This window comes from Winogradskya consettensis (assembly GCF_018332715.1).
In the GTDB taxonomy this organism is placed as follows: domain Bacteria; phylum Actinomycetota; class Actinomycetes; order Mycobacteriales; family Micromonosporaceae; genus Actinoplanes; species Actinoplanes consettensis.
In genome coordinates, this window is the sequence record NZ_BOQP01000016.1 from 56,503 (window position 1) to 113,398 (window position 56,896).

General features: G+C 69.5%; 50 protein-coding genes, 1 pseudogene and 1 riboswitch (1 of these 52 cut by a window edge). Of the genes and pseudogenes, 25 read left to right on the forward strand and 26 right to left on the reverse strand.

Annotation, left to right across the window (positions count from 1 at the left end):
• The first annotated feature begins 96 nt into the window (after positions 1-96).
• Positions 97-306: riboswitch (cobalamin riboswitch) on the forward strand.
• Between the two features lie 151 nt (positions 307-457).
• The 3 genes from Aco04nite_RS16045 to Aco04nite_RS16055 all read left to right on the forward strand — a co-directional run bounded on the left by Aco04nite_RS16045 (position 458) and on the right by Aco04nite_RS16055 (position 5,540).
• On the forward strand, positions 458-2,788 hold the full coding sequence (locus tag Aco04nite_RS16045) for a ribonucleoside-diphosphate reductase subunit alpha (RefSeq protein ID WP_212998213.1): 2,331 nt from the start codon (positions 458-460) through the stop codon (positions 2,786-2,788).
• 41 nt (positions 2,789-2,829) lie between these two features.
• The gene (locus tag Aco04nite_RS16050) at positions 2,830-3,825 is read left to right on the forward strand and encodes a ribonucleotide-diphosphate reductase subunit beta (RefSeq protein WP_212998214.1); all 996 of its coding nucleotides are present in this window, start codon (positions 2,830-2,832) and stop codon (positions 3,823-3,825) included.
• Positions 3,826-3,932: 107 nt separating this feature from the next.
• On the forward strand, positions 3,933-5,540 hold the full coding sequence (locus Aco04nite_RS16055; protein WP_212998014.1) for a diguanylate cyclase domain-containing protein: 1,608 nt from the start codon (positions 3,933-3,935) through the stop codon (positions 5,538-5,540).
• Between the two features lie 5 nt (positions 5,541-5,545).
• Here the strand turns inward: Aco04nite_RS16055 and Aco04nite_RS16060 are convergent, their stop codons facing one another.
• Positions 5,546-6,907 (reverse strand): pyridoxal phosphate-dependent decarboxylase family protein, encoded by a 1,362-nt coding sequence (locus Aco04nite_RS16060; protein ID WP_212998015.1) that lies wholly within the window; start codon positions 6,905-6,907, stop codon positions 5,546-5,548.
• A gap of 99 nt (positions 6,908-7,006) precedes the next feature.
• Between Aco04nite_RS16060 and Aco04nite_RS16065 the strand changes: the two genes are divergently transcribed.
• Entirely contained in the window at positions 7,007-7,660 is a 654-nt protein-coding gene (locus tag Aco04nite_RS16065) for a helix-turn-helix transcriptional regulator (protein WP_212998016.1), read from the forward strand.
• Positions 7,657-8,871, forward strand: coding sequence for a pyridoxal-phosphate dependent enzyme (locus tag Aco04nite_RS16070; RefSeq protein ID WP_212998017.1), 1,215 nt, complete (start codon positions 7,657-7,659; stop codon positions 8,869-8,871). Before Aco04nite_RS16065 ends, Aco04nite_RS16070 begins: the two co-directional genes overlap by 4 nt.
• A 197-nt stretch (positions 8,872-9,068) precedes the next feature.
• Here the strand turns inward: Aco04nite_RS16070 and Aco04nite_RS16075 are convergent, their stop codons facing one another.
• A complete protein-coding gene (locus Aco04nite_RS16075; RefSeq protein ID WP_212998018.1) occupies positions 9,069-9,776 on the reverse strand; it encodes a TetR/AcrR family transcriptional regulator in 708 nt (235 codons plus the stop codon).
• Between the two features lie 136 nt (positions 9,777-9,912).
• Between Aco04nite_RS16075 and Aco04nite_RS16080 the strand changes: the two genes are divergently transcribed.
• Positions 9,913-12,411: an MMPL family transporter gene (locus tag Aco04nite_RS16080; protein WP_212998019.1), complete on the forward strand. Its 2,499-nt coding sequence runs from the start codon at positions 9,913-9,915 to the stop codon at positions 12,409-12,411.
• 517 nt (positions 12,412-12,928) lie between these two features.
• A complete protein-coding gene (locus Aco04nite_RS16085) occupies positions 12,929-13,291 on the forward strand; it encodes a LiaF domain-containing protein (RefSeq protein WP_212998020.1) in 363 nt (120 codons plus the stop codon).
• Between the two features lie 49 nt (positions 13,292-13,340).
• On the opposite strand, the gene Aco04nite_RS16090 is transcribed toward Aco04nite_RS16085, so the two are convergent.
• The gene (locus Aco04nite_RS16090; RefSeq protein ID WP_212998021.1) at positions 13,341-13,982 is read right to left on the reverse strand and encodes an MBL fold metallo-hydrolase; all 642 of its coding nucleotides are present in this window, start codon (positions 13,980-13,982) and stop codon (positions 13,341-13,343) included.
• Between the two features lie 30 nt (positions 13,983-14,012).
• Positions 14,013-15,368, reverse strand: a complete 1,356-nt coding sequence (locus tag Aco04nite_RS16095) for an MFS transporter (RefSeq protein ID WP_212998022.1) — start codon at positions 15,366-15,368, stop codon at positions 14,013-14,015.
• A gap of 72 nt (positions 15,369-15,440) precedes the next feature.
• Between Aco04nite_RS16095 and Aco04nite_RS16100 the strand changes: the two genes are divergently transcribed.
• On the forward strand, positions 15,441-16,019 hold the full coding sequence (locus tag Aco04nite_RS16100) for a MarR family winged helix-turn-helix transcriptional regulator (RefSeq protein ID WP_212998023.1): 579 nt from the start codon (positions 15,441-15,443) through the stop codon (positions 16,017-16,019).
• Positions 16,020-16,025: 6 nt separating this feature from the next.
• Here the strand turns inward: Aco04nite_RS16100 and Aco04nite_RS16105 are convergent, their stop codons facing one another.
• From Aco04nite_RS16105 to Aco04nite_RS16115, 3 genes are all read right to left on the reverse strand, one after another.
• Complete coding sequence (locus Aco04nite_RS16105; RefSeq protein WP_212998024.1) at positions 16,026-17,735, reverse strand: serine/threonine-protein kinase; 1,710 nt, start codon at positions 17,733-17,735, stop codon at positions 16,026-16,028.
• Between the two features lie 170 nt (positions 17,736-17,905).
• A complete protein-coding gene (locus Aco04nite_RS16110; protein ID WP_212998025.1) occupies positions 17,906-20,710 on the reverse strand; it encodes a response regulator in 2,805 nt (934 codons plus the stop codon).
• A gap of 164 nt (positions 20,711-20,874) precedes the next feature.
• Entirely contained in the window at positions 20,875-21,459 is a 585-nt protein-coding gene (locus Aco04nite_RS16115) for a DoxX family protein (protein ID WP_212998026.1), read from the reverse strand.
• A gap of 190 nt (positions 21,460-21,649) precedes the next feature.
• Between Aco04nite_RS16115 and Aco04nite_RS16120 the strand changes: the two genes are divergently transcribed.
• From Aco04nite_RS16120 to Aco04nite_RS16145, 6 genes are all read left to right on the forward strand, one after another.
• Positions 21,650-24,016 (forward strand): phosphoketolase family protein, encoded by a 2,367-nt coding sequence (locus Aco04nite_RS16120; protein ID WP_212998215.1) that lies wholly within the window; start codon positions 21,650-21,652, stop codon positions 24,014-24,016.
• A 286-nt stretch (positions 24,017-24,302) separates the two neighbouring features.
• Complete coding sequence (locus Aco04nite_RS16125; RefSeq protein WP_212998027.1) at positions 24,303-25,997, forward strand: ABC transporter substrate-binding protein; 1,695 nt, start codon at positions 24,303-24,305, stop codon at positions 25,995-25,997.
• 2 nt (positions 25,998-25,999) lie between these two features.
• The gene (locus Aco04nite_RS16130; protein WP_212998028.1) at positions 26,000-26,989 is read left to right on the forward strand and encodes an ABC transporter permease; all 990 of its coding nucleotides are present in this window, start codon (positions 26,000-26,002) and stop codon (positions 26,987-26,989) included.
• A complete protein-coding gene (locus Aco04nite_RS16135; protein ID WP_212998029.1) occupies positions 26,986-27,888 on the forward strand; it encodes an ABC transporter permease in 903 nt (300 codons plus the stop codon). Before Aco04nite_RS16130 ends, Aco04nite_RS16135 begins: the two co-directional genes overlap by 4 nt.
• On the forward strand, positions 27,885-28,754 hold the full coding sequence (locus tag Aco04nite_RS16140; RefSeq protein ID WP_244876037.1) for an ABC transporter ATP-binding protein: 870 nt from the start codon (positions 27,885-27,887) through the stop codon (positions 28,752-28,754). Before Aco04nite_RS16135 ends, Aco04nite_RS16140 begins: the two co-directional genes overlap by 4 nt.
• A complete protein-coding gene (locus tag Aco04nite_RS16145; protein WP_212998030.1) occupies positions 28,751-29,533 on the forward strand; it encodes an ABC transporter ATP-binding protein in 783 nt (260 codons plus the stop codon). The genes Aco04nite_RS16140 and Aco04nite_RS16145 overlap by 4 nt, the downstream gene beginning before the upstream one ends.
• Positions 29,534-29,642: 109 nt before the next feature.
• Here the strand turns inward: Aco04nite_RS16145 and Aco04nite_RS16150 are convergent, their stop codons facing one another.
• Both Aco04nite_RS16150 and Aco04nite_RS16155 read right to left on the reverse strand, forming a co-directional pair.
• Positions 29,643-30,806 carry an ROK family transcriptional regulator gene (locus Aco04nite_RS16150; protein WP_244876038.1) on the reverse strand — a complete coding sequence of 388 codons (1,164 nt, stop codon included), beginning with the start codon at positions 30,804-30,806 and terminating at the stop codon, positions 29,643-29,645.
• Positions 30,803-32,992 (reverse strand): alpha-galactosidase, encoded by a 2,190-nt coding sequence (locus Aco04nite_RS16155; RefSeq protein WP_212998031.1) that lies wholly within the window; start codon positions 32,990-32,992, stop codon positions 30,803-30,805. The genes Aco04nite_RS16150 and Aco04nite_RS16155 overlap by 4 nt, the downstream gene beginning before the upstream one ends.
• Positions 32,993-33,089: 97 nt before the next feature.
• Here Aco04nite_RS16155 and Aco04nite_RS16160 point away from each other — a divergent pair, with 97 nt between their 5' ends.
• Genes Aco04nite_RS16160 through Aco04nite_RS16185 form a run of 6 tightly spaced genes read left to right on the forward strand, consistent with a single transcriptional unit; the run spans position 33,090 to position 39,170 of the window.
• Positions 33,090-35,525: a glycoside hydrolase family 2 protein gene (locus Aco04nite_RS16160; protein ID WP_212998032.1), complete on the forward strand. Its 2,436-nt coding sequence runs from the start codon at positions 33,090-33,092 to the stop codon at positions 35,523-35,525.
• Positions 35,510-36,367: a LacI family DNA-binding transcriptional regulator gene (locus Aco04nite_RS16165; protein WP_212998033.1), complete on the forward strand. Its 858-nt coding sequence runs from the start codon at positions 35,510-35,512 to the stop codon at positions 36,365-36,367. Before Aco04nite_RS16160 ends, Aco04nite_RS16165 begins: the two co-directional genes overlap by 16 nt.
• Positions 36,364-36,678 carry a hypothetical protein gene (locus tag Aco04nite_RS16170; protein WP_212998034.1) on the forward strand — a complete coding sequence of 105 codons (315 nt, stop codon included), beginning with the start codon at positions 36,364-36,366 and terminating at the stop codon, positions 36,676-36,678. The genes Aco04nite_RS16165 and Aco04nite_RS16170 overlap by 4 nt, the downstream gene beginning before the upstream one ends.
• 21 nt (positions 36,679-36,699) lie before the next feature.
• The gene (locus tag Aco04nite_RS16175) at positions 36,700-37,386 is read left to right on the forward strand and encodes a DUF1963 domain-containing protein (protein ID WP_212998035.1); all 687 of its coding nucleotides are present in this window, start codon (positions 36,700-36,702) and stop codon (positions 37,384-37,386) included.
• Positions 37,380-38,198, forward strand: coding sequence for a hypothetical protein (locus Aco04nite_RS16180; protein ID WP_212998036.1), 819 nt, complete (start codon positions 37,380-37,382; stop codon positions 38,196-38,198). Before Aco04nite_RS16175 ends, Aco04nite_RS16180 begins: the two co-directional genes overlap by 7 nt.
• 30 nt (positions 38,199-38,228) lie before the next feature.
• Positions 38,229-39,170 carry a cyclase family protein gene (locus Aco04nite_RS16185; protein ID WP_244876039.1) on the forward strand — a complete coding sequence of 314 codons (942 nt, stop codon included), beginning with the start codon at positions 38,229-38,231 and terminating at the stop codon, positions 39,168-39,170.
• A 10-nt stretch (positions 39,171-39,180) separates the two neighbouring features.
• Here Aco04nite_RS16185 and Aco04nite_RS16190 read toward each other — a convergent pair whose 3' ends face one another.
• Complete coding sequence (locus Aco04nite_RS16190) at positions 39,181-40,071, reverse strand: hypothetical protein (RefSeq protein ID WP_212998037.1); 891 nt, start codon at positions 40,069-40,071, stop codon at positions 39,181-39,183.
• Positions 40,072-40,235: 164 nt separating this feature from the next.
• Here Aco04nite_RS16190 and Aco04nite_RS16195 point away from each other — a divergent pair, with 164 nt between their 5' ends.
• The 3 genes from Aco04nite_RS16195 to Aco04nite_RS16205 are packed head-to-tail and all read left to right on the forward strand — an operon-like array spanning position 40,236 to position 42,394.
• On the forward strand, positions 40,236-41,273 hold the full coding sequence (locus Aco04nite_RS16195; protein ID WP_212998038.1) for an alcohol dehydrogenase catalytic domain-containing protein: 1,038 nt from the start codon (positions 40,236-40,238) through the stop codon (positions 41,271-41,273).
• 41 nt (positions 41,274-41,314) lie between these two features.
• Positions 41,315-41,476 (forward strand): hypothetical protein, encoded by a 162-nt coding sequence (locus Aco04nite_RS16200; RefSeq protein ID WP_212998039.1) that lies wholly within the window; start codon positions 41,315-41,317, stop codon positions 41,474-41,476.
• A 45-nt stretch (positions 41,477-41,521) separates the two neighbouring features.
• A complete protein-coding gene (locus tag Aco04nite_RS16205; protein ID WP_212998040.1) occupies positions 41,522-42,394 on the forward strand; it encodes a helix-turn-helix domain-containing protein in 873 nt (290 codons plus the stop codon).
• A 42-nt stretch (positions 42,395-42,436) separates the two neighbouring features.
• Here Aco04nite_RS16205 and Aco04nite_RS16210 read toward each other — a convergent pair whose 3' ends face one another.
• From Aco04nite_RS16210 to Aco04nite_RS16255, 10 genes are all read right to left on the reverse strand, one after another.
• Positions 42,437-42,946, reverse strand: a complete 510-nt coding sequence (locus Aco04nite_RS16210) for a hypothetical protein (RefSeq protein ID WP_212998041.1) — start codon at positions 42,944-42,946, stop codon at positions 42,437-42,439.
• 28 nt (positions 42,947-42,974) lie between these two features.
• Complete coding sequence (locus tag Aco04nite_RS16215; RefSeq protein WP_212998042.1) at positions 42,975-43,274, reverse strand: hypothetical protein; 300 nt, start codon at positions 43,272-43,274, stop codon at positions 42,975-42,977.
• Positions 43,271-43,657, reverse strand: coding sequence for a DUF1801 domain-containing protein (locus Aco04nite_RS16220; protein ID WP_212998043.1), 387 nt, complete (start codon positions 43,655-43,657; stop codon positions 43,271-43,273). The genes Aco04nite_RS16215 and Aco04nite_RS16220 overlap by 4 nt, the downstream gene beginning before the upstream one ends.
• A 184-nt stretch (positions 43,658-43,841) precedes the next feature.
• Positions 43,842-45,035, reverse strand: a complete 1,194-nt coding sequence (locus Aco04nite_RS16225) for an LLM class flavin-dependent oxidoreductase (RefSeq protein ID WP_212998044.1) — start codon at positions 45,033-45,035, stop codon at positions 43,842-43,844.
• 111 nt (positions 45,036-45,146) lie between these two features.
• Entirely contained in the window at positions 45,147-45,890 is a 744-nt protein-coding gene (locus tag Aco04nite_RS16230) for an ABC transporter ATP-binding protein (protein WP_212998045.1), read from the reverse strand.
• Positions 45,887-46,678 (reverse strand): ATP-binding cassette domain-containing protein, encoded by a 792-nt coding sequence (locus Aco04nite_RS16235; protein ID WP_212998046.1) that lies wholly within the window; start codon positions 46,676-46,678, stop codon positions 45,887-45,889. The genes Aco04nite_RS16230 and Aco04nite_RS16235 overlap by 4 nt, the downstream gene beginning before the upstream one ends.
• On the reverse strand, positions 46,665-47,468 hold the full coding sequence (locus tag Aco04nite_RS16240; RefSeq protein WP_212998047.1) for an ABC transporter permease: 804 nt from the start codon (positions 47,466-47,468) through the stop codon (positions 46,665-46,667). The genes Aco04nite_RS16235 and Aco04nite_RS16240 overlap by 14 nt, the downstream gene beginning before the upstream one ends.
• On the reverse strand, positions 47,465-48,421 hold the full coding sequence (locus Aco04nite_RS16245) for an ABC transporter permease (RefSeq protein WP_212998048.1): 957 nt from the start codon (positions 48,419-48,421) through the stop codon (positions 47,465-47,467). Before Aco04nite_RS16245 ends, Aco04nite_RS16240 begins: the two co-directional genes overlap by 4 nt.
• A 13-nt stretch (positions 48,422-48,434) precedes the next feature.
• Positions 48,435-49,931 (reverse strand): ABC transporter substrate-binding protein, encoded by a 1,497-nt coding sequence (locus Aco04nite_RS16250; protein ID WP_212998219.1) that lies wholly within the window; start codon positions 49,929-49,931, stop codon positions 48,435-48,437.
• A 34-nt stretch (positions 49,932-49,965) separates the two neighbouring features.
• Positions 49,966-50,643, reverse strand: coding sequence for a DUF1684 domain-containing protein (locus Aco04nite_RS16255; RefSeq protein WP_212998049.1), 678 nt, complete (start codon positions 50,641-50,643; stop codon positions 49,966-49,968).
• A 412-nt stretch (positions 50,644-51,055) separates the two neighbouring features.
• Between Aco04nite_RS16255 and Aco04nite_RS16260 the strand changes: the two genes are divergently transcribed.
• The gene (locus Aco04nite_RS16260) at positions 51,056-51,538 is read left to right on the forward strand and encodes an NADPH-dependent FMN reductase (RefSeq protein ID WP_212998050.1); all 483 of its coding nucleotides are present in this window, start codon (positions 51,056-51,058) and stop codon (positions 51,536-51,538) included.
• A gap of 39 nt (positions 51,539-51,577) precedes the next feature.
• On the opposite strand, the pseudogene Aco04nite_RS50015 reads toward Aco04nite_RS16260, so the two are convergent.
• The 5 genes and pseudogenes from Aco04nite_RS50015 to Aco04nite_RS16285 form a co-directional block, all read right to left on the reverse strand.
• Positions 51,578-51,781, reverse strand: a pseudogene (locus Aco04nite_RS50015) (RidA family protein); the annotation flags it as partial.
• Complete coding sequence (locus Aco04nite_RS16270; RefSeq protein WP_212998051.1) at positions 51,774-53,132, reverse strand: APC family permease; 1,359 nt, start codon at positions 53,130-53,132, stop codon at positions 51,774-51,776. The pseudogene Aco04nite_RS50015 and the gene Aco04nite_RS16270, both read right to left, overlap by 8 nt.
• A 61-nt stretch (positions 53,133-53,193) precedes the next feature.
• The gene (locus tag Aco04nite_RS16275; protein WP_212998052.1) at positions 53,194-54,114 is read right to left on the reverse strand and encodes a methionyl-tRNA formyltransferase; all 921 of its coding nucleotides are present in this window, start codon (positions 54,112-54,114) and stop codon (positions 53,194-53,196) included.
• Positions 54,111-55,322, reverse strand: coding sequence for an argininosuccinate synthase (locus Aco04nite_RS16280; RefSeq protein ID WP_212998053.1), 1,212 nt, complete (start codon positions 55,320-55,322; stop codon positions 54,111-54,113). The genes Aco04nite_RS16275 and Aco04nite_RS16280 overlap by 4 nt, the downstream gene beginning before the upstream one ends.
• A complete protein-coding gene (locus tag Aco04nite_RS16285; RefSeq protein ID WP_212998054.1) occupies positions 55,315-56,070 on the reverse strand; it encodes a HalD/BesD family halogenase in 756 nt (251 codons plus the stop codon). Before Aco04nite_RS16285 ends, Aco04nite_RS16280 begins: the two co-directional genes overlap by 8 nt.
• Positions 56,071-56,390: 320 nt before the next feature.
• Between Aco04nite_RS16285 and Aco04nite_RS16290 the strand changes: the two genes are divergently transcribed.
• Positions 56,391-56,597 (forward strand): hypothetical protein, encoded by a 207-nt coding sequence (locus Aco04nite_RS16290; RefSeq protein WP_212998055.1) that lies wholly within the window; start codon positions 56,391-56,393, stop codon positions 56,595-56,597.
• Here Aco04nite_RS16290 and Aco04nite_RS16295 read toward each other — a convergent pair.
• Positions 56,594-56,896, reverse strand: the 3' end of a protein-coding gene (locus Aco04nite_RS16295) for an ABC transporter substrate-binding protein (protein ID WP_212998056.1). It continues 627 nt past the right edge of the window; the window shows 303 of its 930 coding nt (coding positions 628-930); its start codon lies beyond the right edge, outside the window; its stop codon occupies positions 56,594-56,596. The two genes, Aco04nite_RS16290 and Aco04nite_RS16295, sit on opposite strands and share 4 nt — an antisense overlap.

The following is a 56,896-nucleotide window of genomic DNA, read 5'->3' on the forward strand; positions in this document are numbered from 1 at the left end:
CGCGGCGAGCTTCGGGTGACGGTGCGCCGCGACACGCCGTACACAGCATCTGGTGTTGTGGATTCGGAGGCGTACCCATATATGGTGTTGATCGCAGCTGGTTCGGCCGTCCCTGGTCTTGTTGATCTTTCATGGGCGGTCGAGGCAACAGGGAACCCGGTGCGAAACCGGGACTGCCCCGCAGCGGTGAGTGGGAACGAAAGCCGTCATCAAGCACTGGACCGGTCACGGTCCGGGAAGCGACGGCCGGTAGGCATGAGGGACGCGCCCACGAGTCCGAAGACCTGCCAGCGCGCCGCGCACCGACCGGTGCGCGGCGGTCGAAGGCCGCGTGGGACGGCCGACGCCATCAGCCGGTGTGCCGTCCTCGCGAGAACGGCTGCCGGCGGCGTCCTCCTGCGCGTCCGACGATCAACGGGCTCGCGAGGAGAGAGTTTTCGTGCCGGTAAAACAAGTTATGCGGGTGCTCAAACGCAACGGTGACAGCGAGCCGGTCGACGTCAACAAGATCGTCAAGGCGGTGGAGTTGTGGGTCGCCGACCTCGACGAGGTCGACCCGTTGCGGGTGGCGACCAGGACGATCAGCGGGCTCTACGACGGGGCGACCACGGCGGAGCTCGACAAGCTGTCGATCCAGACCGCGGCGGAACTGACCGGTGAGGAACCGCAGTATTCGAAGCTGGCGGCGCGGCTGCTGGCCGCTTTCGTGGACAAAGAGGTGCGCGGACAGGGCGTGGCAAGCTTCAGCCAGTCCATCAGGTACGCGCATCAGCAAGGACTTGTCGGCGACAGCACCGCGGAATTCGTGGCACGCAACGCCCGCAAACTCGACGTCGCCATCGATCCGTCGGGGGATCTGCGGTTCGAGTACTTCGGACTGCGTACGGTGGCGGACCGTTATCTGCTGCGCCATCCCGACACGCGACTGGTGGTGGAGACGCCGCAGTACTGGCTGCTGCGCGTGGCGTGCGGATTATCGCAGACCGCGAACGAGGCGATCGGTTTCTACAAGCTGATGTCGTCGCTGGCGTATCTGCCGAGCTCGCCGACGCTGTTCAATTCCGGCACACGGCACACGCAGATGTCGTCGTGTTTCCTGGTCGACTCGCCGAAGGACGAACTCGACTCGATCTACGAGCGTTACCACCAGGTCGCGAAGCTGTCGAAATTCTCCGGCGGCATCGGTATCTCATGGTCGCGGGTGCGGGGCCGGGGCGCGCTGATCCGGGGCACGAACGGCAGGTCGAACGGCATCGTCCCGTTCCTGAAGACGCTCGACGCAGGGGTGGCCGCGGTCAATCAGGGCGGGCGGCGTAAGGGTGCCGCGTGTGTCTATCTTGAGCCGTGGCACCCGGACATCGAGGAATTCCTGGATCTGCGGGACAACACCGGGGAGGACTCCCGGCGTACGCACAATCTCAATCTGGCGAACTGGATCCCGGACGAGTTCATGCGCCGGGTCGAGGCCGACGGCGACTGGTCACTGATCGATCCGTCCGACGCCCCCGAGCTTCCCGATCTGTTCGGCGACGAGTTCGATCTCGCCTACCGGGCCGCGGAGAAGAACGCGGTCAAGACCGTCAAGGCCCGAGACCTGTACGGCCGGATGATGCGCACCCTCGCGCAGACCGGCAACGGCTGGATGACGTTCAAGGACCCGTCGAACCGCCTGTCCAACCAGACGGGCAGGCCGGGCAACACCATTCACCTGTCGAACCTGTGCACCGAGATCCTCGAGGTCAACACCAACGACGAGACCGCGGTCTGCAACCTCGGCTCGATCAACCTCGGCGCCCATCTGCGCGACGGTGACGTCGATTGGGAAAAGCTGCGGGCCACCGTACGCACAGCAGTTGTCTTTCTGGACCGGGTCATCGACATCAACTACTACCCGGCGGAGCAGGCGGCGGCGTCGAACCCGCGCTGGCGGCCCGTCGGGCTCGGGCTGATGGGGCTGCAGGACGCGTTCTTCACCCTCGGCCTGCCGTTCGACTCGGCGGCGGCCAAGGAATTGTCCACCCGCGTGCAGGAGGACATCTATCTGACCGCGCTGGAGGCTTCCGCGGGCCTCGCCGAGCAGTTCGGGCCGCACCCGGCGTACCAGGAGACCCGTGCTTCTGACGGTGCTCTGCACCCCGATCTCTGGGGCGCGACCGTCAGCCAGACAGAGCGCTGGGCGACTTTGAAAGAGCGCGTCGCAACGACCGGGCTGCGCAACTCGCTGCTGATCGCGATCGCACCGACGGCGACCATCGCCTCGATCGCCGGCTGTTACGAGTGCATCGAGCCGCAGGTGTCGAATCTGTTCAAGCGCGAAACGATGTCCGGCGAATTCCTGCAGATCAACACCTATCTGGTACGCGAACTGAAAGCCCGTGGTCTCTGGACCGCACCCGTTCGCGAGCAGATCAGGCGCGCCGAAGGATCCGTGCAGGGCATCACCGAACTCCCCGCCGACGTGCGCGAGCTCTTCCGCACCGCCTGGGAACTGCCGCAGAAGGCACTCATCGACCTGGCCGCCGCGCGGGCGGCGTTCATCGACCAGTCGCAGTCGCTGAACCTGTTCATGAGCGTGCCGACCATCGGCAAGGTCTCCTCGATGTATCTCTACGCCTGGAAAGCCGGCCTGAAAACCACGTACTACCTGCGCTCGCGCCCCGCGACGCGCATTCAGCAGGCCACCGTCGCGGTGCTGCCGGCCCTGACGCCCGCCCCGCAGGCCGAAGCCGACGCCGAAGCCCTGGCCTGTTCCCTGGAAAACCCCGAAAGCTGCGAGGCCTGCCAGTGACGACCATTCCTTCTCAGAGCACCGGCCCGGGCAAGCAGCAGATGCTGCTCGACCCCGGTATGGACCTGACGCTGCGCCCGATGCGTTACCCGCACTTCTTCGACCGGTTCAAGGACGCCATCAAGAACACCTGGACCGTCGAGGAGGTCGATCTGCACGGCGACCTCGCCGACCTGGCGAAGCTGTCACCCGCCGAGCAGCACCTCGTGTCGCGGCTGGTCGCCTTCTTCGCGACCGGTGACACCATCGTCGCGAACAATCTCGTGCTCAACCTCTACCAGCACGTCAATTCGCCCGAGGGCCGGCTCTACCTGTCGCGGCAACTGTTCGAGGAGGCCGTACACGTCCAGTTCTATCTGAACCTGCTCGACACGTACGTCCCGGATCTCGCCGAAAGGACGGCTGCATTCTCGGCGGTGGAGAACATTCCCTCGATCGCGCGCAAGGCCGAGTTCTGCTTCAAGTGGATCGACTCGATCTACGAGATGCGCTCGCTGCAGACCCGCGAGGACCGCAGGGCATTCCTGCTCAACGTGATTTGTTTCGCCGCGTGCATCGAGGGCCTGTTCTTCTACGGCGCCTTCGCGTACGTCTACTTCCTGCGGTCCCGCGGCGTCCTGCAGGGGCTGGCGTCGGGCACCAACTGGGTGTTCCGCGACGAGTCGATGCACATGGCGTTCGCGTTCGACGTGGTCGACACCGTCCGTGCCGAGGAGCCCGGCCTGTTCGACGCCGAGATGGCGCAGCAGGTCCGCGACATGCTCGCCGAAGCGGTGGAGTGCGAGGTCCAGTTCGCCGCCGACCTGCTCGACCAGGGCATCAGCGGCATGTCACTGCCGGACATGCGCGAATACCTGCAACACGTCGCCGACCGCCGGCTCGCCGTGCTGGGCATCGAGCCGATGTACGGCAGCGGGAACCCGTTCGCGTTCATGGAACTACAGGACGTCCAGGAGCTGTCGAACTTCTTCGAACGGCGCGTGTCCGCGTACCAGGTCGGAGTGACCGGAAGCGTCTCCTTCGACGACGACTTCTGAGGTTGTGCGGGCCGGGCCGATCCGCGGGGCCCGGCCCGGCCGTGCCGTCAAGGCGTGACGGACAAGGTGCCGTTCAGCGTCACGGCCGGGTTGCCGATCAGGAGTGGGTGAGCATCGTGCAGAACCGGTCCCCACGGCGCCGATGGACCGGTGTGGTGCTGGTGGTGCTGGTATTGCTGGCGGGTTCCGCGGTGTCGGTGGCGGCTTTCGTGGCCGTGGAGGCCGGTGAGGACCGCTACGCCGGTCAGGTGATGGACCGCTACGCCGACGACATGGCGGAAACGGTCATCGACCGCGTCGCCCGCTACGGCGCCACCCTCAGCGACCTCGCGTACGCCGTGGGCGCCCAGTCCGGCCTGCGCCGCGACGCGTTCACCCGGATCAGCGCCGGGCTCGACGCGACGCGGCTGCCCGGTGCCACCGCCGTCGGTTTCGTGGCGCCGGTCGCCACCGATCAGATCGCGGCGGCGCAGCGGCTCTGGCGTGCGCGTGGGGCGACGGGGCTGAGGCTGGCTCCGACGTCCGGCACGTCGTCCCACGAGTTCGTCATCTACGAGAAGGCGTTCGACGACCAGCAGAACATGCAGGGCACCGATCTCGCCATCAGCCCCGCCCTGACGACCGTACTGTCCATGGCCCGGCACAGCGGCACGCTCGCGATGAGCCCCGGATATCAGCTGCTGCGCGACCGGTGGAGGAGCCCCGAGGAGCGTCAGACCTCGGCGGTGCTGGCCGCACCGGTCTACACCGGCCTGGGCTCGACGGCCCCGGACGAGTTCGAGGGCTGGGTCGTCATGGGCCTGCGCGGGCAGGACTACCTGGCGCAGACCCTGCTCAGCCAGGGCGATGACGCGGTGGAGGTCACCGTCACCGACGTGGCCGGTACCGTCATCGCGTCCGTCTCACCCGGCGACCGGCTGCCGGACGCCTCGCTGGCCCGCCAGCAGACCGTCACCGTCGGGCAACGCCGCTGGCAGCTCGCGATGTGGCCCACGACCCGCCTGCTCACCACCACCGACCGGGGGCTGAGCCGGCTCACCCTGGCCGCCGGTGCCGCGCTGTCCGTGATGCTCGCCGCGATGACCGGAATCCTGGCCGGCAGCCGCAACCGCGCGCTGGAACACGTCGACCGGGCGACCAGCGAGCTGCGGGACGACATCACCCGGCGCGAGCTGGTCGAGGCGCGGCTGCTGGAGCGTGAGGAGCAGCTGCAGGAACTCGCGTTCCACGACCCGCTCACCGGGCTGGCCAACCGGCTGCTCTTCTACGACCGCCTCACCCATGCCCTGGCCAACCACGTGCGCGGCAACCGTACGTTCGCCGTGCTCTTCATCGACCTCGACGGCTTCAAACAGGTCAACGACCAGCGGGGTCACACCGCCGGCGACACCGTGCTGCGCGTCGTCGCCGCCCGGCTCCGCACCGGGTTGCGCGCCGGCGACACAGTCGCCCGGTTCGGTGGCGACGAGTTCGCCATCATCATCGAGAGCCTGACCGGCATCGCCGACGCGCGGCCCACCGCCGAACGCGTCATCGGCGTGGTCCAGGAACCGATCGACATCGACGGGCTCCCGGCGAAGGTGTCCGCCAGTGTGGGCATCGCGGTCAACCATCCCGGCGCGACGGCCGACGACATCATCCGCGAGGCCGACGCCGCGATGTACACCGCCAAGACCGGCGGGAAGAACCAGTACGCCGAGGCCGTGAGCGGGTAGCCGGCTCAGCTCAGCACCGTACGCAACGTCTCGAAGATCTCCTCCGCGTCCTGCACGGTGGTCCGCCAGTTGCTGAACGCCGCACGGATCCCGGGCTGCCCGTCGTACACGGTCGGTGTCAGAAACGTCCGGCCGGTGGCCGTGACGGCTCGCAGGGCGGCCGGCACATCGCCCTCGATGGCGAAACACACGACGTTCATCCGCACCGGCGCCAGCAACCGCACGCCAGGCACAGTGCCGAGCAGCTCACCGAGCCTCCGGGCCGCGGCTACGTTGCGCTCAACGATCTCCCGATGTCCATTCGCACCGTACGCGGTGAGCGCGAACCAGGCCGGAAGCGCTCGGAAGCGCCGCGAGTTCTCCGGGGTGAGATGCATGAAGTCCGGGTTCTCGCCGGGATCGCCGAGGTACGCGGCGGAGTTGCGGAACACCGCCACCTGCAGGTCGGGCCGGCGGGTGAACTGGACCGCGGCGTCGTACGGGACGTTGAGCCATTTGTGCAGGTCGGCGCAGACCGAGTCGGCCTCGCCCAGCCCGTCCAGCAGGGGTGCGTGCTCGCCGGACAACGCGGCGAACAGGCCGAACGCGCCGTCCACGTGCAGCCAGAACGGGTAGCGCCGCTTGAGATCGGCGATCGCGCGCAGGTCGTCGAAGTCCACGGTGTTCACGGTTCCCGCGTTGGCGACGACGATCGCGGGTCCCTCGGCGAGGGCTGCCTCCAGCGCGGCGAGGTCGACGGCTTCGCGTCCGGGCAGCGTCGGCAGGACCCGCACCTGGCCGCGGCCGATGCCGAGCATCGAGGTGGCCTTGACGATGCTGGAGTGCGGCGTGCCGGACAGCACCCGCAGCGGCGGCACGTTCCGCAGGCCGTCCTCGGCGGCGTCGACCCCGTACCGCTCGCCGTACCACTGGCGGCCCAGCGCCAGGCCCACGAAGTTCGACATGGTCGCGCCGGTGACGAAGCTGCCGCTGAACGTCCCGGGCAGACCGAACAGGTCACGCAGCCAGCGGACGGTTTCCCGCTCCAGGTCCGGCGCCCCGGAGCCGGCACCCGACGAGAGGTTCTGGTCGAGCGTGCTGGTGAGCCAGTCACCGGCGACCGCGGCGGGGGTGGCACCACCGGTGACGAACCCGAGGTAGCGCGGGCCGGCGCTGCCCGACATCCGGTCCTGCCAGCGCTCGGCGAACCGGTCCAGCGCTGCTTCGAGACCGGCGCCCTGTTGGGGCAGTGCCTGCGGGGACGGCGGCTCAGCGGGCAGGGCGACCGGGCGGTCGTCGAGCGAGGCCAGGACCTTGACGGCCTGATCGCGTACGGCGGTCAGCAGGTCGGGGAAGCGGGCCAGGTCACCGGCCAGGATGGGGTCCATGTGATCACGCTAGGCAGCATCCCCGCGCGGCGATCGGGCCAATCACGAACCTCTGGTCCTGGACTTTCCATCCAGGTGCTGGACAATTACTATGTGGCGGTGAGTGCGGATGCGATTCTGACGGGGTTACTGCCGGTGATCGACGGGCTGGCGGCGACATTCGGCCCGACCTGCGAGGTGGTGCTGCACGACTACCGGCGCGGCGAGCAGTCGGTGGTGGCGGTCGCCGGCGCGGTCACCGGGCGCAAACCCGGCGGGGCGCTGAGCGAGATCGGGCTCGCCGTGCTCGCCCAGGGCGATGCCGCTGCCAACGACATCAACTACCTGACGCGTACGCAGGACGGGCGGATCGTGAAATCGTCGACCATGCCCCTTCGCGACGAGGCCGGGCACGTCTTCGGCGCGCTCTGCGTCAACATCGACGTCACCGCCCTGCGCCAGGCCGGTGACCTGCTGACGGCCCTGGCCGGGACGCCGTCCGCCCCGATCCCGGCCACCACGTTCAGCGACGACTTCGACGACGTGGTCGACGCACGGATCCGCGCCGAGGAAGCCTCCCGGGGCAAACCCGCCGCCAGCCTCACCCGCCCGGAACGGCTGACGCTGCTGCGGGCCCTGGACCGGCGCGGCGTCTTCACCGTACGCAACGCGGTGCCCCGGGTCGCCGAACGCCTCGGGATCTCCCGCTCCGCGATGTACGCCGACCTGGCCGACTGCCGCCGGTCCGACTCCGAACAGGGTGCCCGATCATGAAGCTGCGATGTGCCTCCTGCGGGCAGACCTACGCACTGAGCGACCTCGCCTGGCGGTGCACGCACTGTCACGGCATGCTCGACCTGACCGGCTTCACCCCGGTCATGCCCCCACCCGGCGACCTGGCGCTGCGACGGCCCAGCCTGTGGCGTTACGCCGAGGCCCTGCCGATCGCCGAACCACTCGGGATCACCCTGGGCGAGGGGTTCTCCCCACTGGTCAGCGCCCCGGGCCGGCCCGGCGTCCAGCTCAAGGTCGACTACCTGATGCCGACCGGCTCCTTCAAGGACCGCGGCGCCGTCCTGCTGGTCGCCCTCGCCGCGAGCCTCGGCGTCACCCGCCTCATGACCGACAGCAGCGGAAACGCGGGAACTGCCGTTGCCGCTTACGCCGCCCGGGCCGGGATCAGCTGCGGCGTCTACGTTCCGGAGAGCACTTCGGCGGGCAAGGTCGCGCAGCTCCGGGCGTACGGTGCGGAAGTTTTCCAGATCCCCGGAAGCCGTGAGGACACCGCCGAGGCCGCCGCCCGCGCCGCCGATGTTCCTGGCGTTTTCTATGCCAGTCACGTCTATCATCCGTTCTTTCTCCAAGGCACCAAGACGTACGTTCTGGAATTGTGGGAGCAGTCGGGCGGCCGGTTACCGGAAACGCTGGTGCTGCCCGTCGGGAACGGCACGCTCGTGCTCGGCGCCTATCTCGGCTGTGTGGAACTGCTTTCCCAGGGACTCATCGACCGCCTTCCACGCATCGTCGCCGTGCAGGCCGCCAGATGCGCGCCGCTGGCCACCGCCTTCGCCGACGGCCTTCCCGCCCCGGCCGGCCTCACCCTTCCCGGCCTCACCGTTCCCGGCCTCACCGTTCCCGGCCTCACCCCTTCCGGCCTCACCCCTTCCGGCGTCACCCCTTCCGGCGTCACGTCTTCGGGTCTCACGTCTTCGGGCAACACCGCTTCCGGCACCGTCGCGGAAGGTATAGCGATCGCCCGCCCGGCCCGCGGTGCGCAGATCCTTTCCGCCGTACGCGAAACCGGCGGCTCGATCGTGACCGTCACCGACGATCAGATCCATTCCGCGCACACGGAACTGGCCCGCGCCGGCCTATACGTCGAACCGACATCAGCCGTGTGCTGGGCAGCGATCTCTTCGTTCGGGCTGGAGGATGCCGTGGCGCCCCTGTGCGGCAGCGGCCTCAAATCGAAACCCCCAGCCTGACCCACATCAAAACCGCGGCCTGACTCACATCGAAAACCGCGGCCTGACTGATATTGAGACCCCGCGCTGGCTCGCATCGAGACCGTCGGCCTGGCTCGCATCGAGACCGCGGGCTGACTCGCATCGAGACCGTCGGCGTGGCTCAGATTGGAGCCGCCGGGCTGACCCGAACTGAAACCGGCGGCTTGGTGATGTCGCTAATCAGTGGGTGTGAGCTGCGCGAGCATGGCGCGCAGGGCTGAGTCGAACAGGGCCGGGCTGTCGGCCATCGGGGGCGGGAACTGGCCGTTGAGGTCGAGTGAGATGGCGCCGTGCATGACGGAGTAGCACCACATCGAGCCGGCCAGGGCACCCGCGGGTAGCTCCTGGCCGGTGTGCTCCGCCCAGACTCGCATCGACGTGCGAAGGTCGTCGTCGAGGGTGCGGTCGAGCCGGTCCACATCGATGAGCCCGCCGGCGACGGCATCAGCGGTCAGCTGAATGAGAACCCCGAACGAACGTCCCGCCGCGGCATACGTCTCGGGCGTGCCGTTGTAGTCGGGCAGCGACGTCGAGAAGATCAGGGCCCACTCGGTGCGGTGGCTCATGGCCCAGCCGCGATACGTGTGGGCGACCGCCATGAACACCTCGAAAGCGTTCTGCCCCGTGGCGCTCGCGCGCACATAGGTCTCGTTGACCTGCTCGCCGAGCGATTCGTAGGCATCGACGATCAGCGCGGTCAGCAGGTCATTACGGCTCGCGAAGTAGCGGTAGAGCGCCGACGGTGCCATGCCCATCTCGCGCGCGACGTGACGCAGCGACAGGACCGCGGGGCCGGACTCCCGCATCGCCGCCCACGCATGGGCCTTGATCTCCGCCTCGGTCTCCGCCCGCCGCCGGTGCCGGTGCGTCGTCGTCTCACCCATCGCGCCATCCTATCGCAAAGTGAACACTGTTCTCTAAGTGAGCACCCGTCTTGACGAGCGCGGTTCGCTGTGTGAACACTGTTCTCGTTGTGATCACTGATCGCAAAGAGTCCATGGGTCTATCGAGGGGTGCCACATGAGTTTTTTCGTGAGAAGAGGGCGCCTGGTCCTCGTCATGTCGGCGGCGGCCCTCGTCGTGATGGCGGTGCTGGCGAGCGGCGCGTTCAGCGCTTTGAAGAGTGGCGGATTCGACGACCCGCAGTCGGACTCCAGTAGGGCGGCTGCGCTGCTCAACCGCGACTTCGGCGGCCAGACGAACCTTCTGCTACTGGTCACCCCGACCAACGGCGCAGCGCTGGACTCGCCGCCGGTGACCGCCCTGGCCCACCAGATCACCGCCGGCCTCGCCGCGCGGGGCGACGTCGAATCGATCAGCTCCTACTGGGACGCGCAGGCCGCCGCATCGGGGAGCGAGGACGGGCAAGCCCCTGCGTCGGGTAGCGAGGACGGGCAAGCCGCTGCCCCGAAGGGCGAGGATGGGCAGGCTGCGGCCCTGAAGGGCGAGGATGGGCAGGCTGCGGCCCCGAGGGGTGAGGATGGGCAGGCTGCGGCCCCGAGGGGTGAGGACGGGCAAGCTGCGGCCCCGAAGGGCGAGGACGGGCAAGCTGCGGCCCCGAAGGGCGAGGACGGGCAAGCTGCGGCCCTGAGGGGTGGGGACGGGCAAGCCACCGCCCCGAGGGGTGGGGACGGGCAAGCCACCGCGCCGAAGGGTGGGGACGGACAGGCTGCCGGCTTGAAAGGCGAGGACGGGCGTTCGGCGCTGATCACCATGCACGTGGGTGGTGACGAGGTTGCGAGTGCGGCGGCGGCGAAGGCGATCGTCGCGGCGTACGCGACGCAGGATGGTCCGGCGGAGGTCCGGGCGGGAGGTCAGCTCGGGGTTGGCGGGGACATCGGTGATCAGCTTGCCAGGAGCCTTGCGATCGCGGAGGGCATCGCCGTGCCCGTCACGCTGGTTCTGCTGATCCTTGCGTTCGGTAGTCTGATGTCCGCGCTGCTGCCGCTGGTCATCGGGATCATCGCCGTCGCGGGCACGTTCGCCGAGCTTGCTGTCCTGGGCCGGCTGACCGATGTCTCGTTGTACTCGGTGAATCTGACGACCGCGCTCGGGCTGGGGCTCGCCGTCGACTATTCGCTGCTCATGGTGAACCGGTTCCGGGAGGAGCTGCGGCGCGGCGCCGACGTCGAGAGCGCCGTCGCCACCACGGTGCGCACCGCCGGGCGTACGATCCTGTTCTCCTCCGCGACCGTGGCCGTTGCTCTCGCCGCGATGCTCCTCTTCCCGGTCTACTTTCTCCGGTCTTTCGCCTATGCGGGGATCGGTGTCGTAGTGATCGCCATGGTCGCCACGCTGACCACGTTGCCCGCACTGCTCGCCGTGCTCGGCACCCGCCTCGCGCCCCGCCGCGCAGCCAATGACGAGAGCGTGTTCTGGCGGCGCGTCGCCACCGCAGTCATGCGCAGGCCCGTCGCCATCGCGTTGCCCGTCATGGCCGCGCTGCTGTTCCTCGGCACGCCGGTCCTGCACATCGCCTTCGGCACGCCGGACGACCGTGTCCTGCACAGCTCCGTCCCCAGCCGCCAGGTCGGCGACGTGCTCCGTGCGAACTACGCCGCCGCCACGTCGACAGTCGACGTGCTCGTCACCAGCACTGCCCCAGCTGCTTCGGCCGGCACTGCCCGCGCTGTCCCGGATGCTTCGGCCGCCGGTGCTTCGGCCGGTGCTGCCTCGGCGGGCACTGCCCCGGATGCTTTCGCCAAAGAGGTCGCCGCTCTGCCGGGTGTGGCCGGCGTCCGCGCGCCCCGCACCGCGAACGGGACGGCCTACCTTGCTGTCACCGCCCGTACCGATGACGAAGCGCTTGTCCGGGCGATTCGGTCGCTACCCGCCCCCGCCGGCACGACGGTTCTCGTGGGCGGTGCCGCCGCGGCGCTGATCGACGGAAACGACGCCATTGTCGGTACGCTGCCCTGGGCTGCTCTGTGGATCGCGCTCACCACGCTGATCCTGCTGTTCCTGTTCACGGGCAGCGTCGTCCTGCCGGTGAAAGCGCTCGTGCTCAACGTACTGTCGCTCTCCGCCGTCTTCGGGGTGCTCGTCTGGATCTTCCAGGACGGCCATCTGTCCGGCCCGCTGGGCTTCACCGCCATGCCGGTCAATACGGCGATGATCGTGCTGATGTTCTGCATCGCGTTCGGTCTCTCGATGGACTATGAGGTCTTCCTGCTGGCCCGGATCAAGGAAGCCCACGACCACGGCGCCGGCACCGTCGACGCTGTAGCCACCGGTCTGGCCAGGACCGGGCGCATCGTCACCACCGCCGCAGCGCTGCTCGCGATCACCTTCTTCGCCTTCGGCACCGCCCAGGTCAGCTTCATCCAGCTCTTCGGCATCGGCACCGGCATCGCCATCGTCCTGGACGCGACCATCATCCGGGGGCTGCTCGTCCCGGCGTTCATGCGCGTCGCCGGCGACCTCAACTGGTGGGCCCCCGCACCCCTGCGCCGCCTGCACAACCGGATCGGCCTCAGTGAGAAGGATGAGCCCACCCCCGCCGCCCTGGTCCCGGCTTGATCGTCGCGCCGCGGCCCGGCTTGATCGTCGCGCCGCGGCCCGGCCTGACCGCCGCGCGGCGGTCAGGCCACCGGATGCGCGGCGGCTCTCGGGTGGCGGCTACGCGGCGGCCCTTGGGTGGCGGGCGCGCTGCAGTTCGGGCGGCGGGCGTGCGGCAGCTCCCGGGTGGAGGGTGCGTGCCGGCACGGCTGGCGGGTGCGTGTCGGCTTGGGTGGCGTCTGCGCGGCGGCCCTTGGGTGGCGGGCGCGCTGCAGTTGGGGCGGCGGGCGCGCGGCGGCTCCCGGGTAGCGGGTGCGTGTCGGCTCGGGTGGTGGGGGCGTGTCGGCTCGGGTGGGTTGTGTGTGTGGGGGAGGCGGGCGGGCGTCCGGGACCTTGGGGGGCGTGCCGGACGTCCGCCCGTACCTGAATGGAAGCAGGGTGGTGCGAAAGCCGAGCGAAACAGCCATGACATCTGTCATTGGTCAGCCATGTGTGATGGCACAGGCGTGCGCGGCCGGATGTCCTTATCGTCATACCCATGGATGCCACAGACTCCCCGCTCTTCACCCGTCGCGACGGTTCGGCCTGGTTCGTCAATGTGCTCGGCGGCCTCAAGCGTGGCGGCGCGTGGCGGATGCCGCGGGACATGTGGTTCGTGAGCCTGGTCGGCGGCGCGAACCTCGATCTGACCTCTGCCGAGCTGCCCGAGAGCCCGGTGCTGTCCAAGGTGTCCCTCGTGGGCGGGGTGTCGCTGGTGCTGCCCCAGGACGTCGCCGTCGAGGTGGAGGGCTTCCGTCTCTTCGGCGGGGTCCGCGTCCAGGCCGGCGCCGTGCCCGCCACTCGCACGCTGAAGATTCGTGAGTACAGCGTCGCGGGCGGCGTACACGTGCGGCGGGGTTAGGCCGCGCCACCCGGACCTCACCCGGGCGGGCGCGCCGGTGGCGGCGATGTCAGACCGTGGCGGACTCGCCGTGGGGCAGGATGTCGAGGGGGATGCCGGTCAGGCCGTCGGTGCCGAGGAACATGCGGGCGGAGTTCTGGCCGAGCTCGCTGAGCATCAGCTCGTGGACCTGGATCATCCGGGACGGTTTGACCGCGCGGGCGAAGTCGGCCGCCTCGCCGAACTTCGTCCAGGGGCCGCTCGTCGGCAGGAGCAGCGTCTCCACCGTCGCGCCGGGGACCGCATACGAGTCGCCGGGGTGGAAGACCCGGCCCTCGATCAGGTATCCGACGTTGTCGACCAGAGGGACGTCGGTGTGGATCAGGGCGTGCCGCTCGCCGTGCACCGCGACGGCGAAGCCCGCCACGTCGAGCTGGTCGCCGGCGTGCACCACGCTGACCTGGCCGTCGCGCTCGCCGAGCGTCTCCTGGACCGCAGCGGGCCCGTAGACGCGCAGGCCGGGGCGGCGGTCGAGTTCCAGCTTCAGCGCGGCCTCGTCGAAGTGGTCGAAGTGCTCATGGGTCACGAGGACCGCGTCCGCGGCGGCGATCAGCTCCGCGGCGTTCGGCGTGAACGTGCCGGGGTCGATCAGCAGGGTCCGGTCACCGTCGGTGAACGTGACGCACGCGTGGGCGTACTTGGTGAGGCGCATGTGAATCTCCTTCTTGGGTCTGGATCATTTCTACACAGCGGCGGGGGTGCGTAGCGTGCGGTCCCGCAGAGCCAGGATGGCGGTGAGGGCACTCACGACGAGGATGAGCGGGGCCAGCAGGTGCAGGCCCCCGTCGGTCGGGGTGGCGGGGAACGCCAGCCCGATGAATGCGGACGAGACGATGGCGCCGAGATAGACGGCTGTGCGGGACAGGCCGGAGGCGACGCCGAGTTGGCCCTCCGGGGCCTGCCGGAACAGGGCCGCCTGGTTGCCCACCGACGCGAGGCCCTGGGGGATGCCGAAGAGCCCGGTGACGATCACCAGCAGCCACACCGGCGAGGAGCTGTGCACGGCGAGGATCAGCAGAGCGCCGGCGAACGGCACGAGCCCGGATGCCACCAGCGGGGCGCGCAACCGGGTGGTGCGGGCCACGACCAGACCGGTGAGGGCCGCCAGTACAGCGGTCGGAAGCTGCAGGTAGCCGGCCTGGCTGCCGCTGAAGCCGCCGGCGGTCTGCACCCATTGGCTGAATCCGTACATCATCGTGTACGCGCTGAGGTATGTCAGGAACTGGCGCGCGTAGGTCCGGGTCAGCGCCGGATTGGCGACGAGCGCCCGGACGTCGAGGAACGGCTCCGCGCGGTGTCGCTCCCACAGCACCAGCATCACGCCCCCGGCCGCCGCGACGGGCAGCAGCCACAGGGTTGCCCTCGAACCGTGGAGCAGGAAGAACAACAGAGCCGTCACGGTGGTGGCGAAGAGCAGGATCCCCACGGCGTCCAGGCCTGTGCGTAGCGACCCCGCGGTGCGATGGTGCGGGCCCGCGTCGGCCGGCACCCAGAGCAGGGTGGTGACCAGCGTGATCGCGGCGAGCGGCACGTTGACCAGGAAGATCGACGGCCAGCCGGAGACCGCGATCAGCACGCCGCCGAGCACAGGTCCGAGGGCCGTCATGCCCTGAGCGGAGATCGAGAGTGCCGACAGCACGCCCGGTGGTGCGGGAATGCCGAAGTCAGCCGCATGGTCGCGGATCAGCGAGAGGGCGGCCGGGTAGGACGCGGAGGTGCCGATCCCGATCAGGAGCCGCGCGGCGAGCACACCTGGGAACGAGTGCCACAGCGTGGGGATCAGGCCGGCGAGCAGCGTGACGGTCAGTCCGGTGAGGTAGACCCGCCGGGCCCCGATGAGATCGGCCATGCGGCCCAGGGTGGGCTGGGCAACCGCGCTCGCCAGGTAGAGCCCGGCAACCAGCCAGATCGTGGTGGCGGTCGGAATGTGCAGGTCACAGCCGATGGGCACGAGGGCGACGGCGATCATGCTCGTGTTGAGCGGATTGAGCATCGGTCCGAGCAGCACCGGCGTCAGGAATCGCCATCCGAAAGACATGCCCTTCACCCACTCAGTTGTGCAGCTGTGTTGTACATCCGGAACTATACAGCTGCGTTGTATGATTTCAGGATGACGTCGGACACACCTGCGGATGAGGACCTTGCCGAGCTGCTCAGGCAGGCGATCGGCCGGTTCGTGCGCACCACCCGGGCGCACGCGGACACGCTGCCGCCGGCCCAGGCCACCGCCCTGGGGGCCCTGGACCACGGGGGTCCGCGGACCATCGCCCAGCTGGCGGCGGCCCGCGGGGTGAAACATCAGAGCATGAGTCGTACGGTCGGGGAGCTCGAAGCCCTGGGTCTGGTGGCTCGCGAGCGGAGCCCGAGCGACGGCCGGGCATTCGTCATCACGCTCACCGCGGCCGGTGCCACCGCGCTCGACGCCGACCGTGAGGCGCGGCGGCACTGGGTGGCGGGTGCCATCGCGACCCGGTTGAGCCCTGCGGAGCGTGAGATCCTGCACGCCGTGCCGGCCCTGCTGGACCGCCTCTCGGCAGCCGGCGAGAGTGCCGTGCCCGCGCTCGTGAGCCGCATCCTGGCCGCAAAAGGGCGTGCTGCGCCGACCCTCGAGCACGATCCGGCTGCGGATGGTCGAGACGACGCTGAGGTCGCGGCGGGTGGGAGCTCAGCACCGCCGGTGAGGAACTGAGTGGTGTCAGTCCGTGGTGGAGGAGACCGGGTCCGCGGAGTGGGTCGTGGCCGGGGGGTCCACCGGCTCGGTCGACGGTTCGGGGGTGTCGGTCGGCTCGTCGGTGGGGGATGTGCCGGTGGTCGGGGTGGGGGGCGAGGGCTTCGGCGACGACGTCGGGGAGCTGGTGGGGGTGTGGCCGGGGGTCGACGATGTCGCCGGGGGTGTCTTGGTCGGTGAGGTCCGGGGCGGGGTGTGCGGGGCCGTCGTCGGTGTCGTGGACGGGGCGGCCGGGGACGTCGTGGACAGGGACGTCGTCGCGCGGGTGGTCTCGACCGGGTCGTTGATGGGGTGCCAGTCCGTCGCGCCGGTGGTGGTGGGGGTGGCGCTGCTCGGCGCGGCGGAGGGTGACGGGGCTGCGGTGTGGGGGCGCGGTGTCGGCGCGACCGCGGGTATGCCCGCGGCGCCGCCGGCTGCTGCCTCTGCCTGGCGGCCGCCGGGGGTGGAGGCGCCGTTCACCAGTTGCAGGCCGAAGATGCTGACGACCGCGGCGGCCACGGCGATCGAGGCCATGATCGCCTCGCGACCGCGGGAGCGACTGCGGGAACCCCCTGCGCCGGAACCGGCCGAAGCGATGGAACCGCCGAAGCCGGCCGAAGCGACGGAACCGCCGAAGCCGGCCGAAGGAACGGAACCGCCGGAATCGGCAGAACCGACGGAGCCGGCCGAAGCGGCGGACCCGGCAACAGCGAGCCGCCCGGCGGAACCTGCGGCAGCGAGCCGCCCGGCCGAACCGGCAAAGCCGAACCGGTCGGCGGGACCGGAAGCAGCGGCGCCTCCGAGGCCGGTGCCGGCGCCGACAGCGGAGCGCTGGGAGCGGGTGCCCGGCAGCAGGCCGCCGATCGCGGGGCGGACGGTCGGCATGAGGCCGGCGGCGCGGCGCAGGGTTTCGGCGGCGTGGGCGGCGGTGGGGCGGCGGGCGGGGTCCTCCGCGGTGCAGGCCTCGTAGAGCCGGATGATGTCGCGGGGGAGGCCGGGGATGCGGGGCAGGCGGGGGGTGCGCTGGTCGTGGCGCAGGGCGAGGATCTCGCCGACGGTCTGGCCGGGCCAGGCGGGGGTGCCGGCGAGGCATTCGAACAGGAGCAGCCCGAGGCCGTAGACGTCGGCCGCGGGGTAGGTCGGCTCGCCGCGGAGTTGCTCGGGGGCGAGGCTGGCGGGGGTGCCCCAGAGGCGGCCGTGGGTGTCGACGCTGTTCTGGCCGGCGACCGCGGCGATGCCGAAGTCGACGACCTTGACGCCGACGGGGGTGAGCATGACGTTGCGGGGTTTGACGTCGCGGTGCACGAGGTTGCGCTCGTGGGCGGCGGCTAAGGCGGCGGCGGCGGCCGCGCAGATCTCGGCGGCGCGGTGCCAGTCGAGGGCGCCCGTGCGGGCCAGCTCGTCGGCGAGGGTGTCGCCGTCGAGGAACTCCATGACCAGGTAGGGGACGCGCTGGGTGCCTTCGAGGGCCTCGCCGTAGTCGTAGATGCGGGCCACGTTGGGGTGGTTGAGGCCGGCCGCCGTGCGGGCCTCGCGCAGCACGTCGACGGAGGGCTCGCTGCCCTCGGCGCGGTAGGACGAGAACAGCTTGATCGCGACCCGGCGTTTGAGGGTGCGGTCCCAGCCGCGGTGCACGACCGCGCTGCCGCCGCGCCCGACTGCCTCTTCCACCCGGTAGCGCCCCGCGAGCGTTCGCACCCGTGACCCCCCAGTGGTCGCCGTCGATCCGCCACGGTTACTCTCCGTGTCGGCTCCGTCGTGCGGGAAATCGCGCACGGTGGATGGCACGCATACTAGCGGACCTGGGGAATCAACGAACAGTGCCGAGGATCGATCCGGCCGTCCGCCCTCTCACACTGTGTGACCTGTCACAACGGGGAACCCACGGTGGTGGGCGCGGTGTATTCGGCGACGAGGGTGGCGCAGATCTGGTCGATCCGGGCGAATTCGGCACGGATCGCGGGCATGGCCTCCTCGGCAGTGGGGAGTGCCGTTCCGGACCGGGCAACCGACTCGATCGCCCCGAGCAGGTCCGCGAGGGCGGTGATACCGAGGTTGCCGGCGGTGCCCTTCAGCGCGTGGGCCGTGGCGCGGGCGGTTTCCCCGTCTCCGGCGATCAGCGCGGCCTCGAGCGCGTCGATGACGGCCGGGGTCTTCGTGGTGAAGGACGTCAGCATCCCGGCGAGCATGACGCGTTCGGCCTCGGTCGGGTCGGGATCGGTGATGTCGACGAGCCGGGCGCGGATCAGGGCGGCGCGGTCGTCGCCGACGGGCACCAGACCCTGGCGGACCGCTTCCTCGACGTCGCGGCCCGCGGTCACCCGGGCGAGGGCCTGGGCTATGTCGTCCAGCCGTACGGGCTTGGCGAGGTAGTCGTTCATGCCCGCCAGATGGCACGCGGTCCGGTCCTCGATGAGCACGCTGGCGGTCATGGCGATGATGTACGGCTGCCGTGCGGCGGGCAGCTCGGCGCGGATCACCCGGGTCGCCTCCAGCCCGTCGAGCACGGGCATCTGGATGTCCATGAGCACGACGTCGTAGGGGGCCTGCTGGATCGCGTGCACGGCTTCGCGGCCGTCGGCGACGGTGTGCACGCGATGGCCGAGTTTGGCGAGCATGTGCTGGGCGACCTGCTGGTTGACGTGGTTGTCCTCGGCGAGCAGGATCCGCAGGGAGCGCTGGTGGGGCGCCGGGGTGCCGGTGGACGGCGTCCAGGCGGCGGCGGGTTCGGCGGGCAGGAGCAACCTGACCAGGGTGGTGTGCAGCGTGCTGGCGCGGGTCGGCTTGGTCAGGACCGCGTCGAACAGCTCGCGCTGACCGGGTTCGGGCTGCCACGTGATGCTGCTCGTCAGCAACAGCGGCAGGTCGGCCGTGGCGGGGGTGTCCCGCAGCGCGGTGGCGAGTTCGAGGCCGCTGAGGCCCGGCATGTGCATGTCGAGGATCGCGCAGTCGAACTCCTCCCCGGCTTCGATGTGCGCGAGGGCGTCACGTCCGGACGCGGCGACCGTACAGTCCATGCCCCAGCCCGCCAGCTGGCGCTGGAGAACTGTGCGGTTGGTGCTGTTGTCATCGACCACCAGGGCGGACCGGCCGATGAGCCGTAGTTCGGAGCGGTCGGTGTCGGTGATGTTCTGCGGGCATGTCCGCAGCTGGGCGGTGACGGTGAACGTGGAGCCGACGTCCTGCTCGCTGGTGACGGTGATGTCGCCGCCCATGGCGCGGGCCAGCCGCCGGCTGATCGCCAGACCCAGCCCGGTGCCGCCGTAGATCCGCGTCGTTGACGCGTCGACCTGCACGAACGGGCGGAACAACCCGTCGACCTTGTCCTCGGGAATGCCGATCCCGGTGTCACGCACGTCGATGGTGACCAGCAGCCGCCCGCCCCCCGAGCCCTCGGCGGAGGCAGCCCCGGCGGAGGCAGCCCCGGAGAAGTCAGCCCCGGAGAAGTCAGCCTCGGGGGAGAGAGCCTCGGCGGAGACGGTCGCGACCACCTCGCCGCGGTCGGTGAACTTCACGGCGTTGGAGAGCAGGTTGATCACGATCTGCCGCAGCCGGGTCGCGTCGCCGCGCAGCACCGGCGGGCAGCTCGGGTGGACGTCGCCGACGATGTCGATCTTCTTCTTGCCGGCCGGCACCGCCATCAGCGCCAGCGAGCTGTCCAGGAATTCCCGGACCTCGAACGAGGCGTCCTCCAGGTCCAGCTGATCCGATTCGATCTTCGACCAGTCCAGGATGTCGTTGATGACGACGAGCAGGGACTCACCACTGTCGCGTACGGTCGTCGCGAGCTCCTGCTGCTCCAGGGTCAGCTCGGTGTCGAGCAGCAGCCCGGTCATGCCGATCACCGCGTTCATCGGCGTCCGGATCTCGTGGCTCATCGTCGCCAGGAACGCCCCCTTGGCCGCGCCCGCGTGGACCGCCTGGTTCCGGGCCTCCAGCAGCGCCCTGCTGGAGGCGTTGACCGCGGTGGCCATCCGGGCGATCTCGGCCGGACCGGTCTCCGGCGCCCGCGCCTCCAGGTCTCCCGCCGCCACCTCGTCGGCCGCGCGCGTGACCGCCCGCAACGGCCGGGTGATCAGCATCGTCAGCCACCACGCGACCAGGGCGATGAGTACGGCCGCGATGCCGGTGCCCCAGACGATTGTCAGCTCCGTCCGGTCGGCATTCTGCGTGCTGAGCGTCCTGCTCTCGTTCAGCCGCCCCTGTTCCTCGGCCCGCATGGCGTTGAGCAGGTCCTGGATGTCCCGCATGGCCCGGGCACCGTCGTTGTTCAGCACGACGGGCAGCGCGGCCTCGAACCCGCCATCCGACCGCCTGAGCTCGATGGTTCTCCTGAGCTCCTCGAGTTTGGTGTCCACCGGCTTCTCGAGCTCCCGGAGATGCTGCTGCTGGGTCTCCCTGCCGGCGATGGACGCGCGCAGGTCGGACAATATCCCCTGGATCTGCGAGATCGCGTTGTCGTAGGGGGCCAGATACGACTCGTTGCCGGTGATGATGAAACCGCGCTGGCCGCGCTCGGCATTGCCGATCTCCACCTGGAGCCGGGCGATCGCTTCGAGAACCTCGTGGGACTTCTCGACGGCCCTGCGGTCGTCGAGTTGCTGCTCGATGCGCTGATAGGCGCTGGCGCCGAGCGCCACCAGCAAGGTGATGGCGAAGATGTACGCGATCATCAGCGCGCGCCCTATCGGCCAGGCACGCGGCACCCGCGTAGCTGCCTTCGGCCTGACCCCTGCCCTGAGGAACACCACAAGCACTTATCGGCAGTCGCGCCGAACGGCTTAGACGCCGGATCACCCGGCCGTGATCCGGCCGGGTGAACAGTGGGGCGGGTGGGTCAGATGAGCCAGCGGTTCTTCTGGACGAAGGGCAACCGGGCCCATGCGCGGCCCAGCCCCCAGGTGTGACCCGCGTAGGTCAGAGCGAGAACGACGCTGGTGACGGCGTAGATGAAGTGGTAGTCGGTGACCGGGTTGCTCGAACCGCTCGGCTCACCGGCGCTGGTGTGCTGGGCGAGCGGGAATTCCGCGAACCACATCATCGCCATCATGAGGATCGCCGCACCCGCGGCGATGCGCAGGCCGACCCCGGCGATCAGGGCGACCCCGATGGCGAGCAGGCCGAGCATGAACGCCCAGTTGGCGAACGTGGTGCCGGCGAGACTGTGGAACGTGCCCTGGAACGGGCCGACGTCGACCGAGGACAGGAACCCCTTGGTGGGCGACCCACCGTTGATCCACGCCTTGGCGGACGGGGTCGAGTAGCCGAGGCCGAACAGCTTGTCCAGGAACGCCCACAGGAAGACGAACCCGGTGGCGACCCGCAGGACGGCGAGGGCCCTGGCGGCGGTGGTGCTGAGCATGGCGCCCGGGGCCTCGACCCGCTCGAGATCGGCGGCGTGGCTGTGTCCGGTGGTGGTCATCGTTGCCTCCTCCTTGATGTCTTTGTCACCCCCCACTCTGGCCGGGTCCGGGTCGCACCACCCGGGCCTGAAGAACCCTCTCGAGGGGGTCCAAAGACCCTTACGGCGAACCCCGCGCCGCTCATAGCGTCGCGGGGAAGGACGAAGACCTGCGGAAGGAAACACCGTGACCACGGCTGCCCCCGACCTGATGCATGCGCTCGCCGAGCCCGATGCGGCCGATCTCGCCCGGCTGGACGCCTGGTGGCGGGCTGCGAACTACCTGACCATCGGGCAGATCTACCTGCGTGACAATCCGCTGCTGCACCGGCCGCTCACCGCCGCCGACATCAAGCCGCGGCTGCTCGGGCACTGGGGCACCAGCCCCGGCCTGTCGTTCATCTACGCGCATCTGTCCCGGCTGATCCGCGAGACCGGTCAGCAGGCGATCTACCTCGCCGGTCCCGGGCACGGCGGCCCGGCACTGGTGGCGGCCGGATATCTCGAGGGCACCTACAGCGAGATCTATCCGCGGGTGAGCCAGGATGAGGAGGGCATGCTGCGACTGTTTCGGCAGTTCAGCGCGCCCGGTGGCATTCCGAGCCACGTCTCGGTGACCACCCCGGGCTCGATCCACGAGGGCGGCGAGCTCGGATATGTGCTGGTCCACGCGTACGGCGCGGTCATGGACAACCCCGACCTGCTCGCGATCGCCGTGGTCGGTGACGGCGAGGCGGAGACCGGCCCCCTCGAGGGCTCGTGGAAGGGCGTCTCCTTCATCAACCCGGAGCACGACGGTGCCGTGCTGCCGATCCTGCACCTCAACGGCGCGAAGATCGCCGGTCCGACGGTGCTTGCCCGCAAGGCCCGCGATGAGGTGCGCTCACTCTTCGCGGGCCACGGTTACGACGTGATCGAGGTCGAAGGCGACGACATCCCGGGCATGCACCACCGGTTCGCCGCCGCGCTGGCCGCGGCGTGGGGCAAGATCAAGTCAATTCAGGACGATGCCCGCAACGGCACGTGGGACGGCGTGCGACCGACCTGGCCGATGATCGTCCTGCGCTCGCCGAAGGGCTGGACCGGGCCGGAGAAGGTCGACGGCATCCAGGTGACCGGCTCGTGGCGCTCGCATCAGGTCCCGCTGTCCGGGGTCCGCGACAACCCGGAGCACCTGGCGCTGCTGGAGAAGTGGCTGCGGTCGTACCGTCCGGAGGAGCTCTTCGACGCGACCGGGGCGCCCGTCGACGCGATCCGCGAGCTCGCACCCCGGGGCGAGCTGCGGATGAGTGCCAGCCCGCACGCGAACGGCGGTGTGCTGACGCAGGACCTCGACATCCCCGACTTCCGGGACTACGCGGTCGCCGTGCAGGACCCGGGAGCGGGACGCGCCGAGTCGACGCGCAGACTCGGCGAGCTGATGCGGGACATCTACACGCGGAACCCGTACACCTTCCGTCTCTTCTGCCCGGACGAGACGAACAGCAACCGCCTCGGCGCGGTTTTCGAGGTCTCCGATCGCGGTTTCATGGAGAGCGTCACGGACGCCGACGTGAAGATCAGCCGCGCCGGCCGGGTGATGGAGGTGCTCTCCGAGCACAACTGTCACGGCTGGCTCGAGGGGTACACGCTGACCGGGCGGCACGGGATGTTCGCGACCTACGAGGCGTTCGCGATGGTCAGCGCGTCCCAGACCGTCCAGCACGGAAAGTGGCTGCAGGAGGCCAGGAACCTGCCGTGGCGGGCGAAGGTCCCCAGCCTCAACGTGCTGCTCACGTCGACGGCGTGGCGCAACGACCACAACGGCTTCTCGCACCAGGGCCCGGGACTGATCCAGGTGGTGCTCACCCAGCGTGGTGACGTCGCCCGGGTCTACCTTCCGCCGGACGCCAACACGCTGCTCTCGGTCGCGGACCACTGCTTCCGCTCGCGTTCGTACATCAATCTGATCGTCATCGACAAGCAGCCGCAGCTGCAGTGGCTCACGATGGACGAGGCCATCGAGCACTGTGAACGCGGAGCGGGTGTGTGGGAGTGGGCCGGCACCGACGACAACAGCACCGACCCGGACATCGTCCTCGCCTGCGCGGGTGACGTGGTCACCATGGAGACGGTCGCGGCGGCCCAGATCCTGCGGGACAAGCTGCCCGGCCTGAGGGTCCGGGTCGTCAACGTGGTCGACCTGATGACTCTGGTACGCCCGAAGGACCACCCGCACGGCATGAGCGGGACCCGGTTCACCGAGCTCTTCACCGACTCGGTCGACGTGGTCTTCTCGTTCCACGGCTACCCGGGCGCGATCCATCAGCTCGTCCACGGCCGCCCCGACGCCGACCGCTTCCGGGTCCGCGGCTTCATCGAGCAGGGCACCACCACAACGCCCTTCGACATGACCGTCCGCAACAAGGTGTCCCGCTACCACCTCGTGATCGACGCCATCAACAACAGCGGACGCCTGCCCCGCGGCGCCGCCGACCTCAAGACCTGGTGCGAGAGCCAGCTGGCCCGGCACGAGCGCTACGTGGTCGACAACCTCGAGGACCTGCCCGAGGTCCGTGACTGGACTCTCGGCGTCTGAACCCCCGGCGTCTGAACCCCCGGCGACTGGGCCACCCGCGCCTGACACCCTATCGGTCGGTGACGAGCATCGATATACGGCCACAGTGTGGGACCGCTCCCAGCGAGATTGTTTCGAAATAGGGATCGATGGGTGCCGAGCTGGCATCCGCTCTTGACACGACAAGCTTAAGCCACTTAAGAATGTCCCGTTGAAGGTGAACCTCGCGCCGGGGTCCGATGGGGAGCGCAGGCGATCCGCCCAGTTCGCTCGCTGCCGACGGTGGCGATCTGATCGAGGGATGCCGATGTCCTATTTCGTCACTCGTGCCCGGCGGCGGGCGGGGCTCGCCGCCGCGGCGGTCGCTGCCACGCTCATCGCTCTGACCGGCTGTTCCGGCGACAAGACCACCGGTGGCGGCGGTGACAGCGCCATCACCGTCTTCAACGGGTCCACCGGGACCATCGTGGAGAACTGGAACCCGTTCTCGCCCACCTACCTGCAGCCGACGACGGGGCTCATCTACGAGGCCCTGTACTACTACAACCTGGCGACCGAAGCCGCGCCGCAACCGATGCTCGGCACCGCGTTCTCCTGGAGCCCGGACGGCAAGCAGCTCTCGATCACCACCCGCGACGGGGTGACGTGGAACGACGGGCAGCCGTTCACGGCCAAGGACGTCGCGTTCACGTTCGACCTGATCCGGCGGACCCCGGCGATCAACGGGACCGGGATGAAGCTGACCTCGGCCGTTGCCAAGGACGACAAGACCGCCGTGCTGACCTTTCCGGAGGTCTCCTACACCACGGAGGCCGGCATCCTCGGCGATACGCCGATCATTCCGGAGCACATCTGGAGCAAGGTCGCCGACCCGTCGAAGACCATCAACCAGAATCCCGTCGGCACCGGGCCGTACAAGCTGAAGACCTTCGGCCCGCAGAGCTATGTGATCGAGAAGAACGCGGCCTACTGGCAGGCCGGCAAGCCCGAGATCCAGTCGGTCCGCTACATCGCGCTGGCTACGGCCGATGCCGCGAGCGCCGCGCTGACGGCGGGCCAGGTGGACTGGATGAGTTCCTTCCTGCCCGGCCTGGATCAACTGCTCAAGGGCAAGAAGGATCTCGGGTACGTGAACACGCCCGCGCTCACCGCGTCCATCTTCACCTGTGCCGGGGCGGACCTGGGGTGCAGCGGCCCGCAGACCGACCCCGCCGTGCGGCAGGCCATCTACCAGGCGATCAACCGGGACCAGTTGAACAAGCTGGCCGGTGGTGGGTTCGCGGCGACGGCCTCGCCGACGATGTTGCTGCCCGAGCGGGACAAGAAGTGGATCGCCGACCCGGGCAACGTCACCACCCCGGCCGGGGCCGACCCCGCGAAGGCGAATCAGATCCTCGACCAGGCGGGCTGGGTCAAGGGCGGTGACGGCATCCGGAGCAAGGCCGGGCAGCGGCTGTCGATGACGATCCAGACCGTCACGGGGTGGAGCGACTTCATCTCGCTCAACGACGCCATGACCCAGCAGCTCAAGGCGGTCGGCATCGAGATCAAGCCGACCCAGCTGTCCTGGAACGAGTGGAACAACAACCAGGTGCAGGGCAAGTTCCAGCTGTCGCTGGACTCGATCGGGCTCGGCGCCTCGTCGAACCCGTACTTCACCTACAGCCCGCACTACTCCAGCGCGACCACGGCCAAGGTCGGCGAGCCCGCGGGCACCAGCGGTAACTACGTGCGGTACCGCAACGCCGTGGTCGACAAGGCCCTCGCCGCCGCGGCGACCACCAACGACGAGAACCTTCAGAAGCAGCAGTACGCCGTCATCCAGACCGAGATCGTCCGGGACCTGCCGTACATCCCGATCTACGTCAACTCGATGCTGACCGAGTTCAGTACCGCCCACGCCACCGGCTGGCCGACCAACGACAACAAGTACGCCCTGCCCGCGTCGTGGCGTAAGTGGGACAACGGCGTCGTGATGGTGAACCTGAAGCCGGTCAAGTAGCCGTGGGGTACTTCCTGCGCAAGCTCGGGTTCTACGTGGTCGCGCTCTGGGCGGCGCTGACGGTGAACTTCCTGATCCCCCGGCTGATGCCGGGTGACCCGGTCGACCTGCTGCTGGCCAAGCTCGGCCAGCGCGGGCCGGTGACCCCGGAGACCCGGCACTCGATCGAGGTGCTGCTCGGCACGGACTCGCACCGGTCGTTGTGGTCGCAGTACGCCGGCTACCTGCACAACCTGGCCGTCGGCGACCTCGGTGTCTCGGTGACGTTCTTCCCCGCCCAGGTCACCACGATCATCGCTCAGACGCTGCCGTGGACGATCGGGCTGATCGGGCTGGCCACGGTCATCTCGTTCTTCGTCGGCGTCGGCCTCGGCACGCTCGCCGGGTGGAAACGCGGATCGTGGCTCGACAACGTCATCCCGGTCACCACGATGTTCCAGGCGGTGCCGTACTTCTGGCTGGCGTTGATCCTGCTCTTCGCCCTCGGCAGCCTGTGGCCGGTGTTCCCGCTCAACGGCGGGTACGACGTCTACAACGTCACTCCCGGGTGGAACGGCGCGTTCCTCGGCTCGGTGCTCTACTACGGCACGCTGCCGGCGCTGACGATCATCCTGTCGTCGTTCGGCGGGTGGATGCTCGGCATGCGCAACATGATGGTGTCCACGCTGTCGGACGACTACATGGTCACCGCCGAGGCCAAGGGGCTGCGGCCCGGCCGGATCATGCGCCGGTACGCCGCCCGCAACGCCGTGCTGCCGTCGATCTCCGGGTTCGCCATCTCACTGGGCTTCGTGGTGGCCGGGTCGATCGTCACCGAGGCGGTCTTCTCGTACCCCGGGATCGGGTCGGCGCTGCTGCAGGCGGTCGGCGGCAACGACTACGCGCTCATGCAGGGCATCTTCCTCGTGATCACGCTGTCGGTGCTGGGCGCGAACCTGCTGGTCGACATCCTCTACTCGGTGATCGACCCACGAACCAGGGCGCGGGCATGAGCGCGCGGGTGCCGGTGCCGCGGACCGCCAAACTGCGGGCCGGGCTGGTCATCGGCGGGTTCATCGTGCTGTTCGGGTTGCTCGGGCCGCTGGTGGTGCAGGACCCGTCGCGGGTCGACGACATCGGGCTGACCGGTCCGGGCGGCGGGCACTGGCTCGGGACGACCCAGACCGGGCAGGACGTGCTGGCCCAGCTCGCGTACGCGACCCGAGGCTCGCTCACGGTCGGTGCCGTCGTCGGCGTGCTGACGCTGCTGCTGTCGGCGTTCTTCGGGATCGTCGGCGCGTACGCCGGTGGCTGGGTCGACGAGGCGTTCTCGCTGTTCACCAACGTCATGCTGGTGATCCCGGGGCTCCCGCTGGTCATCGTGATCTCCAGCTACGTACCCGACAAGAGTCTGTTGCTGGTGTCCCTGGTCCTGTCCCTCACCGGATGGGCCGGCTCGGCGCGGGTGCTGCGCGGTTACACGCTGAGCCTGCGCAACCGCGACTACGTGCTCGCCTCCCGGGTCGCCGGGGAGCGGCGCTGGCGCATCCTCGGGGTGGAGATCCTGCCCAACCTGATCCCGCTGCTGGCCTCGCAGGTCGTCTTCGCCGTCATCTTCGCGATCCTCGGCGAGGCGGGCCTGTCCTACCTCGGGCTCGGCGCGAGCGGCTCGTTCACCTGGGGAACGATGCTCTACTACGCGCAGAACGGGCTCGCGCTGCGGCTCGGGGCGTGGTGGTGGTTCATCCCGCCGGGGCTGCTGCTCGCGCTCTTCGGCGCGGCGCTGTCGCTGGTCAACTTCTCGATCGACGAGGTCATCAACCCGAAGCTGCGCGACCAGACCCGGGCCGCCCGGCGTGGCTGGCGGATGTCGCGCGCCCAGCTCGAGAAGGCCAAGGAGGCGACGCTGTGAAGCCCGACCGGAAAAGCGACGGGGCCGAGCCGGGGCCCGAGGTGCTGACGATCGAGAATTTCAGCATCGACTACCTGGTCGAGCCGGTCGTGCACGCCGTCCGGGACGTGTCGCTCACCCTGCACCGCGGGGAGGTGCTCGGCCTGGCGGGGGAGAGCGGCTGCGGCAAGAGCACCCTGGCGTACGGCATAGTGCGCCTGCTCAAGCCGCCGGCGTCCATCGTCTCGGGGCGGGCCGTGTTCCACCCTCGCGACGGTGCGCCGGTCGACTGGAACGAACTCGGCGCCGAGCAGCTCCGGGCGTACCGATGGGACACGATCTCGATGGTCTTCCAGGGGGCGATGAACTCCCTGAACCCGGTCATCTCGATCCGCGACCAGATCGAGGACATCTTCACGACCCACCGGCCGGGGATGAGCCGCAAGGAACGCCGGCAACGCTGCGGGGACCTGCTCGAACGCGTCGGCGTGGACCGCGCGCGGCTGTCGGCGTATCCGCACGAGCTGTCCGGGGGCATGCGCCAGCGGGTGATGATCGCGATGGCGATGGCCCTGGAACCCCAGGTCATGATCATGGATGAGCCGACGACCGCGCTCGACGTGGTGGTGCAGCGCGAGATCCTGCAGGAGCTCACCCGGCTGCGCGACGAGCTCGGCTTCGCGGTCATCTTCATCACCCACGACCTGCCGCTGCTGCTGGAGATCAGCGACCGGATCGCGGTCATGCGCGCCGGCGAGATCGTCGAGCTCGCCGGGGCGCTGCAGCTCTACACCGAGCCGCGCCACGAATACACCAGGAAACTGCTGGCGTCCTTCCCCAGTCTCACCGGCGACCGGGGTTCCTTCGTGCGGGGGACCGTCTCATGACCACAGTGGAGGCCCGCGGTATCGGTAAGAGATACCGGAAGTTCGTGGCCGTCGACGACGTCAGCTTCACCCTGGAACCCGGGCGCACCACGGCCCTCGTCGGGCAGAGCGGCAGCGGCAAGTCGACGATCGCCAAGCTGCTGCTCCAGCTCGAACGGCCCACGACCGGGCAGATCCTCGTCGACGGCGAGCCGGTTGCGCGGCGGGGAGCTGCGGCTGCGCGCTATCGGCGTACCGTGCAGATGGTCTTTCAGGATCCCTATGCTTCCCTGAATCCCTTTCACAGCGTCGGTCACCATCTGGAACGCCCGGTCCGGCTGCATCACCGCGACCTGACGGGCCCACAGGTACGCGAACGCGTGCTGCACCTGCTCGAAAGGGTCCGGCTGACCCCCGCCGAGGAGGTCGCGCGCCGCCGCCCGCACGAGCTCTCCGGCGGCCAGCGTCAACGCGTGGCCATCGCCCGCGCGCTCGCCCCCGAACCGGGCATCCTCATCGCCGACGAGCCGGTGTCCATGTTGGACGTGTCGATCCGGCTCGGCGTCCTCAACCTGCTGGCCACCCTGCAACGCGAGGAGCAGCTCGCCGTCCTCTACATCACCCACGACCTCGCCACCGCGCGGCACTTCTCGGACGACATCCTCGTGATGTACCAGGGCCGGATCGTCGAACGCGGCCCCGCCGACGAGGTCATCCTCAACCCCCGCCACGAATACACCAAGCTGCTGGCCGAGGCCGCACCCAACCCCGAGCGCAGGATCAAGAACCTTCAAGCCTGATGGGTACGCCGTCAGCGGCGCAGCGGCATCCTCTCAGCGCCCGGCCAGCAGCGCAGCTGCGACCCTTCAATGCCGGGTCAGCGGCGCAGCGGCAACCTCCTGGTGCTCGTCAGCGGCTGCTGAGATGGGACTGCAGCACCAGGGCCGCCGCGCCGGTGGCTGAGGCCGTGGCGGCCGCCAGTGAGACGGTCACGGTCACGGATCGCTGCCAGGTGAGGCGATCCGCGACCGCGACCCGGCGCATGATGGCCGGACCATATACAAAGGACGCAGCGGCGAAACCAGGCCCGGTCAGCACGACCAGATCGATGTCGAGCAGATTGAGCACGGATTCCGCCGCCGCGGCGACATAGCGCGCGGAATCCTCCAGCAGCGCCCGGCAACGCGGTGCGCCGGCGCGCGCCGCCCGGGCCACCGCGGCGAAATCCGCGACGACACTGCGTCGCGGTTCGCCCGGGTCGAGACCGGCCTCGGCCGCCGCGACCGGATCGGCGAGTGCGGCGGCGACCACGGTCCGCGGCCCGGCCAGGGCTTCGAGACAGCCGCGGCTGCCGCACTGGCATTGCGGCCCGTCGACCTGGACGCACACGTGGCCGAACTCGCCGGCGTTGCCGCGGCCGCCGCGCATGGCCCGGCCCTCCAGCACGATCCCCGCGCCGATGCCGCTGCCCATGTAGAGCGCCGCGAACCCTTGTTCCGGGCCGACCCGGGCCACCCAGTACTCGCCCACGGCCGCCGCCGTCGCGTCGTTCTCCACGAGGACGGGCCAGCCGGTTGCGGCGCTGAGACGCGTACCCAGATCCTGGGCAGTGCCGCCCGGCGGTCCTGGCCAGACCACGCCGACCCCCAGGCACCGCTCGCGTTCCACCCCGGCGCCGGTGAAGAGCAGCTCGACGTCGGCGAGCACCTGCCGGCTCAGGGTTTCCGGGTCCGCGGGGTCCGGAGCCGGGCGGGCCAGGCGGGACAGCACCCCGCCGGTCTGCCCCGTGAGCACGTAGGTCGTGGTGTCCTCGTCGAGGTAGACGCCCACGGCGATGCGGGCGGCCGGATCGAGCCGCAGCAGCCGGCGTGGCTTCCCGGCGGTCGGCGCCAGCCCGGACTCCACCACGATGCCCTCGTCGAGCAGCCGCCGGACGGTCATCGACACGGCCGCCTCGGTGAGCCCGGTTATCGTGGCCAGCTCGACCCGGCTCAGCGGCTCGGCGGCCCGGATCGCGTCCAGGACGCGCTCCCGGGCACCCCGGCGGCGTGGTCGCACCGCGGCGTCACTCACGCGGCCACCGTCCCGTCCGTCGCCGTCACCCTGTCCACCGCTGTCACCCTGTCCGTCGCCGTCACCCGCACGAGGAGGACGCGATCGGGATAGAGAACCGGCATCCGCAGGCCGGCGGCGCCCAGCATACGACCGGTCAGTGTCACCCCTTCCGGCGTACACCAGGGAAGTGCCGCTCCCCACGCCGCGGCGTTCCCGTCCGGCACGTCACCGGGCGGCTGCGGGCGCACGTGGTACTCCAGGTCCGGGTCGAGCCCCGGCAGAGCCGCAACCCCCGGCGGGTACGAGTCGCTGGTGGCCGACGCGATGATCGCGTAGAGCGCGTCCGTCCGGTCCGCCGCCACGGCACCCGTCACGGCGTAGGCCGGATCGGCCAGATCCGCGTGCACCAGAACCCCGCTGTGCAGCAACCCCCGCACCTCCTTGTAGAGGGTCACCCACTCACCCAGCCGTTCCCGCTCCGCCGGCTTCGCGCTGGTCAGATCCCACTCGATCCCGAAATGCCCGAAGATCGCCGAGCCGGCCCGCATATCGAGGGGCAACGCCCGGCGGGTCGTGTGCGAACGTTCGGCGCCCACGTGCGACCCGATCAGTTCCAGGGGTACGAGCAGACTCGTCCACCGCTGGATCGCCAGCCGCTCGTGCGCGTCGATGCAGTCCGAGGCCCACACCCGATCCGTACGCGCCAGGATCTCCAGATCCACCCGCCCGCCACCCGACGAGCACGACTCGATCTCGACGTGCGGAAATGCGGCCCGCAGCTCGTCGAGCAGGCGGTAGAGCGCAAGGGTCTGGTCGTGCACCCCGGGCCGCCCGCTGTGCGGATGCCCGGCGTCGACCAGGTCGCGGTTGTGATCCCATTTGAGGTACGCGATGTCATTGTCCCGCAACAGCGCTGCGAGCCGGTCCCGGAGGTGTTCGTACGCCCCGGGGTTGGCGAGATCGAGCACCTGCTGGGACCGCGCCGGTGGGGGCAGCCGGTCCCCCGCCGCCATCATCCAGTCCGGGTGCGCGCGGGCCAGCTCGGAGTCGGGGTTGACCATCTCGGGCTCGACCCACAGTCCGAACTCCATCCCCAGCCCGCGCACCACGTCGATCAGCGGACGCAACCCTTGCGGCCACACATCGGGGGAGACCGTCCAGTCACCGAGCCCGGAGGTGTCGTCGCGGCGGGACCCGAACCAGCCGTCGTCGAGCACGAACCGCTCCGCGCCGACGTCCGCCGCCCGTTCGGCGAGCTCGGTCAGGCGGTCGAGGTCGTGGTCGAAATAGACCGCCTCCCAGGTGTTCACGACCACCGGGCGTGGGGAGCGCGGGTGCTGCGGGCGGGCGCGCAGCATCGTGTGGAACCGGTCGGAGACGCCGTCGAGGCCGGTGTCGCTGTGACAGCCGTAGAGCCACGGCGTGGTGTACGAGTCGCCGTCGCCCAGGCCAATCTCGCCGGGGAGCAGCAACTCGCCGCCGCCGAGCGTGGAGCGGCCGTGATAGGTGCGCTCGGCGAGCGTACGGGCACCCCCGGAGAAGGCGGTGTGGATGCCCCAGACCTGGCCCGTGCGGTTGGCGAAACCGGGGGTTCCCGCGCAGAGGACGTACGCCGAGTCGTAGCCGGTGCGGCCGGTGCGGTTCTCGCGCATGCGCAGGCCGTGGGTGAACGCTGTGCGCTGGGGGGAACGTTCCTTCAGGTGGTGACCGGTGAAGTCGAGCAGTTCCGTCGTGGTCTCGGGGACCGGGAGGAACAGCAGGAGATCGTCCAGCCAGTACGTGCCCGGCGCGGTGCTGGTCAGCGTCGCCCGGGTGCGGAGGATGCCGCTGGGGTCCAGCTCGAGCTCCAGCTGAAGGTGCAACGCCGCGGTGTCGTCGGTCGCCTCGACGGTCAGGTGGCCGGTGCCGGTGTGCAGGTCGGTGACGGTGAAGGCGGGGGACCACGCGCGGCCGTCACGGTGCCCGGAGAGGCCGGGGTGGCCCAGCCAGCCGGCGGATTGCGCGGGGACGATCGACACCGGTGGGGTGCCGTCGATCGAGAAGCCGATCGGCTGGGGTGCCGTGGCGAGGGTGAGGCCGGCCAGCTGTTCCGGGGTTGCCGCACCCAGGGCCGCTCCCCAGTGCACGATCTCAGGGAGGCCGGGGCCGCCGCAGTCGAGCAGCACGCTCACCCCGGCCGCTGTCAGGTGGATGAAGCGCGACATGGTGCCCCCTCGCTGGTCGGTCTCCGCGCGGTCGTTGACGAGAAACTTCAGTTGCTTAAGAATGTTATCGGTCCCTTACCGACAGGAGCGATCCGACATGATCCGAACCGACCTGCACGAGGGGTGGACGCTGCGGGCGGACGGGGGGCCGGTGCCCGCCGGGATCGCCGGGGTGGCCGTGCCGGCGGTGGTGCCGGGGACCGTACACACCGATCTGCTGGCGGCCGGTCTCATCCCTGACCCCTACGACGGGATGAACGAGGCTGAGCTGGTCTGGGCGCACCGCGCCTCGTGGCGCTACGACACGACCGTGACGGCCACGCCGGCGGCGGCGGATGAGCGGATCGATCTGGTCTTCGACGGGCTGGACACCGTGGCGGCCGTCGAGATGGACAACACGCTGCTCGGACGGACAGCCAACATGCACCGGGGGTACCGCTTCGATGTCCGCCGGCTGATCACCGGGGCGGCGGTGCCGTTGACGGTTCGCTTCTCGTCGGCGTTGAGCTACGCGGAGCAGATGCAGCGGCAGCTGGGGGAGCGCCCCCGGGCGTACGGTCATCCGTTCAACGCCGTGCGGAAGATGGCGTGCAGTTTCGGCTGGGACTGGGGGCCGGACCTGCAGACCGCGGGGATCTGGCGGCCCGTACGGCTGGAGCGCTGGCGGGTGGCGCGGCTCGCCGAGGTGCGGCCGCTCGCCACACTGGACGACGACGGACGCACGGGGCGGCTCGCTGTGCACGTCTCTGTTGAGCGTTCCGGGTTCGGGGCGGCGGGTGAGCTGCTCGTTTCCGTCACTGTCGGCGATCGGCCCGCGGTCGCTCTGCGGCTCGCCGCAGACGCTGACGAGGGCGTGGTGGAGGTGGCGGTCCCGGACGCGGCGGTGTGGTGGCCCGCGGGGTACGGCGCTCAGCCCCTGTCCACCGTGACGGTCGAGTTGCACGACGGGGACGGTGCGGCGCTGGACGCGTACACGAAGAAGGTCGGTTTTCGGTCTGTGCGCCTGGACGAGACCCCGGACGCCGACGGCACCCGGTTCGCGCTGGTGGTCAACGGGCGGCCGGTGTTCGTGAAGGGGCTCAACTGGATCCCCGAGGACCACCTGCTGACCCGGCTGACCCGGGCGGACTACGCGGCGGCCGTCGACCGGGCGGTCGAAGCCAACGCCAACCTGCTGCGGATCTGGGGCGGCGGCATCTACGAGGCCGACGACTTCTACGACGTCTGCGACGAGCGCGGCATCCTGGTCTGGCAGGATTTCCTGCTGGCCTGCGCGGCGTATGCCGAGGAGGAGCCGCTGCGCACGGAGATCCTCGCCGAGGCCCGGGACAACATCGTGCGGCTCAGCTCGCACGCGTCGCTCGCGATCTGGAACGGCGGCAACGAGAACATCTGGGGCCACGAGGACTGGAACTGGAAGAGCAGGCTGGGCGACGCGACGTGGGGCGCGCGCTACTACTACGAGGACTTCCCGGCTCTGCTGGCCGAGCTGGACCCGACCCGGCCGTACCACCCCGGCAGCCCGTCGAGCCCCGGCTTCGACCCGGAAGTGGTGCACCCCAACGACGCCGCGCACGGGACCCGGCACGAGTGGGACGCCTGGAACCGCGAGGACTACACCTGGCACGACCGCAACGTCCCGCGGTTCTGCTCGGAGTTCGGCTGGCAGGCACCGCCGACCTGGTCGACGCTGACCGCGGCCCTCTCCGACGGGGACCTGCACCAGGGATCGCCCGCCTTCCTGCTGCACCAGAAGGCCGACGACGGCAACGGGAAGCTCAACCGGGGCCTGGCACACCACGTGCGGGTGCCGGAGGACTTCGCCGACTGGCACTGGGCGACCCAGCTCAATCAGGCCCGGGCCACCACGTACGCCGTCCAGCACCTGCGCTCCCACGCCCCCCGCACGATGGGCAGCATCCTGTGGCAGCTCAACGACTGTTGGCCGGTGACCTCGTGGGCGGTCGTCGACGGGTCCGGGCGGCGCAAACCGGCGTGGTACGCCCTGCGCCGCGCGTACGCCCCGCGACTGCTCGGATTCGTGCAGCGGGACGGCGTACCCGTGCTCGCTGTGGTCAACGACACCGACACCCCGTGGCTCGCCTCCGTTCGTCTACGCCACGCCGACTTCGCCGGGGTGGTGCACGCGGAGGAGCGCATCGATATTTCCGTGCCGCCGCGATCTGTCCAGGTGGCTTCCGTGACCCTTTCCGACCTCGTCGTCGCGGATGCGGACGGCCTTCGCGCCACCCACCTGTCCGCCGAGGACTTCGCGATCCCCTACGACCCGAACGCGCTGTCCGCCACCGCATCCGCGGCCGAGGGCGGATACTCGGTCACCGTGACCGCGTCCTCGTTCGCCCACGACATCGCGCTGCTCGCCGACCGGGTCGCCCCCGATGCCGTCGTCGACGACCTGCTCATCGACCTGCTCCCGGGAGAGAGCCACACGTTCACGGTCACCACCACCGCCGACGTGGACCCGAAACGCTTCCTCGACCCGGAGGTGCTCCGCACGTGCCTGACGGCCTGATCGGCCTGGTCCTGACCGGCAACGCCGCCCGCCTCGGCGTCGAGCCGTTCTTCATGGAGCTCATCACCGGCATGGAGGAGGCCCTGGCCCCGTTCTCCACCACGGTCCTGCTCCTGGTCGTCCCGGACCTCGACGCGGAACTGGCGACGTACGAGCGGTGGGCCCAGGACCACACGGTCGAAGCGGTTGTCGTCGTGAACCTCGTACCCGACGATGTCCGACCGGGCCGGCTGGCCTCACTCGCCCTGACCGCCGTCCTGGCCGGCCGCCACGACGACCACGTCTTCCACAAGGTCGTCACCGACGACGCCGGCGCGATGACCGCCGCGATGGAGCTCCTGGCCTCGCTCGGGCACACCACCGTCGGCCGCGTCAGTGGTCCCGCCGACCTGGTGCACACCGCCGAGCGTTCATCGGCCATGCTCCGCGCGGGGGAGGAACACGGCGTCGCGGTACGCATCACCGAGGCGGACTACAGCGCTTCAGCGGGCATCCGCGGCGTCCGCGAACTCCTCGCCACCCACCCCACGCCGACCGCGGTCATCTTCGACAACGACGTCATGGCCGTCGCCGCCCAGCAGGACCTGATCCGCGCCGGCATCCCGGTGCCCGACGACGTCAGCCTGCTCGCCTGCGACGACTCCCCGCTGTGCGAACTCGCCGTGCCACCGCTGTCCGCGCTGAGCATCGACGTCCACGAACACGGCCTGACCTTGGGGCGCGCGGTGCTGGAGGCGCTGCGCGGCGCGCCCCCACGCGACCACGCCGGCCCCCCGATCCGCATCCTCCGCCGCTCCAGCACCGCCGCCGCCCCGGCCGCATCTCATGGAGGACCGGCATGAGCTCCGACGAAAACACCTATGTACGCAACCAGAACGCCGGCGTCGACCCGCTCTACACCCTGGGAACGATCACCGTCGCGAGCCTCCGCGAGATCCTGGCCGACCTGCCCGACGACGCTGTGATGGTCGTCGCCGGTTCTTCTTCGTCGCCATCCTCTCCGTCGGCCTGTTCTCCCCTGGCCGACGTCGAGGAATGCTGGTACCTCCCGGTCGACGCCGAATTCCTCCCCCTGGGCCGCGACGCCGACGGCAATGTCCACGAACCAGGCCCACGAGACTTGTACGCCGTGGTCCTACACCCCGCCGGCTGACTCCTTCCGTATCCTGCTCGCGTGGTCAAGCTGATGACGTACGCCGGACCGGCCGCCGCGGACGCACCCGGAACCCGCACGGGCGGTGTCCCGCACGTGCCCGCCGGGTTCGAGTGGCCCCTGTGCGCCGAGTGCGACGGGCCCATGCAGTTCGTGGCCCAGGTGAGCCTCGCCGACGCTTTGCCCGACGCTTTGCCCGACGCTTTGCCCGACGCTTTGCCCGACGCTTTGCCCGACGCTTTGCCCGGCACCGAAGGTCTGCTGTCGATCTTCATGTGCCAGAACGACCCCGGCCTGTGCGAAGAATGGGAAGCCACAGCCGGAGGCAATCACGCGTACGTGTTCGGCGCGGACGCCGTCCATCTCACCGTCCCGCCTGCTGAGGATGGCATCACCGCACTGGACGAGACCTGCGCGGTCGACTACGAAGAGCTCGCTACCGGGGACTATCTGGACGCGGGGGACGCCTGGCACCAGCGAACGGGCCGGCCGAAGCGCGAAGTGCTCGGTCAGATCGGCGGCCAGGCCTTGTGGCTCCAGAACGACGAGACCCCGGCGTGTGAAGGCTGTGACCGCCCCATGACGTTCGTCGTCCAGCTCGAGGAGGGCCACAACCACCGAACCTCGGCCAACTTCGGCGGCGGAGGCTGCGGCTACGGCTTCCGCTGCACCTCCTGCGCAACCGCCGCATTCCTCTGGCAATGCTGAGCCGCAGTTCCGGAACGCTGGTCTGGGCCGCGCGCCGATACCTGATGGCGCGCTATGACGAGCTGCAGACCCGGTACAGCCTGCTCCCCGGCGGCGGCCGCGAGGGATATCACTACACCACCGAGGCGAAGCAGATCTTCCCCCGATACAACGTCGTGGAGGCCATCCTCACCGAGGTGGAACGACTCGACCCGGAGTCCCTTCCCGCCGTCGAGACAGTCGCCGAGTGGTTGTTCGTCGCAGCCGAAGCCGCCCAGTCGCCCTTCACCGAGCTACCCAACGACGAGATCGAAACCGAGGCCATAGCCCTGGAGCGCCGGCTGTTCGCCGTGAACGTGCGGCGCTGGCTGGCGCAACCAGATCTCCGGGTTGACCCGCTTCCTTACCGACGCGTGCTGGCACCCGGCGAGTCAACGTTCTGGCGTGCGGAATTGCAGAATCGATGGGGTGTACGGGGCGGCCTCTGGCATCCGCTGATGGAAAGCCCGGTTCCGCAGGATGTGCTGGTGCTCGCCGAGCATGCGATGTGGGCGGACGACGGGGTTGCCGCCGTCCGCCGGGCCCTGCGGGATCGGGGTCGCGGCCGGGTGGTCGAGGTGCGTGAGTACGGCGCCGACTACTTGCTGGATGCCGAGATCTTCGCCCCGCGGTACACCGGTGCCGAGGGACTGTGGACCGACGCCGATCAAGACTGGATCGCGTACGCCTCCCATGAGGGAACGGTCGCCTTCGGTGGTGTGCTCGCCGCCGGGCTCGTGACGGCGTGGCCCGGAATCGGCGAGTGGCGCTGGCCCGGATGGCCGGGGCCGTAAGATTCAGACCTACCGCAGACGGAGGAGCCGATGACGGTGCCGACGCAGGATGACGTGCTCGGATACTTCGCGACGTTGTCCAACTGGGGGCGGTGGGGTGACGACGATGAGCGCGGCACCCTGAACCACATCACCGACCAGGTCCGGGTGGCGGCGGCGCGGGCCGTGCGGCACGGCAGGAGTGTGTCCTGTGCGTGGGAGGTCGCCGTGCCGGGAGACATGGAACGCTCCACGACGACGTGCCCGTGCGCCGCCGACATGCCCGGCGCCGAGAACCTGCCGGCGGCCTTCCACGCCGACCGCCGTTGGGGTTTCTCGACCGAGAAACTCGCCATCACGTTCCACGGCAACACGATCACCCACCTCGACTCCCCGTGCCACATCTTCTGGGACGGCAAGACGTACAACGGCCGTTCGCACTCCTCGGTGGACACCGCAACGGGGTCATCATGGGCATCCGTCACGGCGGCGTCGAACGGGATCAGCACGCGCGGCGTCCTGCTGGACATCGCGCGGGTTCGTGAGGTGCCCTGGATGGAACCGGGCCAGGGCGTCTTCCCCGCCGACCTGGAGGAAGCCGAGCGCCGCCAGAATGTACGGGTCCGCGCCGGCGACGCCGTGCTCCTGCGAACCGGCTACGGCCGCGCCCGCCACGAGAACGGCGACGCCGGCGGTTTCACCCAGGCGGGCTGGCACGCGTCCTGCCTCCCATGGCTCCACGACCGGCAGGTCGCCCTGATCGCCGCCGACACCCCCCAGGACGTCCAGCCCTCCGGCTACGCCAACATCCTGATGCCCGTCCACACCATCGGCCTCGCCGCGATGGGCCTGTGGCTGCTCGACAACTGCGACCTGGAGGCCTGCGCGTCCGCCGCCGCCGAACTCAGCCAGTGGGACTTCCACCTCACCGTCGCCCCGATCCGCCTCTCCGGCACCTCCGGCAGCCCGGTCAACCCGATCGCCACCTTCTGAGTCTCGTACGCTATTGAGTCTTGGTTATGCCGCCGTTGACACCGTCGATTGTGTAGAACGCTGCGGCACCGGTCCTGCCTGATACGCCGCGGAAGTCCTGTCCCCCCAGATCACGTATGGTGATCTGTCGAGCAGTGCGGTCGCCATGGGTGTCCAGTGCGATGACAGTGATCTTGAATCGGAACGAGACCAGTAGGTTGTCGCCGTCCAGCAGAGCGTTGTAATTACGGCTTTCTCCTGCGGCGATATTCTCCTGAACGGTCCCGAAATACGATGCCTGTCGTTGAATTTCTTGTGCCTCGTTCGACAGGGCGCAGCCCTCGTCGCCGCACTGCAAGATGCCGGGAGCCCTATCCTTCGACAAGTCGAAGTGCAGAGTGGTGTCGATGGGGCCGCCCGTATTGTCGCCGATCTGGGCACCGAAAGAAATCTTTTCGCGCCGGGTCACCTCGGCTTGTAGATTTTTGACGGTTATGGGCTCGTTCTGACTGTTGGTTACGGTTATGGTTAGGCTCCTCGCCTTCGGTAGTGCCCCTTTGCCGCGCAGAAACCTGTCCAGCCGATCGAAGTAATCTTCTGCCGCAGCCGGTGACGGCTCCCGTTGCGGCTGGCCTTCGATAAGCGAATTCAGCCCCGGATCAATCGATAGATAATACGAACTCGGCCATGTCTGGCCGACGGCAAGCACCTGGGGTTGCGTCGCCTTCGTCACTCGGCCGGACAGGTAAGTAGTAAGAACGGTAGATGCCACTCCCAGCACGAAGGCCAGCAGAGCCGTGCCGATCTGCCCGACCGCCGTACGCCACCAGGGCAGCGGCGCGGCCGCCGGTGACGGTGTCGCAGCCGGTGGATCGGCGGGCTGCGGAGTTTGCTTGCGACGACGACGTTGGCGAGCCGGCATGGTGGTACCTCCCGGGGAGTCGACCTGCTCTCATCGTCGGGCGGCGCGAGCAAGAACGGCACACCGGCTGTGTGCCGATGGCGGCATTGGGTAAAAGGGGTGCTGGTTCTGCCCCTATAAGTGCGACCTGCCCGTTCGGCAGCCGGGCGGCTTGCATGGTCTGCATGCAAGCAACCTTCATGTACGGCGCCGGCGATGTCCGCGTCGAGAACGTTCCCGATTCCGTCGTCAAGCTGCCGACCGACGCCCTCGTGCGGGTGACCGCGTCGTGCATCTGCGGGTCCGACCTGTGGCCGTACGCCACCATGCCCCACGGTGCCGGTCCGGCGCGGATGGGTCATGAGTTCGTCGGCATCGTTGAGGACACCGGGTCGCAGGTGACCACTGTCAAGAAGGGTGACCTGGTCGTCGCGCCGTGGCTCATCTCCGACGGGACGTGCGAGTTCTGCAAGGAAGGTTTGTACGCGTCGTGCGTACACGGAAGCATGTGGGATCTGCAGCCTGACGAGGGCGGTCAGGCCGAGGCGGTCCGGGTTCCGTTCGCCGATGGGACGCTGGTCAGGATTCCGGCCGGAGCGGATCCGGCCCTGTTGCCGTCGCTTCTCACTCTCTCCGACGTGTTCGGGACCGGGCACCACGCCGCGGTTTCCGGTGGTGTCACGGCCGGGAGCACGGTCGCGGTGATCGGGGACGGGGCGGTCGGGTTGCTGGCGGTGCTGTCCGCGAGGCGGCTGGGGGCTGAGCGGATCATTCTGATGGGGCGGCACAAGGCGCGTACCGATCTGGGGCGGGAGTTCGGTGCGACCGACGTCGTGGCCGATCGCGGGGCGGAGGGCATCGAGGCCGTGCGGGCTCTGACGGGCGGTCACGGCACGCCGATCGTTCTAGAAGCTGTGGGTACGCGCACCGCGTACGACCAGGCCGTCGGTGTTGTCCGCGGTGGCGGCACGATCAGCCGGGTCGGGGTGCCGCAGTACGAGGAGGCCCCGGTCGGCATCGGCAGTCTGTTCTTCCGCGGCGTCCGGCTGACGGGCGGCGCCGCGCCGACCCGGGCGTACATCGATGAGCTGTTGCCCGAGGTTCTCGACGGCAGCCTGCAGCCCGGCAAGGTCTTCGACGTCACCACGAACCTCGCGGGCGTCCCCGCCGGGTATCGCGACATGGCCGACCGCAAAAGCCTCAAAGTGCTCGTGGCCGGCTGACGTCTCTTCCCGAATCGGTCACACCGGAATAGATTGCCGGCGTGACCGGTCGGAAATTGTCCATCTCGCTACCGGCCGACCTCGCCGAGGGCATCGCACACGTGCCTGTCGGCGAGGTTTCCGCCTTCATCGCTGATGCTGTGCGGCGCAAGCTGGCCGGGGATTCGATCCGGCCGCTGCTGCCCCCTGAGCCGAGGGGGTAGAAACGCGACCCCCTCGGCCGGGACGGGACCTCGTACCGTGGAGGGGTGACGAAGAACGACACGCGGGCCGATGTCCGTGACTTTCTGGCCAGCCGGCGGGCGAGGCTCAGCCCGGCGCAGGTCGGGCTGCCCTCGGGCACCAGGCGCCGGGTTCCCGGGTTGCGCCGTGAGGAGGTGGCCGTCCTCGCGGGGGTGAGCACCGAGTGGTACACGCGGCTGGAGAAGGGGCATATCGCTGAGGTCTCCGACGAGGTCCTCAACGCGGTGGCCCGGGCGTTGCAGCTCGACGCCGAGGAGAAGACGTACCTCTCCGATCTTGCCCGGCTCGCGCGGCCGGCGGAGAAGGGGTGCCCGCGCCGGTCGCGGCCGGCCGAGTTGCCGCCGCAGGTGCAGTGGATGCTCGATGCGATGACGATGTCCCCGGCGTTCGTCACGAACGGGCGCTGGGATGTGCTGGCCAGCAACGCGCTCGGGCGTGCCCTCTACGCGCCCGTGCTGGGTGACGGGCAGAACATCGCGCGTTTTCACTTCCTCGACCCGGGCGCGCACGACTTCTACGCCGACTGGGAGACCGCGGCCACGACGATCGTCTCGCTGCTGCGCGCCGATGCCGGCCGTAACCCATGTGACCGGGACCTGCGGGCGCTCGTCGGCGAGCTGTCGACGGTCAGCCCCGAGTTTCGCACCCGGTGGGCCGCCCACGACATTCTGCTGCACAACCGGGGCACCAAGACGTTCCTGCACCCCGACGCCGGGGTGATCGAGCTGGCGTACTGCTCGCTGGAGCTTCCCACCGGCGACGGGAGCCAGCTGCTGACCACCTACACCGCCGAGCCGGGCTCCCCGTCGGAGGACAAGCTCAGGCTCCTGGCAAGCTGGACCGCGCCCGAGGTCAGGTCCGGGGGCCCGCGACGATGAGGATGAGCCGACCCGGCGCACTGAGCGGCGGCAAGGTTCCCATCACAACGCGGGGTGTTCGTTCTCCACAGCGTCCGGGGCCGGGACTCCCTCCGGGCTGATCAGCCGCCCGAACTCGGTTGCCAGCATCGAGCCCACGTGGCCCGCGGCGCTGAACGACCTGCTCTGCCCGTCGAGCGTGGTGACGGTGACGGTGACCACCCCGTCGCTCACCTCACTCTTCGCGGCGCTGACCTCGGCGGCGGCTATGGTCACCCGGTCGGTGCCCCGCCGGCGCGCCGCCGACCAGAGCAGCCACGCACCCGCCCCGCCGGCCCCGGCCACCAGCACGACCAGGGCGAGGATCCACATCACCGTGGGCAGCACCTGGATCTCGCGCGCGCCGGCATTGGCGCCCACGGCGGCCAGCCCGAACGCGCCGACGAGCGACCCGCCGCAGACCCGGGCCGCCCGCTGATGGGCCGCGGAGATCTCCCGGATCTCCACCGAGGCGTCGGTGAACTCCAGCGAGACGTTCGCCCCGGTGCCGGTGGAAACCCGCGTCAGTCTCATGGCCATCAGGGTAGGCCCCGCCTGCGCATCAGCTCGCGGGGCGGGTGACGACGTAGAGGTCGAGAACCGCCGGCGGCTCCGCGACCCCGGGTCCTCCGGCCCGCACCCAGGCGGCGATGTCGTCGGCGACGAACTCGTCGTTGACCAGCCCGAGCCACACCGGCCTCCCGCCGGCCCTGCGCCCGGCGGCCGACGGCTGGACCACCACGACGGTGGCCTGCGAGCAGGCATCGAGGCAGCTGCTGGTGCGTACCCCGGGGATTTCGGCGATCCGGTCCGGTTCACGGCAGAAGCTGCCCCGGCAGACGGTGACCGTGCACCGGCTCACCGGGTCAGCACCCAGCGCTCGACCAGCTCGACCACCTGCGCCCGCCGGGCCTCCACCGCGTCGAGATCGGGGAAATCGACGACCGCGCGGTCGGGTGAGGCCCAGGTCATCAGCCCCGTCGGATCGTCGAACGCGAACCCGGCGGTGTCCGCCCTGACCTTCGCCCCGCGATGAAAGATCAGCTGCAGCCGTCCACGTGGCTGCAGCCGGAACGTCACCCGGTCCTCGCCGTCGTAGCAGAAACTCGGCGCGTTCCATTTCACATGCTCGGTGATGGCCGTGCCGGAAGCCAGGATCGCCTCCCGAAGCTGCAGCACCCCGTCCTTCAGCGGATGCTGCAACTCGGCCAGATACCGCTCAACCTCTGCGTCCGGAGTCCCCATCCAAGGATCCTAGGACACGGCCGCGCACCAGAGCCGGGAGAGCGGCGGGCGGCGGGGCCGGGAGAGCGGCGGGCGGCGGGGCCGGGAGAGCGGCGGGCGGCGGGGCCGGGAGAGCGGCGGGTGGCAGGTGGCGGGTGGCGGGCCGGGACGCTGCGGGGTGGTGCGGCAGCGTCCCGGATGGGGGTCAGGACTGCGCGGTGGCGTAGCGGGCGTAGTCCGGGCCGTGGTTGCCGAGGTGGTCGGCCTGGAGGGTGCCGCGCCGGCCGGTGGCCTTGCGGTGGGCGATCTCCTGGCGGACCAGGGGGAGGACGTACTTGCCGTAGTCGATGGCGTCGGTGAGGGTGTCGTAGCCGCGGATCGAGACCAGGGAGGCGCCGCGGTCGACGTAGTCGAGGATGGCGGCGGCGACCGTCTCGGGGGAGCCGACCAGGGCGGTGGAGGCTCCGGCGGCGTTGGTTACCGCGGCGGTCTTGGTCCAGAGGGCTCGGTCGTAGAGCTCGGAGCGGTCGGCGAAGTTCAGGGCGCGCTGGGAGCCGACGTTCTGCGGGGCGGCGCCGCCGAGACGGGGTGCCTTGCGGTGGGTCTCGGCGACCTTCGCGACGTATTCGTGGGCCTTCTGCCAGGCCAGTTCGTCGGTCTCGGCGATGATCGGGCGGAAGGTCACCCAGATGCGGGGCAGGGTGGTGCGGCCGGCGGCGCGGGCGATGCCGTGGACGCGGTCGATCTCGCTGCGGAGGTCGTCCAGGGGTTCGCCCCAGAAGCTGAAGATGTCGGCCTTCGCGCCGCCGATCTCGAAAGCCTCGTCGGACTGGCCACCGATGGAGATCGGGATGGGGGATTCGTAGGGGGCGAAGCCGGGGCCGAAGCCGTCGAACTTGTAGAACTCGCCGTCGTGGTCGAACGGGGCCGGCTCGGTCCATGACCTGCGCAGGATGTCGATGTATTCCGAGGTGCGGGCGTAGCGCTTGTTCTTGGGGAGGTAGTCGCCCTGGCGGGCCTGTTCGGTGTCGCTGCCGCCGGAGATGAGGTGGACGACCGCGCGGCCCTCGGTCAGTTGGTCGAGCGTGGCGAGCTTCTGCGCGCCGACGGTCGGGAGCGTGGTGTTGGGGCGCAGGGCCACGATCGGCTTGATGCGTTCGGTGAGCGCGCCCACGGCGCTCGCCGTGACGAACGAGTCGGCGCTGCCCGAGCCGTACGGCAGCAGCGTGTAGTCGTAGCCGCCGTCTTCGAGCGCCTGCACGTACTTGCGGAAGTACGGCAGGTCGATGCCGCGGGACGGGACCGGGTTGAGCTCGGTGGACGGGTTCAGGTGCGAGAGGCTGATGAACTCGACGTCCGGGGCTGCGGTCTGCGGGATCGTCGGATCGAAGGACGTCATGGTGTTCCTCTCGGCAGCGCTACAAATCTCCTACAACACCTACCAAACTAGTAGGCAATCTGGAGTGCTGTCCAAGGTTGATTGACGATCGATGCCGATAACGGACGCTTATCAGAGGCGGGGGACGCTCTGCAGCAGGCGACGGGTGTACGGGTGGGAGGGCGAGCCCAGGATGGTGCTGGTAGGGCCCTGTTCGACGATGCGGCCGTGTTCGAGGACGGCGGTGTGGGAGCAGAGTTCGGCGACGACGCCGAGGTCGTGCGAGACCAGCAGGATCGTGAGGGCACGGTCGGCGCAGAGGGAGGCCAGGAGGTCGACGATGCGGACGCGGGTGGTCAGGTCGAGGGCGCTGACCGGTTCGTCGGCGAGCAGGACCCCGGGGTTGCAGACGATGGCGCGGGCGATCGCGATGCGTTGTCGTTGGCCGCCGGAGAATTCGTGAGGGTAGCGGGTGGTGGCGTCGGCGGGGAGGCCGACCGCGTCCAGTGCTGCCGCCACCCGGGCGGGGTCGGTGCCGAGGCCGAGACCCCGCAACGGCTCCGCGACGATGCGGCCGACGCGGTGGCGGGGATCCAGCGAGGAGTAAGGATCCTGGAACACCGCCTGGACCGCCCGGCGGTAGTCGCGCAGATTCCGGCGGGTGAGCGGGCTCCCCGCGTACTGAATGGTGCCGGTGGTGGGGGTGGTGAGTCCGAGCAGGAGCCGGAGCAGGGTGGTCTTGCCGGCGCCGGACTCACCGACCAGGGCGACATTGTCGCCGGCGTGCACGGCGAGGGACACGTCGGTGAGGGCCGGGGAGCCACCGCGGTAGGAGTACCCGACGTGGTCGGCTGAAAGGAGAGCAGGGGAGGTCATGAGAGGTGCCTTCCCAGGGCGGCGTCGAAGCGGCGGGCGCTGTCGACGAGGGTGCGGGTGTACGGATGCGCGGGCCGGGCGAGCAGGTCGGCGATCGGTGCCGACTCGACGATGCGGCCCTCGCGCAGCACATGGGTGTGGCGGGCGACGCGGGCAGCCACCGGCAGGTCGTGCGTGATGAACAGCAGCGCGGTGCCGTGCGTGTCGACGAGCCGGTCGAGCAGGTCGAGGATCTCGGCCTGCACGGTGACGTCGAGCGCGGTGGTCGGCTCGTCGGCGACGAGCAGCTGCGGGCGGCAGGCGAGCGCCATCGCGATCGCGACCCGTTGACGCTGCCCGCCGGAGAGCTCGTGCGGGTAGGAGCGCGCGATCCGGTCGGTGTCGGTGAGCCTTACCTCGTCGAGTGCCGCGTGCACGGCGTCACGCAACGCGGTGCCACGCAGGCCCCGGAACCGGCGGATGGGCTCGGCGATCTGGCGGCCCGCGGGCATCAGGGGGTCCAGCGCGGTGAGCGGCTCCTGGAAGACGGTGGCGACGACCTTGCCGCGTACGCGGGTCCGCAGCTTTTCCGTCGCCCGGACCATGTAGGCATCGCCGAGCCGGATCTCGCCGGTGGCGGTCAGCCCCGGCGGGAGCAGTCCGATGACGGCGAGCGCGGTCAGGGACTTGCCGGAGCCGGACTCGCCGATCAGTCCGACGCGGTCGCCGGGTGCCACGCTGAACGACACGTCCTCGACCAGTGCCCGCCCTGCCTGGTCGCGGATGGTGAGACTGTCAACGGTCAGCATCGGAGACCCCCAGGCGCAGGCCGTCGGCGGTGAGGTTCATGCCGATGACGAGGGTGACGAGGGCGAGGCCGGGGGCGATGGCGGCGACGGGGGAGGTCAGTACGGTGGCCTGGGCCTCGAACAGCATCCGTCCCCAGGACGCGTTGGGCGGTGGCGTGCCGAGCCCCAGGTAGGACAGGCTCGCCTCGGCCAGCACCGCGAGCCCGGCCTGCAACGCCAGGTTGACCAGCAGCACGGGTGCGATGTTGGGCAGCACGTGGCTGAGCACGATGCGCGGCCAGGAGACCCCGGCGACCCGCGCGGCGGTGATGAAGTCGCGGCCGAGGACCTGTTTGACCAGGACCCGGACGAGCCGGGCGACGATCGCGGCCATGGCCAGCCCGATCGCGAGGATCGCGGTGCCGAGCGACGCGCCCGAGCCGGCGACGATCAGCATCGCCAGCAGCAGCGTGGGGAACGCGATCAGGATGTCGAGCACCACCGCGGCCGCGTCGTCGAGCCAGCGGGTCGCGAACCCGGCGAGCAGGCCCGCGCTCAGCCCGAGCACGCCGCCGACGGCGACCGCGCCCAGTGCCGTACCGAGGGCGATCCGGCCGCCGATCAGCAGCTGGGTGAGCAGGTCACGGCCCAGTTTGTCGGTGCCGAGCAGGTGGTCACCGCCCGGCGGCGCCAGCCGGCCGCCGGAGGTGTCGTCCGGAGCGAAAGGCAGCCACAGGTACGACACGAGCACCGCCCCGGCGACGATGAGCACCAGGACGAGCCCGATGTAGAGGTGCAGTCGTTTACTCATGACGCGCCCCGCTGCCGCAGCCGGGGGTCCACGAGCCGCTGCGCAAGGTCGCCGAGGAAGCCGACGACGAGCACGGTGGCCGTGCTGACCAGCATGACGCCCTGCACCACCGGGTAGTCGTGCTGGCTGATCCCGCGCACGAGCAGGCTGCCGAGGCCGGGCAGGGCGAAGACGCTCTCCACCACGACGGCGCCGAGGAACGTGGTGGCGAGTTCCATGGCCAGGACCGCGATCACGGGTACGGCGGCATTGCGCAACCCGTGCCGCCAGAACGCCTGCGCGGGGGAGGAGCCGAGCGCCCGTGCCGTACGCAGATAGTCGGCGCCGAGGACACCCAGGGTGGCGCTCCGCACGTACCTGATCAGGGAGGCGGACATGACCAGCGCGACCGTCACGACCGGCAGGACCAGCGACTCGATCGCCGTGCCCGGGTCGCCCCAGCCGTCCGGCGGGAAGCCGCCCGCCGGGAGGATCCGCAGGCGCAGCGCGAACGCCGTGATGAGCAGCAGCCCCACCCAGAACGCGGGGACCGCGATGCCGAGCTGGGCGACCGCGTTGAGCACCGGGCCGTACCAGCGGCCGGCGCGGGCCGCGGCGAGCACACCGACCGGCACCGCGATCAGCACCGCCAGCACGAACGCGGCCAGGGTCAGTGGCACGGTGACCGGGAGCCGGGCGGTGATCTCCGGGCCGACGGGCAGCGTACTGATCAAAGATTTGCCCAGGTCCAGCGTGACCACGTCGTGCAGCCAGGTCAGGAACTGCGCCGGGAGCGACGCGTCCGTGCCCAGCTCCCGCCGGGCGGCCTCGATCTGCTCCGGGGTCGCGCCCACCGGGAGCAGAGCGTTGGCCGGGTCGCCCGGCAGGAGCCGCAACAGCACGAACAGTGCCACCGCGGCGAGGACGAGCGACCCGATCAGGATCGCCGTCCGTCGCAGCAGGTAGGAGAGCATCAGATCAGGACCATCAGTTCTTGACGATGTCGTACGCGAAGAACTGAGCGTTGAGCCCGTTCAGCGGATAGCCGGACAACTTCGAGGAGGCGACCACGATCTGCGGGTAGAGGTAGAGCCAGTCGCTCGCCGCGTCCTGCGCGATCTGCTTGTTGGCCTGCTTGAGCAACGCCGTCTGCTCGTCGGTCGTCCTGGCTTCCTCGGCCTGCTTGATCCACGCGGTGACCTGCGGATTGCTGTAACCCCAGTAGAAATCGGGATCGCCGTACCAGACCACGTCACGATCGTTGACGTGCTCCTGCATCGTCGCCTGGAAGTCGCGCTTCTGGTAGACCTTCGTGTACCACTCGTCGGCGGTGATCGTGTTGATGTTCACCGTGACGCCGACCTTGGCCAGCTCCGACTTGATGAACGTCGCCGCGGTCGGGTGCGGGTCGTAGCTCGGGGTGTCCAGCGTGAACGAGAAGCCGTTCGGCAGCCCCGCCTCGGCGAGCTTCTGCTTGGCCACCGCCGGGTCGTACGCGTTGACCGAGGTCAGGTCCTCGTACCACGGGTCGGTCGGCGGGACCATCGAGCCGATCGGGGTGCCGTAGTCGCCCCAGATCGAGGTCAGCAGCTTCTTGTCGTCGATCGCCGCGCTGATCGCCTGGCGCACGGCCGGCTTGTCGAACGGCGCGACCTTGTCGTTGAACGCGAGCAGCAGCTTGGTGGTGCCCTTGCCGTTGTTCACCTTGTACGCGGTGTTGCTCGTGAACTGCGCGAGCGCGTCCGGGCTCTGCTCGCTGGTGACCACATCGACGGCGTTGGTCAGCAGCGCGTTGTTCAGCGCCGTGGCGTCGGTGAAGTAGTGGAAGACGACGCCGGCGTTCTTCGCGGGCGTACCCCAGTAGCCGTCGAACTTGGTCAGGCTCAGCGTGGAGCCGCGCTTCCACTCGCCGAGCTTGTAGGGCCCGGTGCCGTCCGCGGTCGTGGTGAGGTCCTTTGCCGCCGCGTTGACGATCCAGATGTAGCTCAGGTTGTAGACGAACGAGATGGACCGCGCCGACAGCTGCACGACCACGGTCGCGTCGTCCGGCGTGGTGATCGTCTTGATCACCGCGAGGTTGCTCTTGCGGGCCGACTTGGAATTCTCCGCGGTCACCCGCTCGATGCTCGCCTTGACGTCCGCCGAGGTCAGCGCCTTGCCGGAGTGGAACTTGACGCCGTCGCGCAGGGTGAACGTGTAGGTCAGGCCGTCGTCGCTGACCTTCTGCTCCTTGGCCAGCAGCGGCTCGACCGTGCCGGTGTCGGTGAGCTTGAACAGCCCCTCGTAGACGTTGCCGTTCAGCGCCTCGGTCACGCCCTGGCCACCGCCGGCGGTGTTGTCGAGGTTCTGCGGCTCGTAGACCGAACCGACCTGGATGACCGCCGCCGCGCTGTCCTTGACCGTCGCGTCGTCGTCACCCCCGCCGCACGCGGCGAGCGCCCCGGCCAGGCCGAGAGCGGTGACCGCTGCGAGCGTACGCAACATTGTGTTCACGGGTTATGTCTTCTTTCAAGGGGTTTCAGTGGTTGAACAGTGCGAGCTTCTCGCCGGCCTCGACCGGGACCGCGAGGCGGTTCTGCGGCGGCGGCATCGGGCAGTTGTAGTGCTCCGAGAAGCCGCACGGCGGGACGAACGCCCGGTTGAAATCGAGGATCGCCCGATCCGTGCCGGCGATGCGCTCGACGAACAGGAACCGGCCGGAACCGTACGTGTCCCTGCCGTTGGTCGGGTCGCCGAACACCAGCAGCAGCGGCCCGTCGTCGTCGAACGCGTTCAGCGTGTAGTTCCGGCCCGCCAGCGTGAGGTGCAGGTCGCCGGGAACCGGAAGATCACGGGTGAAACCGGCATCCTGCGCATGCTGGAACGGCACTTTCCGAACATCCGGGACCTCGGTGTAACGGGCCTCGAGGACCCAGGCCGGGTCGTACGCGTACGTGTCGATGCCCTGGAAGGCACGGATCGCGGCCGAGTCGGCGTCCCACAGCCGGACCCCGCGCTCCTCGGCCCCGGTGAGCGGATTGTGCCGCTTCAACCGGGTAGCGGTCACGGAGCCCGGCTGCCCGGCGAGCGCCGCCTCCGGATCGTCCGCACCCCAGCGGGTCTCGACCAGCGCCAGATTTCCGGTGGGCGCGGTGACCGCACGCCGCCGCTCCGCCTGCCACGCCGCGTGCTCGTCCACCGCCAGAACCTGTGTCATGGCCCAAACCCTATAGATTCCATAGGTTTGCTGCTATCCAAGGTTGCCCTGGTCACAGCCGCTGCCGTCGAGGGTGCGCACCATTCGATTCGCATCGCTCGATCGGTTTCCCCGGGCGCAGCCACCGCCGGACCGACGAACGGCTGCGCGCTGTCGTTCGGGGCCGCCGCCGGGCGCAGCAGTCGGCCGGGGCTGAATGTTGCGCTGGATACCGGGATGCGCGAACTTTCTGCGGTGTTGCTCCTGCTCCTCCTGCGAACGGATCAAAGTCTCAGGACTCCGGCTGGAGGCGTACACGCTCACCGGCGGGGATGATCCTCTGTAGCTTTGAGTGAGGATGAACTGACGGATGGTCAATCGGCGCATGTGGCCGCATGATGGGGAAGGAGATGGCGACCGGAAGGACATGCTGATGACGGACGTCGTAGTGATCTGCGGGCATCCGCGTCCGGGGTCAAGGACGTTGCAGCTCGCCCGGGCCGTCGGGGAACGGCTGGCCGGGCCCGGGAAGCGCTGCACCGTGGCCCTGGTCGACATCGCGGAGCTCGGGCCCGCGCTGCTCGTCCCGGGAGACGACCGGACGGGCCACGCGCTGGCGGACGTGCAGGAGGCGACGCTGCTCATCGTGGCGACGCCGACCTGTCAGGGTTCGTATTCCGGGGCACTCAAGGCGTTCCTGGACCAGTTGCCCGCCAACGCGCTGGCGGGGGTCGTCGCCGTGCCCGTCGTGACCGCCACGTTCCAGTCGCAGGCCGACGCCACCGAGGCGTTCCTGGCGCGGTTGCTGCGTGAGCTGGGGGCGGACGTCGTCGACTTCGGGCTGACCGCGATCGAGACCGAGATGGCCGACCTCCCCGGCGTCGCCGATCAGTACGCCGCCGCGTTCAGCGCCTGACGTACGGGCGGAACCGGGGTTCCAGGCACTGAACGTCGTCACCTTGACCAGGTCGCGAGGTTCCATGCCACTCGATTCCAGCGTGGTGAACAGGTTGCGCCACACCAGCTCGCACTGTTCCTCGAACGTCTCCGGGACCGAGCCGTCGGGGCGTTGCGGTATCTGGCCGCTGATGTAGAGGGTGCGGCGGGTGGCGCTCACCTCGACCGACTGGGAGTAGCCGGGGCTCGGCAGCTCAGTCACGGCTGCTCACCTCCTCGGCGCTCGGTTCCTCCGCGCTCGGTTCCTCCGCGCTCGGTTCCTCGGCCGTGGGGGTGGTGGTCCTGCGCCGCATGGTGATGAGCAGGAACGCGATCAGGAAGAACGCCACGGCGTAGAGCAGGCTGTCGCGGAAGAACGGGATGATGACGACCGTGACCACGATGATCGTCATGTTCAGGGCGCGGATCCCACGGCCGACCAGCAGTTTGCGGGCGGCGAGAAACGTGACCAGGAAGATGAGCAGGAACGCCGCCGACGACGCGGTGATGATCAGGGTCTCGTCGCGCCCGGTGAGCGCGAGGATGCCCAGGAAGACGCCGTAACCGGGGATCAGGAACAGCAGCGCGCCGTATGGCACCCCGTTGCGCCGCGACACCCTCGTCAGCGCCGACGGGAGCAGTCCGTCGCGGGCGGTCGCGTAGATGACCCGGGACGTGCCGAGGACCCAGGCGTTCGTCGCGAGGATGAGCAGCACCACGGCGACGATGTTGCCGACGATCGCGATGCTCTGCCCGGAGGCGATCTTCAGCAGCGTGGTGAACGCGGTGATCTGCTCGCCGCTCGCGACGTCGGCGGGCACGACCAGGATGACCGTGACGGCCATCAGGAAGTAGAGCGCGCCGACCAGGAACACGGCCAGGAAGATGGCCCGGGGGAACGTCCGCGGCGGGTCCACGACCTCCTCGGCGACCGGCGCGGCGTTCTCCCAGCCGATGAAGCCGAAGAAGCAGATGATCAGCGCGGAGCCGAGCGCACCCCAGCCGTGCGGGGCGAACGGGGTCAGGTTGGCGGGCTCGGCGTGCGGCAACGACACCGCGATGACCACGACGAGGAACGCGACGAGCACCGTGAGCAGGGTCGCCTGCAGTCTCGTGCTGACCTTGATGCCGAGCAGGTTGAACAGGATCGACGCGAGCACGACCAGGAAGCCGTACCCGATGACGGTCAGGTTGCTCGGGTCCGGGTCCCAGATCGTGAAGAGGTACCGGATCGCGGCGAGGCCGAGCACCGGGTTCGCCACCAGCAGCGTCAGGACCAGGAAGACCGACGAGATCTGCGCGGGCCTGCGCCCGAACGCGCGCTCGATGAATTCCGGGATGCCCCGGCTCGTCGGGTACAGCATGGACAGCCGCGCGAAGATCAGCGCGAACGGGTACGAGTAGACGATCAGTAACAGCCAGGCCAGCAGCGAGAGCGGGCCGGCCGCCTCCGCCGCGTGCCCGGGGATGATCAGTACGCCGACACCGATCACCGAGCTGACGTAGTGCACGATCAGCCCGGGGGCCCGCAACGAGCGGGTCAACGAGGTGGTGGAGGTGACGGGTGTGGCCATCGCGAAGCGGTCTCCTGCCGATTACCTGTGCCTGAAAGAGCTCTCGAGGTCGTACGCCGCGCTACAGCAGGTATCCGCCCATCCGTTTGAAGTAGTCGGCGGCCGGTAGCTCGCCCGATCCGGCGGGCTGGACGGTCAGCAGCACGAGGCCCCGTGAGCCCGGTGCGCCCACGGGTCCGCAGCCGACCGTCACGCCGTCACCCGTACGCCGGATCAGCCGGCCGGGTGTGCCGCAGATGGCCGACTCCGGTAGCCGGGCCGCCTTTACCCGGACCTCGTCACCGTCGTAGGTGGTCCAGGCGTTGACGTACGGGTCCGACTGCGCCCGGACCAGCGCGTACGCCGCCAGGCTCGGCAGCGTCCAGTCGATCCGCACGTCGCCGGTGCCGATCCGGTGGTAGAAGGTCCGCGCCGACGGGTCCTGCGGCGTCCCGGTGGACCCTGCGGACCGTGCCTCGATCGCCGCGGTCAGCGTCGGCACGTAGGCCGCGGTGACCCGTTCGTACAGGTCGCCGGCCAGCTCGTCGGGGCCGATCGCCACGACCGTGCGCGCCATCACGGGGCCGGAGTCGAAGTCCGGTTCCATGACGTGCACCGTCACGCCGGTCTCCGCCTCGCCGTTGCGGATCGCCCAGTTGATCGCGCCGAACCCGGAATACTTCGGTAGCAGCGCGTCGTGGACGTTCAGCGCGCCGAGCGGGGCCAGCGACAGCAGGTCCGCCGGCAGCCGGGTGCGCCAGTTGGTGGACACGACCAGGTCGGGGGCTGCCGCCCTGATCCGGTCCGCGAGGTCCGGCTCGGCGCCGAACGCTGACAGGACGACCGGCAGGCCGTGCCGCTCCGCGAGGTCCTGCACGTCGGGCTCGCCGAGACCGCTGAAGTCGGCGGGGTGGGTGATGACCAGGGCCACGGTGTGCGCGGCGAGCAGCCCGTCGAGGGCCACCGCGCCGAGCACGCCGTACCCGAAGAAGACGATCCTCATGAAGCGCCGGTCGTGGCTCGCAGGCGCAGACCGGTCATCCGGATGTAGCCCTCGGGGTGGTGCTGGTCGAACAGCGCCGGCTGCTCGAACGTCACCATGCCGCGGTTGTAGCGGGACCGCTCGGCGGACCGGCTGCGCACGGTGACGTTGCCCTTGTAGAGCGAGACCTCGACCTCGCCGGTCACGTCGGTCTGGCTGTGATCGATGGCGGCCTGCAGCATGTGCCGCTCCGGGGCGAACCAGAGGCCGCGGTAGACCAGGTTGGCGTACCGGGGCATCAGCTCGCGCTTGAGCAGGGCGACCTCGCCGTCGAGGACCATCGCCTCCACCGCCCGGTGCGCGGTGAGCAGCACCGTCGCGGCCGGTGACTCGTAGACGCCGCGGGTCTTGATGCCGAGGATCCTGTTCTCGACCATGTCGATGCGCCCGACGCCGTGCCGGCTCGCGATCTCGTTGAGCTGCGCGAACAGCTCGGCGGGCGAGCGCTGTTCGCCGTCGAGGGACACCGGGTCACCGCCGCGGAAACCGATCCGCACGGACTCCGGCTGGTCGGCCGCGTCGAGCAGGTCGCGGGTCCGGGAGAACACCCCGTCGGGCGCGGCCACCGCCGGATCCTCCAGCAGCTCTCCCTCGTACGTCGTGTTCACGAGGTTGGCGTCCACCGAGTACGGTCGCTCCGCGGCACCGGTCCGGTCGATGGGGATGCCGTGCTCCGCGGCGAACGCCAGCAACTCGGTGCGGGCGTGCAGATCCCACTCGCGCCACGGCGTCACGATGGTGATGTCCGGGTTCAGCGCCTGATAGGCGAGCTCGAAACGCACCTGGTCGTTGCCCTTGCCGGTCGCGCCGTGCGCGACGGCGTCAGCCCCGGTCCGGCGGGCGATCTCGATCTGCCGGGCGGCGATCAACGGCCGCCCGATCGCCGAGCCGAGCAGGTAACCGTCCTCGTAGACCGCGTTCGCGCGCAGCACCGGGAACACGTAGTCGCGGGCGAACTCCTCGCGCAGGTCCTCGACGTACACCTCGCTCGCCCCGATCGTGAACGCCTTGTCGCGCGCCCGGTCCAGCTCCTCGCCCTGTCCCAGGTCCGCGATGTACGCGACGACCTCGCAGGAATACCGCTCCTTCAGCCACGCCAGGATGACGGAGGTGTCCAGCCCGCCGGAGTACGCCAGAACGACCTTCTTGATCTCATGCGGCTCAGACATGGAACAGCTCCTCCATCGTCTCGTGGTCGATCTCTTTGGAAAGATCGCGCTCGGCGGCGAAGGCCATGTTGACAATGGTGCGGCGGCCACCGGTCTCCACCGGGTGAACGCGATGCAAAGTGGTGTCGGTGCGCAGGAGATACATATCTCCGGGGCGCAGCGAATAGGAGACGATCGGATTGTCGACGAGGTTCTGGAAAACGCGGGGATTGGATTTGTCCCAGACGGTGTTGGGCACCGTCTGCACAAATCCGCCGAGCTCGACGTCGGGCACCTCGGCGACGTAGATGACGCCGAAACTGTAGTCGTCCCAATGCCATCCGTGGGTGTCGCCGGGCCGTTCCAGATGCGTGATCACGTAGTGTTCCGGCGCGTACGGGCAGGTGAGGACGTCCTCACCGGCCACGGCCGAGAGCGCGCCGCGCAGCGCGGGGGAGTCGTAGAGCTCGCGGACCGGGCCGTTGTGCTGGTGGATGTCCGCCGCGGAGACGTTGCGCATCTTGCGGGGACTGTTGCCGGTCTGGGCGAATCGCATGTCACGGCGGATCGACTGCGCGTCGATCAGCGCGGCCATCTCCTCGTCGAGGCGTTCCTTGACGTCCTGCGGGAGCACATAGGACACCAGGGCGAAGCCGGTCTCGTAGAGCGACTTGCGGGCCATCCAATGCTGTTCGCCGTCGACCCGGTCGGCCAGATGCCGTTCGATCCGGGCATCGATGGATCTGGTCTCGCGATCTTCTCGGAGCACGGTTCCCCCATTCATCGCAGCGCACGTTGGTGCCGATAATGGCGCAGACGCGCAGCAGCACAGCGATGGGTGAGATCGGTATGCGGACGCCCGCGATTGATCATGATCAAGATCGGGAGCAAGAAGAGGTGATGGGTCCGCACACCCCGTGCCTTCCACCGGAAAGATATAGCACCCGGCAGAAAGCGTCAAACGTTTGAAGATCGATCCCGGCGAGATAGATTTCGCTTTTCTGGAAATTATCTCGAAATCACGGCCGAATGTTGCGAATTCGTCAATGCGTTGCCCGTGGTTCACCGGGGAACGAACGCGCCCGGCCCGTGCTGACCGGCATCGACCTCAGCGTCGCCGCCGCCGAGGTGATCGCGGTGCTCGGCCCGTCCGCGTGCGGCAAGTCCACGCTGCCGCGGATGGCCGGTGGCCCGCAGCCGACCGGCGAGCCCGGCGCCACCCTGCTCGGATTCGCCGGGTGGCGCCTGCTCGCCGCTGGGGCGCATCTGATGAATCAGATGCGCCCTGAAAACTAGACCAGGCCGTTGTCGGTCAGGAACGCCTTGGCGACCGCCGCGGTGTCCTGCTTGTCGACCTGCACCTTGGCCAGGTACGTCGTGAGGTTCTCGGTGGTCAGCTTGGCCGAGACCGCGTTCAGCGCCCCGCTGACGGTGGGGTTGTTCGCCTCGGAGCGGATCAGCGGCAGGACGTTCTCCGCGGTGTAGAGGTTCTTCGGGTCCGCCAGCACGACGAGCTTGTTGGTCGTGATCGCGGAGTCCGTGGAGAACACGTTGCCGACGTCGATGTCGCCGCCGGTCAGCGCCTTGACAGTGAG

Excerpts from the sequence above, each read along its gene's own strand:
- Aco04nite_RS16045 (WP_212998213.1), top strand. The coding sequence starts at position 458 with ATGCGGGTGCTCAAACGCAACGGTGACAGCGAGCCGGTCGACGTCAAC.
- Aco04nite_RS16050 (WP_212998214.1), top strand. The coding sequence starts at position 2,830 with ATGCTGCTCGACCCCGGTATGGACCTGACGCTGCGCCCGATGCGTTAC.
- Aco04nite_RS16060 (WP_212998015.1), bottom strand. The coding sequence starts at position 6,907 with ATGGACCCCATCCTGGCCGGTGACCTGGCCCGCTTCCCCGACCTGCTG.
- Aco04nite_RS16070 (WP_212998017.1), top strand. The coding sequence starts at position 7,657 with ATGAAGCTGCGATGTGCCTCCTGCGGGCAGACCTACGCACTGAGCGAC.
- Aco04nite_RS16075 (WP_212998018.1), bottom strand. The coding sequence starts at position 9,776 with ATGGGTGAGACGACGACGCACCGGCACCGGCGGCGGGCGGAGACCGAG.
- Aco04nite_RS16080 (WP_212998019.1), top strand. The coding sequence starts at position 9,913 with ATGAGTTTTTTCGTGAGAAGAGGGCGCCTGGTCCTCGTCATGTCGGCG.
- Aco04nite_RS16085 (WP_212998020.1), top strand. The coding sequence starts at position 12,929 with ATGGATGCCACAGACTCCCCGCTCTTCACCCGTCGCGACGGTTCGGCC.
- Aco04nite_RS16090 (WP_212998021.1), bottom strand. The coding sequence starts at position 13,982 with ATGCGCCTCACCAAGTACGCCCACGCGTGCGTCACGTTCACCGACGGT.
- Aco04nite_RS16095 (WP_212998022.1), bottom strand. The coding sequence starts at position 15,368 with ATGTCTTTCGGATGGCGATTCCTGACGCCGGTGCTGCTCGGACCGATG.
- Aco04nite_RS16100 (WP_212998023.1), top strand. The coding sequence starts at position 15,441 with ATGACGTCGGACACACCTGCGGATGAGGACCTTGCCGAGCTGCTCAGG.
- Aco04nite_RS16110 (WP_212998025.1), bottom strand. The coding sequence starts at position 20,710 with ATGATCGCGTACATCTTCGCCATCACCTTGCTGGTGGCGCTCGGCGCC.
- Aco04nite_RS16115 (WP_212998026.1), bottom strand. The coding sequence starts at position 21,459 with ATGACCACCACCGGACACAGCCACGCCGCCGATCTCGAGCGGGTCGAG.
- Aco04nite_RS16120 (WP_212998215.1), top strand. The coding sequence starts at position 21,650 with ATGCATGCGCTCGCCGAGCCCGATGCGGCCGATCTCGCCCGGCTGGAC.
- Aco04nite_RS16125 (WP_212998027.1), top strand. The coding sequence starts at position 24,303 with ATGTCCTATTTCGTCACTCGTGCCCGGCGGCGGGCGGGGCTCGCCGCC.
- Aco04nite_RS16135 (WP_212998029.1), top strand. The coding sequence starts at position 26,986 with ATGAGCGCGCGGGTGCCGGTGCCGCGGACCGCCAAACTGCGGGCCGGG.
- Aco04nite_RS16145 (WP_212998030.1), top strand. The coding sequence starts at position 28,751 with ATGACCACAGTGGAGGCCCGCGGTATCGGTAAGAGATACCGGAAGTTC.
- Aco04nite_RS16155 (WP_212998031.1), bottom strand. The coding sequence starts at position 32,992 with ATGTCGCGCTTCATCCACCTGACAGCGGCCGGGGTGAGCGTGCTGCTC.
- Aco04nite_RS16160 (WP_212998032.1), top strand. The coding sequence starts at position 33,090 with ATGATCCGAACCGACCTGCACGAGGGGTGGACGCTGCGGGCGGACGGG.
- Aco04nite_RS16170 (WP_212998034.1), top strand. The coding sequence starts at position 36,364 with ATGAGCTCCGACGAAAACACCTATGTACGCAACCAGAACGCCGGCGTC.
- Aco04nite_RS16180 (WP_212998036.1), top strand. The coding sequence starts at position 37,380 with ATGCTGAGCCGCAGTTCCGGAACGCTGGTCTGGGCCGCGCGCCGATAC.
- Aco04nite_RS16185 (WP_244876039.1), top strand. The coding sequence starts at position 38,229 with ATGACGGTGCCGACGCAGGATGACGTGCTCGGATACTTCGCGACGTTG.
- Aco04nite_RS16190 (WP_212998037.1), bottom strand. The coding sequence starts at position 40,071 with ATGCCGGCTCGCCAACGTCGTCGTCGCAAGCAAACTCCGCAGCCCGCC.
- Aco04nite_RS16195 (WP_212998038.1), top strand. The coding sequence starts at position 40,236 with ATGCAAGCAACCTTCATGTACGGCGCCGGCGATGTCCGCGTCGAGAAC.
- Aco04nite_RS16210 (WP_212998041.1), bottom strand. The coding sequence starts at position 42,946 with ATGAGACTGACGCGGGTTTCCACCGGCACCGGGGCGAACGTCTCGCTG.
- Aco04nite_RS16220 (WP_212998043.1), bottom strand. The coding sequence starts at position 43,657 with ATGGGGACTCCGGACGCAGAGGTTGAGCGGTATCTGGCCGAGTTGCAG.
- Aco04nite_RS16225 (WP_212998044.1), bottom strand. The coding sequence starts at position 45,035 with ATGACGTCCTTCGATCCGACGATCCCGCAGACCGCAGCCCCGGACGTC.
- Aco04nite_RS16230 (WP_212998045.1), bottom strand. The coding sequence starts at position 45,890 with ATGACCTCCCCTGCTCTCCTTTCAGCCGACCACGTCGGGTACTCCTAC.
- Aco04nite_RS16235 (WP_212998046.1), bottom strand. The coding sequence starts at position 46,678 with ATGCTGACCGTTGACAGTCTCACCATCCGCGACCAGGCAGGGCGGGCA.
- Aco04nite_RS16240 (WP_212998047.1), bottom strand. The coding sequence starts at position 47,468 with ATGAGTAAACGACTGCACCTCTACATCGGGCTCGTCCTGGTGCTCATC.
- Aco04nite_RS16245 (WP_212998048.1), bottom strand. The coding sequence starts at position 48,421 with ATGCTCTCCTACCTGCTGCGACGGACGGCGATCCTGATCGGGTCGCTC.
- Aco04nite_RS16250 (WP_212998219.1), bottom strand. The coding sequence starts at position 49,931 with ATGTTGCGTACGCTCGCAGCGGTCACCGCTCTCGGCCTGGCCGGGGCG.
- Aco04nite_RS16255 (WP_212998049.1), bottom strand. The coding sequence starts at position 50,643 with ATGACACAGGTTCTGGCGGTGGACGAGCACGCGGCGTGGCAGGCGGAG.
- Aco04nite_RS16260 (WP_212998050.1), top strand. The coding sequence starts at position 51,056 with ATGACGGACGTCGTAGTGATCTGCGGGCATCCGCGTCCGGGGTCAAGG.
- Aco04nite_RS16270 (WP_212998051.1), bottom strand. The coding sequence starts at position 53,132 with ATGGCCACACCCGTCACCTCCACCACCTCGTTGACCCGCTCGTTGCGG.
- Aco04nite_RS16275 (WP_212998052.1), bottom strand. The coding sequence starts at position 54,114 with ATGAGGATCGTCTTCTTCGGGTACGGCGTGCTCGGCGCGGTGGCCCTC.
- Aco04nite_RS16280 (WP_212998053.1), bottom strand. The coding sequence starts at position 55,322 with ATGTCTGAGCCGCATGAGATCAAGAAGGTCGTTCTGGCGTACTCCGGC.